General features: G+C 42.2%; 49 protein-coding genes and 1 pseudogene (2 of these 50 running past the window's edge). 35 read left to right on the top strand and 15 right to left on the bottom strand.

Translation table 11 applies throughout. From position 1 onward, the window contains the following. A protein-coding gene (locus tag SJY28_RS11205; protein ID WP_379544506.1) for an aldehyde dehydrogenase family protein crosses the window boundary here: on the top strand, positions 1-723 show its 3' end. It extends 756 nt beyond the left edge of the window; 723 of the gene's 1,479 nt are visible here — the last part of the coding sequence; its start codon lies off the left edge, out of view; the stop codon is at positions 721-723. Between the two features lie 116 nt (positions 724-839). Here the strand turns inward: SJY28_RS11205 and SJY28_RS11200 are convergent, their stop codons facing one another. Then, entirely contained in the window at positions 840-1,088 is a 249-nt protein-coding gene (locus tag SJY28_RS11200; RefSeq protein ID WP_057760515.1) for a hypothetical protein, read from the bottom strand. 212 nt (positions 1,089-1,300) lie between these two features. Between SJY28_RS11200 and SJY28_RS11195 the strand changes: the two genes are divergently transcribed. From SJY28_RS11195 to SJY28_RS11180, 4 genes are all read left to right on the top strand, one after another. Next, complete coding sequence (locus tag SJY28_RS11195) at positions 1,301-2,695, top strand: DASH family cryptochrome (protein ID WP_379544505.1); 1,395 nt, start codon at positions 1,301-1,303, stop codon at positions 2,693-2,695. 69 nt (positions 2,696-2,764) lie between these two features. Next, positions 2,765-3,202 carry a DUF3429 domain-containing protein gene (locus SJY28_RS11190; protein ID WP_379544504.1) on the top strand — a complete coding sequence of 146 codons (438 nt, stop codon included), beginning with the start codon at positions 2,765-2,767 and terminating at the stop codon, positions 3,200-3,202. Between the two features lie 210 nt (positions 3,203-3,412). Next, positions 3,413-4,660 carry an NnrS family protein gene (locus SJY28_RS11185; protein ID WP_379544503.1) on the top strand — a complete coding sequence of 416 codons (1,248 nt, stop codon included), beginning with the start codon at positions 3,413-3,415 and terminating at the stop codon, positions 4,658-4,660. Positions 4,661-4,944: 284 nt separating this feature from the next. Beyond that, positions 4,945-5,460, top strand: coding sequence for an Rrf2 family transcriptional regulator (locus tag SJY28_RS11180; protein WP_379544502.1), 516 nt, complete (start codon positions 4,945-4,947; stop codon positions 5,458-5,460). A 121-nt stretch (positions 5,461-5,581) separates the two neighbouring features. Here SJY28_RS11180 and SJY28_RS11175 read toward each other — a convergent pair whose 3' ends face one another. The 3 genes from SJY28_RS11175 to SJY28_RS11165 all read right to left on the bottom strand — a co-directional run bounded on the left by SJY28_RS11175 (position 5,582) and on the right by SJY28_RS11165 (position 8,454). Then, on the bottom strand, positions 5,582-6,328 hold the full coding sequence (locus tag SJY28_RS11175; RefSeq protein ID WP_379544501.1) for a hypothetical protein: 747 nt from the start codon (positions 6,326-6,328) through the stop codon (positions 5,582-5,584). Positions 6,329-6,460: 132 nt separating this feature from the next. Then, positions 6,461-7,207: a hypothetical protein gene (locus tag SJY28_RS11170; RefSeq protein ID WP_379544500.1), complete on the bottom strand. Its 747-nt coding sequence runs from the start codon at positions 7,205-7,207 to the stop codon at positions 6,461-6,463. A 314-nt stretch (positions 7,208-7,521) separates the two neighbouring features. Continuing rightward, on the bottom strand, positions 7,522-8,454 hold the full coding sequence (locus SJY28_RS11165; RefSeq protein WP_379544499.1) for a dienelactone hydrolase family protein: 933 nt from the start codon (positions 8,452-8,454) through the stop codon (positions 7,522-7,524). A 536-nt stretch (positions 8,455-8,990) separates the two neighbouring features. On the opposite strand from SJY28_RS11165, the gene SJY28_RS11160 reads away from it, so the two are divergent. From SJY28_RS11160 to mmsB, 8 genes are all read left to right on the top strand, one after another. Next, on the top strand, positions 8,991-10,181 hold the full coding sequence (locus SJY28_RS11160; protein WP_379544989.1) for an MFS transporter: 1,191 nt from the start codon (positions 8,991-8,993) through the stop codon (positions 10,179-10,181). A 479-nt stretch (positions 10,182-10,660) separates the two neighbouring features. Further along, on the top strand, positions 10,661-12,331 hold the full coding sequence (locus tag SJY28_RS11155; protein ID WP_379544498.1) for a fatty acid--CoA ligase: 1,671 nt from the start codon (positions 10,661-10,663) through the stop codon (positions 12,329-12,331). A gap of 309 nt (positions 12,332-12,640) precedes the next feature. Then, positions 12,641-14,662, top strand: a complete 2,022-nt coding sequence (locus SJY28_RS11150; RefSeq protein ID WP_379544497.1) for a propionate--CoA ligase — start codon at positions 12,641-12,643, stop codon at positions 14,660-14,662. 343 nt (positions 14,663-15,005) lie between these two features. Then, positions 15,006-16,490, top strand: coding sequence for a CoA-acylating methylmalonate-semialdehyde dehydrogenase (locus SJY28_RS11145; protein WP_379544496.1), 1,485 nt, complete (start codon positions 15,006-15,008; stop codon positions 16,488-16,490). A 219-nt stretch (positions 16,491-16,709) separates the two neighbouring features. Further along, positions 16,710-17,870, top strand: coding sequence for an acyl-CoA dehydrogenase family protein (locus SJY28_RS11140; protein ID WP_379544495.1), 1,161 nt, complete (start codon positions 16,710-16,712; stop codon positions 17,868-17,870). Between the two features lie 32 nt (positions 17,871-17,902). Continuing rightward, a complete protein-coding gene (locus tag SJY28_RS11135; protein WP_379544494.1) occupies positions 17,903-18,685 on the top strand; it encodes an enoyl-CoA hydratase in 783 nt (260 codons plus the stop codon). Positions 18,686-18,740: 55 nt separating this feature from the next. Further along, a complete protein-coding gene (locus SJY28_RS11130; protein WP_379544493.1) occupies positions 18,741-20,006 on the top strand; it encodes an enoyl-CoA hydratase/isomerase family protein in 1,266 nt (421 codons plus the stop codon). A gap of 168 nt (positions 20,007-20,174) precedes the next feature. Then, positions 20,175-21,119 (top strand): 3-hydroxyisobutyrate dehydrogenase, encoded by a 945-nt coding sequence (gene mmsB, locus SJY28_RS11125; protein WP_379544492.1) that lies wholly within the window; start codon positions 20,175-20,177, stop codon positions 21,117-21,119. A gap of 204 nt (positions 21,120-21,323) precedes the next feature. On the opposite strand, the gene SJY28_RS11120 is transcribed toward mmsB, so the two are convergent. Beyond that, the gene (locus tag SJY28_RS11120) at positions 21,324-22,082 is read right to left on the bottom strand and encodes an IclR family transcriptional regulator (protein WP_379544491.1); all 759 of its coding nucleotides are present in this window, start codon (positions 22,080-22,082) and stop codon (positions 21,324-21,326) included. A gap of 593 nt (positions 22,083-22,675) precedes the next feature. Here SJY28_RS11120 and SJY28_RS11115 point away from each other — a divergent pair. Further along, entirely contained in the window at positions 22,676-23,554 is an 879-nt protein-coding gene (locus SJY28_RS11115; RefSeq protein ID WP_379544490.1) for a hypothetical protein, read from the top strand. A 137-nt stretch (positions 23,555-23,691) separates the two neighbouring features. Here the strand turns inward: SJY28_RS11115 and SJY28_RS11110 are convergent, their stop codons facing one another. The 3 genes from SJY28_RS11110 to SJY28_RS11100 all read right to left on the bottom strand — a co-directional run bounded on the left by SJY28_RS11110 (position 23,692) and on the right by SJY28_RS11100 (position 25,993). After that, entirely contained in the window at positions 23,692-24,507 is an 816-nt protein-coding gene (locus tag SJY28_RS11110; protein WP_379544489.1) for a 4'-phosphopantetheinyl transferase family protein, read from the bottom strand. Between the two features lie 218 nt (positions 24,508-24,725). Next, on the bottom strand, positions 24,726-25,244 hold the full coding sequence (gene pal, locus SJY28_RS11105) for a peptidoglycan-associated lipoprotein Pal (protein ID WP_379544488.1): 519 nt from the start codon (positions 25,242-25,244) through the stop codon (positions 24,726-24,728). A gap of 140 nt (positions 25,245-25,384) precedes the next feature. Next, on the bottom strand, positions 25,385-25,993 hold the full coding sequence (locus SJY28_RS11100; RefSeq protein ID WP_379544487.1) for a DUF6231 family protein: 609 nt from the start codon (positions 25,991-25,993) through the stop codon (positions 25,385-25,387). A gap of 434 nt (positions 25,994-26,427) precedes the next feature. On the opposite strand from SJY28_RS11100, the gene pepN reads away from it, so the two are divergent. Then, positions 26,428-29,028 carry an aminopeptidase N gene (pepN, locus tag SJY28_RS11095; protein WP_379544988.1) on the top strand — a complete coding sequence of 867 codons (2,601 nt, stop codon included), beginning with the start codon at positions 26,428-26,430 and terminating at the stop codon, positions 29,026-29,028. 234 nt (positions 29,029-29,262) lie between these two features. Here the strand turns inward: pepN and SJY28_RS11090 are convergent, their stop codons facing one another. After that, on the bottom strand, positions 29,263-30,345 hold the full coding sequence (locus tag SJY28_RS11090) for a 3-deoxy-7-phosphoheptulonate synthase (RefSeq protein ID WP_102078467.1): 1,083 nt from the start codon (positions 30,343-30,345) through the stop codon (positions 29,263-29,265). A 429-nt stretch (positions 30,346-30,774) separates the two neighbouring features. Between SJY28_RS11090 and lpxB the strand changes: the two genes are divergently transcribed. From lpxB to SJY28_RS11075, 3 genes are all read left to right on the top strand, one after another. Beyond that, complete coding sequence (lpxB, locus tag SJY28_RS11085) at positions 30,775-32,091, top strand: lipid-A-disaccharide synthase (RefSeq protein ID WP_379544486.1); 1,317 nt, start codon at positions 30,775-30,777, stop codon at positions 32,089-32,091. Positions 32,092-32,113: 22 nt separating this feature from the next. Continuing rightward, entirely contained in the window at positions 32,114-32,992 is an 879-nt protein-coding gene (locus SJY28_RS11080; RefSeq protein ID WP_379544485.1) for a ribonuclease HII, read from the top strand. Positions 32,993-33,327: 335 nt separating this feature from the next. Next, positions 33,328-34,569 carry a CAP domain-containing protein gene (locus SJY28_RS11075; RefSeq protein ID WP_379544484.1) on the top strand — a complete coding sequence of 414 codons (1,242 nt, stop codon included), beginning with the start codon at positions 33,328-33,330 and terminating at the stop codon, positions 34,567-34,569. Positions 34,570-34,704: 135 nt separating this feature from the next. Here the strand turns inward: SJY28_RS11075 and SJY28_RS11070 are convergent, their stop codons facing one another. Further along, entirely contained in the window at positions 34,705-35,370 is a 666-nt protein-coding gene (locus tag SJY28_RS11070; RefSeq protein ID WP_379544483.1) for a DUF924 family protein, read from the bottom strand. A 99-nt stretch (positions 35,371-35,469) separates the two neighbouring features. Here SJY28_RS11070 and SJY28_RS11065 point away from each other — a divergent pair, with 99 nt between their 5' ends. The 3 genes from SJY28_RS11065 to SJY28_RS11055 all read left to right on the top strand — a co-directional run bounded on the left by SJY28_RS11065 (position 35,470) and on the right by SJY28_RS11055 (position 39,462). Further along, a complete protein-coding gene (locus tag SJY28_RS11065) occupies positions 35,470-36,711 on the top strand; it encodes a carboxynorspermidine decarboxylase (RefSeq protein WP_379544482.1) in 1,242 nt (413 codons plus the stop codon). 275 nt (positions 36,712-36,986) lie between these two features. After that, positions 36,987-38,261 carry a saccharopine dehydrogenase NADP-binding domain-containing protein gene (locus SJY28_RS11060; RefSeq protein WP_379544481.1) on the top strand — a complete coding sequence of 425 codons (1,275 nt, stop codon included), beginning with the start codon at positions 36,987-36,989 and terminating at the stop codon, positions 38,259-38,261. 229 nt (positions 38,262-38,490) lie between these two features. Next, positions 38,491-39,462 (top strand): DUF3644 domain-containing protein, encoded by a 972-nt coding sequence (locus SJY28_RS11055; RefSeq protein ID WP_379544480.1) that lies wholly within the window; start codon positions 38,491-38,493, stop codon positions 39,460-39,462. Positions 39,463-39,508: 46 nt separating this feature from the next. Here SJY28_RS11055 and htpX read toward each other — a convergent pair whose 3' ends face one another. Further along, positions 39,509-40,423 carry a protease HtpX gene (gene htpX / locus SJY28_RS11050; protein WP_379544479.1) on the bottom strand — a complete coding sequence of 305 codons (915 nt, stop codon included), beginning with the start codon at positions 40,421-40,423 and terminating at the stop codon, positions 39,509-39,511. A 221-nt stretch (positions 40,424-40,644) separates the two neighbouring features. Between htpX and SJY28_RS11045 the strand changes: the two genes are divergently transcribed. Further along, the gene (locus SJY28_RS11045; RefSeq protein WP_101205044.1) at positions 40,645-40,977 is read left to right on the top strand and encodes a YnfA family protein; all 333 of its coding nucleotides are present in this window, start codon (positions 40,645-40,647) and stop codon (positions 40,975-40,977) included. Positions 40,978-41,084: 107 nt separating this feature from the next. Here SJY28_RS11045 and SJY28_RS11040 read toward each other — a convergent pair whose 3' ends face one another. Then, positions 41,085-41,207, bottom strand: a complete 123-nt coding sequence (locus SJY28_RS11040; protein WP_021815223.1) for a hypothetical protein — start codon at positions 41,205-41,207, stop codon at positions 41,085-41,087. 351 nt (positions 41,208-41,558) lie between these two features. Here SJY28_RS11040 and SJY28_RS11035 point away from each other — a divergent pair, with 351 nt between their 5' ends. The 11 genes from SJY28_RS11035 to radA all read left to right on the top strand — a co-directional run bounded on the left by SJY28_RS11035 (position 41,559) and on the right by radA (position 52,387). Beyond that, positions 41,559-42,161, top strand: a complete 603-nt coding sequence (locus SJY28_RS11035; protein WP_379544478.1) for a 6-pyruvoyl tetrahydropterin synthase family protein — start codon at positions 41,559-41,561, stop codon at positions 42,159-42,161. Further along, positions 42,154-42,684: a tRNA (adenosine(37)-N6)-threonylcarbamoyltransferase complex ATPase subunit type 1 TsaE gene (gene tsaE / locus SJY28_RS11030; RefSeq protein WP_379544477.1), complete on the top strand. Its 531-nt coding sequence runs from the start codon at positions 42,154-42,156 to the stop codon at positions 42,682-42,684. Before SJY28_RS11035 ends, tsaE begins: the two co-directional genes overlap by 8 nt. 53 nt (positions 42,685-42,737) lie before the next feature. After that, positions 42,738-44,516 (top strand): DNA mismatch repair endonuclease MutL, encoded by a 1,779-nt coding sequence (gene mutL / locus SJY28_RS11025; protein ID WP_379544476.1) that lies wholly within the window; start codon positions 42,738-42,740, stop codon positions 44,514-44,516. Positions 44,517-44,598: 82 nt separating this feature from the next. Then, the gene (miaA, locus tag SJY28_RS11020; protein WP_379544475.1) at positions 44,599-45,765 is read left to right on the top strand and encodes a tRNA (adenosine(37)-N6)-dimethylallyltransferase MiaA; all 1,167 of its coding nucleotides are present in this window, start codon (positions 44,599-44,601) and stop codon (positions 45,763-45,765) included. A gap of 327 nt (positions 45,766-46,092) precedes the next feature. Continuing rightward, on the top strand, positions 46,093-46,620 hold the full coding sequence (hfq, locus tag SJY28_RS11015) for an RNA chaperone Hfq (protein ID WP_379544474.1): 528 nt from the start codon (positions 46,093-46,095) through the stop codon (positions 46,618-46,620). 219 nt (positions 46,621-46,839) lie between these two features. Continuing rightward, positions 46,840-47,832 carry an SIS domain-containing protein gene (locus SJY28_RS11010; protein ID WP_379544473.1) on the top strand — a complete coding sequence of 331 codons (993 nt, stop codon included), beginning with the start codon at positions 46,840-46,842 and terminating at the stop codon, positions 47,830-47,832. Positions 47,833-47,909: 77 nt separating this feature from the next. Further along, positions 47,910-48,476, top strand: coding sequence for a KdsC family phosphatase (locus SJY28_RS11005; protein WP_379544472.1), 567 nt, complete (start codon positions 47,910-47,912; stop codon positions 48,474-48,476). Next, positions 48,473-49,057 carry an LPS export ABC transporter periplasmic protein LptC gene (lptC, locus tag SJY28_RS11000; RefSeq protein ID WP_201607298.1) on the top strand — a complete coding sequence of 195 codons (585 nt, stop codon included), beginning with the start codon at positions 48,473-48,475 and terminating at the stop codon, positions 49,055-49,057. The genes SJY28_RS11005 and lptC overlap by 4 nt, the downstream gene beginning before the upstream one ends. Positions 49,058-49,146: 89 nt before the next feature. Beyond that, the gene (gene lptA, locus SJY28_RS10995) at positions 49,147-49,704 is read left to right on the top strand and encodes a lipopolysaccharide transport periplasmic protein LptA (protein ID WP_057760441.1); all 558 of its coding nucleotides are present in this window, start codon (positions 49,147-49,149) and stop codon (positions 49,702-49,704) included. A gap of 143 nt (positions 49,705-49,847) precedes the next feature. Then, positions 49,848-50,558: an LPS export ABC transporter ATP-binding protein gene (gene lptB / locus SJY28_RS10990; RefSeq protein WP_379544987.1), complete on the top strand. Its 711-nt coding sequence runs from the start codon at positions 49,848-49,850 to the stop codon at positions 50,556-50,558. 392 nt (positions 50,559-50,950) lie between these two features. Then, positions 50,951-52,387, top strand: a complete 1,437-nt coding sequence (gene radA / locus SJY28_RS10985; RefSeq protein WP_379544471.1) for a DNA repair protein RadA — start codon at positions 50,951-50,953, stop codon at positions 52,385-52,387. 164 nt (positions 52,388-52,551) lie between these two features. Here radA and SJY28_RS10980 read toward each other — a convergent pair. Both SJY28_RS10980 and rodA read right to left on the bottom strand, forming a co-directional pair. After that, positions 52,552-52,893, bottom strand: a pseudogene (locus SJY28_RS10980) (septal ring lytic transglycosylase RlpA family protein); the annotation flags it as partial. A 1,106-nt stretch (positions 52,894-53,999) separates the two neighbouring features. Beyond that, on the bottom strand, positions 54,000-55,142 hold the full coding sequence (gene rodA, locus SJY28_RS10975) for a rod shape-determining protein RodA (protein ID WP_057760433.1): 1,143 nt from the start codon (positions 55,140-55,142) through the stop codon (positions 54,000-54,002). Between the two features lie 284 nt (positions 55,143-55,426). Between rodA and SJY28_RS10970 the strand changes: the two genes are divergently transcribed. Together SJY28_RS10970 and SJY28_RS10965 are read left to right on the top strand one after the other, a co-directional pair. Further along, a complete protein-coding gene (locus tag SJY28_RS10970) occupies positions 55,427-56,374 on the top strand; it encodes a D-Ala-D-Ala carboxypeptidase family metallohydrolase (protein ID WP_379544470.1) in 948 nt (315 codons plus the stop codon). A gap of 268 nt (positions 56,375-56,642) precedes the next feature. Beyond that, a complete protein-coding gene (locus SJY28_RS10965) occupies positions 56,643-57,218 on the top strand; it encodes a hypothetical protein (RefSeq protein ID WP_379544469.1) in 576 nt (191 codons plus the stop codon). A gap of 132 nt (positions 57,219-57,350) precedes the next feature. Here the strand turns inward: SJY28_RS10965 and SJY28_RS10960 are convergent, their stop codons facing one another. After that, positions 57,351-57,671, bottom strand: partial view of a M16 family metallopeptidase gene (locus SJY28_RS10960; protein WP_379544468.1) — the 3' portion only. Its footprint extends 1,257 nt past the window's final position; only the last 321 of its 1,578 coding nucleotides appear in the window; its start codon lies off the right edge, out of view; it ends in the stop codon at positions 57,351-57,353.

Below are 57,671 nucleotides of genomic sequence, written 5' to 3'. Positions count from 1 at the left end.
TACATCAAACAAGTGGCGCTTGAGCTAGGTGGTAACAGTCCATTTGTGGTACTAAAAGATGCTGATATCGAACAAGCGGTAAAAGCGGCCGCTTTTGGTAAATTCTTACATCAAGGTCAAATCTGTATCGCGATTAACAGAGTCATCGTAGAAGACGAGATATATGATGACTTTGTAGAGCGTTTCTTAGCACACGTCAAAACATTAAATGTCGGTGATCCTAATAAGCAAGATACTGCTGTTGGCCCAATCATCAACGAAAAACAAGTTAAATCGCTCAAAGAAAAAATCGCTAAAGCGCAGGAAGAAGGCGCAAAAATGATACTCAGTGGCGAGATTCAAGGCCAAGTCGTACCGCCACACATCTTTACCGAAGTCACTCGCGAAATGGATCTATCACGAAATGAAGTGTTTGGACCATTGGTTGGTATCATTCGTGCTAAAGACGAAGACGACGCGCTATCGATTGCCAATGACTCTATGTATGGTCTGTCTAGCGCGGTGTTCACTGCTGATATGCAAAAAGGTCTGCGCTTCGCTCGCGGTATCAGAGCTGGCATGACCCATATCAATGACATCTCAGTCAATGATGAAAGCAATACGCCATTCGGTGGTGAGAAAAATTCAGGCATCGGTCGTTTTAACGGTGAGTGGGTACTAGAAGAGTTCACTAGAACACATTGGATCTCAATGCAAAATGAACCACGTGAATATCCATTCTAAATGTCTTAAAATAGAATGCTAATAGCTAATAAAAAAGACCGCTTCGATAGCGGTCTTTTTTGTGTGTGTTATTTGACAACTTACTGATAATGACGTATTTGAAATTGGTCAATTTCTTATCTGGCATGAAAGCCAAGTAACCCTTCAATCTCTTCCATAGTCATTCGTCTTACCAGTGCTTGTTCTTCTACCGACAGGCGATTGGTGTGTTCTTTTATCATCGTATGAATACTCCGCGATATCTCAGAGGTGGTCGCGTAATACATTTGAGGCTGCTCTTTTGTCAGTCTCATCAAAAATCGATTGATAAGTTTACGCTTTTCATCTGATTTATTTTCTTCAGTCGTAGTATTATTTTGAGTCATGGTGTTCTCCTAGAGGTAAGCCATTTAAGCAGTCAGACACATGAGAGTCAGTGCTTATAAGTGGTTTCTGGGGCTGAGCGCAGTGCCTTACAAGTGTTAGACTCGCATCATAGTTGAATGCTAAGTATGTTTTACACTGTATATGATATTTCAAGATCAAAGACTAAATATTAAAATAATAGATAAGCGTTAAACAGTCAGAAGGATAAGGTATGTCAAATCAGGCAGCGAACAACTCAGAGAATAACTCAGCGAACAGAAATGTCACATTGGTGCTATTCCATAATGACTTGCGGGTAGCCGACAATGCCACTCTATTAAAAGCATCTAAAATCTCCACTGATGGAAAGCTGCTATTGGTTTATGCCTCATCATTGGCAGACATATTAGATGATAAAGACCATTACGACGCCTATCGTTATGAGGCTATGGGGCAAGCTCGTCAGCAGTTTTTGCATGAGAGCCTAGCTGATTTAAATGCGTCACTGATACAGCGTGGTAATAGATTGCTGTATTTACAGAAAGGCGATAAAGCATTGGATGTCTTTACTCAGTTGAGTAATCTAATAGCGCAGCAACGAGTGACAGATATCTGCATCAGTCAAACGGCAGATTATAATCAAAACAAAGTATATGACCTTCTACAGGCGAAATATCCAGAGATACAGTGGCATATACATACAACAGCAACTTTGTTTGATGGGTTACCATTAGAGCAGTTGCCCAAAAGCTTTACGCAGTTTCGTAAAAAAATCGAAAGTGACTATAACTTGCTGCATGCAGAAAAAGATATAGCCATTTATCCAACGCCAGAAATACTTGCTCCATTGCCTGAAAATATGCAGAGTAGGAACGAATACTTTTTTGAATTGCAGTTGTCTAATCAGGCAGAGCTTGATAAGCCATCGCAGCCGCCATCCAGTTTTATAGGTGGAGAGTCAAATGGCCTCAAGCACTTAGATGCTTATTTCTATTCCGATGCGCCGAGCACTTATAAAACAACCCGAAACGCGCTTGATGACTGGACACATTCTACAAAGTTTTCCGCTTGGCTGGCAAACGGCTCACTGTCTGTAAACACAGTATTAGATCGTCTGCGTCGCTATGAGCGCGACGTCGTCGCAAATGATTCTACCTATTGGATATGGTTCGAGCTGCTGTGGCGTGAGTATTTCTATTGGTATGCTGTCACCCACCAGAAAAAGTTATTTTGGTTCAAAGGCATCGCTCAGCACGCGCCTTCAACTCAATTGGACGAAAATCTGTTAGCACAATGGAAAAATGGTACAACACAATATCCTATCATCAACGCATGCATGAACCAATTGCGTACGACAGGTTATATGTCGAATCGCGGACGACAACTGGTTGCTAGCTGCTTTATCCATGAGCTAGGGCTTGATTGGCGTTACGGGGCAGCTTACTTTGAGCAACAACTTATCGACTACGATGTCGGCAGTAATTGGGGCAATTGGCAATATCTGGCAGGCGTGGGTGCTGACCCAAGAGAGTGCAGGCAGTTCAATATCGATAAGCAAACCCAGCAATACGATCCAAACGGTGAGTTTATCCGTCAGTGGCAAGGCAACACTCAAAAGAGCGATTAATGTATGTTGAAAGCTCCCACTCAACAGGTGATAGCTATTATTAGACTAATTATAAGATAGGTTTAAACAATGAAAAAGCCCAGTCCTTATCTCACTTTTGTAGGTGCTATTCCGTTTGTCGCCTGTGCGTTTTTATTGATGATAGACGTTGTTACCGTGCCTATGCTTGGTTCAGTAGTCGATATATTAAGTGCTTATGGGCTAGTGATTGCATCATTTATGGCAGGCGCGCATTGGGGTAATCATTTAGATTTAGCTGACAACAATAAGTGGGCTATTAGACTTCCACTGTATAGCAATGTCATTGCGCTTGGCCTTTGGCTTGGGTTTTTAATCTTATCAGCCAGTAGTTTTATTTGGCTATTAGTGATTGGTTTTATAAGTCTGTTGGTTATTGATTATAATCTGCATCGAGCGCAGATTATCAATCACACATATTTTAAAGTTAGGCAGCATGTCACGGAGATAGTGGTCATATCGTTAGTCATTGCGGCACTACAGTTGTAAGGGGTATTAACTAAGTCATAGCCAAATAACAGCTAAAGAACAGCCAGCCTGATTTCTCTACTTTTATACTTGGAACGTTGATTTGAGAGATTTCCGTAGGCGCCGCACTTCAGTGAGTAAAGTGTTTGATAGTTAGACTAAAAACTTATAAAGTTCATTTAAAATGAATGTTATAATCAAAACCATCTATATTCCTCTAAGAAGATAGCTATGCAATCCATCAAGTTACCTAGCAAACCACCAAGCTCTCCACACTCTATCCTTAATTTGAGCTTTCGCATATTTTTTAGTACTGCTGCACTATTTGCCGTAGTAACGATGCTGCTATGGGCGTTTGTTTTTACTGGTCACACCGATATCGATGCACAGGTTTTGAACCCGTTATACTGGCACGGCCATGAAATGGTGTATGGTTATGCCCTGGCAGTGGTAGCCGGGTTCTTGCTAACCGCGGTCAAAACATGGACAGGGGTTATGATGCCGCATGGTTATAAATTGCTAGGTATCTTTGTCTGTTGGTTGCTAGCACGTCTGAGCTGGTTGGGTTTTGGGTTTGGCATAACGCTTACAGGTGATAGTATCTCGTGGCTATATATAGCAGCCATTTTTGATGTGTTATTTGTCGCTTCGATGGCATATGTGATAGGTCGAGCGGTATGGCAAGTTAAGCAATACAAGCAAATGGGTATATTAGCAAAACTGGCACTGCTGACCTTTGGCAACGGACTCTGCTATTGGGGCATTATCAATGCTGATATGAACACAACCAAGATAGGCATTTATTTTGGGTTCTATTTGATCATCGGGTTAGTGCTAACGATTGGTCGACGCGTAGTGCCATTTTTTATCGAACGTGGTCTTAGTATGGGTATAGAAAATTCAAAACCTATTAAACTACGTAATAGTAAGACACAAGATATCGCAAGCTTAGTATTTTTCTTCGCCTTTTTTATTAGTGATGTGTTTTATCCAAATAAATATCTGCTGACGGTTACTGCACTTGGTGTGGCAGTGATCAATATCGTTCGTCTGATAGGGTGGTATCATCACGGTATTTGGCAAAAACCATTACTTTGGTCGTTGTATATTGCGTTTCTAGGCATGTGTTTGAGTTTTTTACTATACGCATTACAGCCTTGGCTCGGTTATCCGCACAGCATCGCTATGCATGGACTAGCGATTTCTGGTGTTGGTATGATGACGTTAGCCATGATGACTAGAGTATCTCTGGGACATACGGGTCGCAGCATTCATCAACCGCCAAAAATGGTAAAGGTTATGTATGGCTTGATGGTATTGGTATTTATCAGTCGCGTACTACTACCGCTAATAGATATAAGTCATTACCTAATGTGGATTATGATGGCACAAAGTGCTTGGATTGCGTGTTTTGTGCTATTTTGCATCAGTTATCTGCCAATGCTAGCACGTCCTCGGCCTGATGGTTTGTTTGGTTAAAGTCGGCTAACGACACTGTCCACAAATGCTATGTCCAAATGTTATTACCAAAAACGTGACTTACTTTGTCTAGGGCGTGTACTCAATTCAAACGAGTGTCCTTTAAATGGGCTAAAAACAGCTAAATTTTGCCAAACATCGTCAAATAGTTGGTTAATATCTCAATATTATCTGCACTATTTTCCTCGTTTGACGGCAATTTATCTCATTTTTATCACCATTTTTAAAATGAGGACACACCCTAGCTTAATATATAAAATTTATAAAAATAGGAGCGCAAGTACATGCGACTGACCAATTATAGTGACTACGCGCTACGCTCATTGATTTATTTAGCCGTGAGACCAGATCCATCATTATTGGCTAATATTAGCGATATCGCTGACAGCTATGGTATTTCTAAAAGTCATTTGACAAAGATTATTCATCAGTTGGGCCAACTGGGGTATATAGAAAGTGTGCGCGGCAAAAACGGTGGTATACGATTGGCACGTGCACCTAAAGATATAAATTTGGGCATATTGATCAAACAGATAGAGCCTGATTTTAATCTGGTAGAGTGCTTTGCCGTACCAGCGTCTCATAATGATAGTGAGCAGGGCGCTCATCAGGCGGATTTGCCAGTGACTTTTATTGAAGAAAAACACAATAAATCACTAGGCTGTGTAATTAGTCCAGCCTGTCAGCTAAAAAGCGTGTTTTTTGAAGCGCTTACCGCATTTATCAATGTGCTTGAGCGTTATACATTAGCAGATATTCTTAATAATGAGGATGAGCTGGCTACTTTGCTATTTCGGTAACAGCTTTGATAATAGTGGCGATATGATTATAACCGGCTCACAAAAATGGGTCGCTACATAAATACAGTAATAGCGACCCGTTTTTATATTTATTAAAAATATATGTTTAAGGTGTGAGAAGTTAGGCGTTTTCTAGTTTTGGACGAGCTTTCTTGATGGCTTTCACCAGTGCTTTCTCAAACCCACCTTCTTTAAACTGAACAAGATAAGAGTGTGCTGCACAGAAGTTACGAACATCACGCCACTCATGAGCTAAATTGGTCGCCCAGTCGCAATATTGCGCGCCAGCGTTTGGCTCGTTTTTCAGTGCTTTTTTGGTCGTAGGATGCAGTATTAGCTCAGGCAATACAGCTTCTAATAGCTTCGTTGGTGGACTCATAAAAGTATCATCTACGTGCAAGCTTTGGCTGGCAGGATGATAAGCCAATAAAGAACCTGCATGAATCATCTCATTGGGCGATATATAGTAAATGCCCTCTGACATTGAAAACTTAAGTTCAGGATAGCGTGCAGCGACTGCGTCACTTTCAACTAAATCATCTGCCCAATTGATTTCTGGTACTTTTTTATGATGACGGCTACTGCCATAAAACGTCGCTTGCGGAAAGTCTTTGGCCATTTGAGCACAGCTGACTGTATGAAACGGATGTACGTTCAGCACCGCTTCGACATCTTGACCATTATTGGTAAGTGCCATGACCTCATCTCGAATATCACCCGTTAGGGCGTAACTGTCCAGAAAGATAAATTTTCCTGATGGTAGCTTGACCAGCGAGCATTGTGTGCCGATGTTTAACACGCCACCAATACGGAATGTTCCGCGTATGTTCCAAAATCCTGCGCCTAAATCATGAATGCGATCAGTCATTTATAGTTTTCCTCGTCTAGTAAATTGAATAGAATATGTAAATAAAATAAAGTTACTTTTAAACTGTAAGCTTCATCTTTCAAGTTGTTTTAATGGTATGTGTTCTAACTCTTTACGCCTTTATGTTTGTTTTTATGCCTTCTCAAGCTCAGGGCGAGCCAGATCAATCGCTGATATAAGTGCTGACTCAAATTGACCTTCATCAAATATAACCAATCCTGAGTGCGCACCGCAAAAATGACGGCCATCACGCCATTTGTGTGCCAGCTCTACTGCCCAATCACAATAGTGCTTAGCTGCGTTTGGCTCATCTTTGAGCGCTTTTTTGGTAGTAGGGTGTAAGCCTAGGTTAGGCTGCACGGCATTTATTAACTTGGAAGGGGGTATCTCAAAGGTATCATCGACATAAATGCTCTGGCTAGCAGGATGATAGACCAGTAATGAGCTGGCATGAACTGTTTCGTCAAGTGAGATGTAATGAATGCCTTGAGGCAAGGAGAATTTAAGTTCAGGGTAGCGCGCAGCAACGGCATCGCTTTCGACTAAGTCATCTGCCCAATTGACTTCAGGTAATTGCTCTGGATGTCGGCTACTGCCATAAAAGGTGGCTCGCGGAAAGTCTTTGGCCATTTGAGCACAGTGTACTGTATGAAACGGATGAACATTGAGGACAGCTTCGACATTTTGACCATCATTGGTCAATGCCATAACTTGCTGACGCACATCGCCAGTCAGTGTATAGCTATCCAAAAAGATAAACCGTCCTGATGATAGTCTTATGAGTGCACATTGAACCCCAATATCAAGTATGCCATTTTTAATAAATGAGCCTCGAATACTCCAAAACCCTGCACCCAAATCATACATCTCATCAGTCATCAACATGGCTCCTTAATCGTTCATTTATTCAATCGCTTTACTTGTTTGTAGCACCCTATAGTCGGTTCAATATAATTTGGATAAAAGGAAGGCGAGTGAAAGTATTACAAGTTGTAGACTAAGCGAGCCTGACACCGTATCCAATTTATAGAGGATTGACTATATGATTATTAATTTTTATGGCAGTAATGTCTGTAAGAAAAAAGATAGAAGCAATGTAAATGTGTAAAAATAAAAAAGAGTTGTTATTCAAATGTCATTATTAACAGTGAAAGCTGTATGTCCTTCCTTTTATAAGTAGATTAAAAAATAGCTTATAAACAGTCTTCGTAATCATAGGCTGAGATACGAGGATCATCTATGTAGCTTTCATTGCCGCATAAGAATTTATCGAAACGGGTATCACCATTAATATAACGTTGCATCCATGCGATAGCAGGCTTACTTAATAGTTTCTCGTTAAAACGATGACTGGCACAGAAATGACTGCCGTTGTTAATCTCGACCTTCATTTTTGGACCGTTAGCTTTTTGATAGAAAGTATTGGTATATTTTTTATTCGGAGCGATACGGTCATTTTCACAAGCGATGAATAGAGCAGGCGTATCCATCGCGCCATAGCTCGTATCGTGATAGGGTGTTTGTGCAATGATGGCTTGCACCGTACTGCGTTCAGTTGCCAATCGTAGCGTACCGCCGCCGCCCATTGACCAGCCAATCGCACCCAAACGATTTGGATCTATCATATGCCCCACTGTTTCATCAGCGATGAGATGATCGAGAGCCGCGCTCAATTGTTCAGCACGGCTATCTGGGTTATCGTAAATGGAGCTAGTATTAATAGTAATAACGACAAATCCCCAAGAGGCCAAACGCGGTCCCCACCATTTGATAGAAGACTCATACGACACGTAACCTGGCACCACCGCGATGCCACCTAGCAGACCACAGCTAGCAGCATCCGTTGGATAATGTATGGTACCGCCACCAAAACCATTGGCAGATTGGCGATTCACGTGCTTGGACTTTACAGAAAACGGACCGTTATCACGTGTTTTTGTGAGCTCAGTAGCAGTGATAGTATCATCCTTTATACAGTCTAATGCTGCTAGTGAGTTTGTAGCGTTAAGTGTTGATCCAACTGGGTTGAGGCTTTTAACGCTAGTTTCGGTCACAGTTATTTCTGCTACAGCCATCGTAGAGAAAACCAATGTACTCATCGCAATAATCAGTTTTGAAAGCATCATATTTTTTGTCATAGTAAATTGTATTTTAAAAGGTTGTGTGGTCGTGCACGTCTCCAGGTTAGAAAAGATAGACGTAGGTAGTGATTGTTAACTGTCATTGTTATCAATCGTTAAAGCAGTTAAATGCGTAGCAAATGTGTCAATAGCATCTAACCATACTATCCTGTATATGCGATAAACGTAACGTTGATCTTGACCTTGCGAGTCGAAAACTGTCTTCACCGTCTCAAGTCGAAATATAATTCCTAGTCAAGTTTTTCTACGATAATCTCGTACCCGAATAAAGAATCTATCAAGTGGCAATAACACTTTTAAACCTGAGTATATTGATGAATGTGCTACCATAATTTGCTTGTCATTATGATGAGCATTTATCGTTTAATAACGGTGCTTTTGCTTATACATTTAGCATAAATCACCGTTATTTCTCTCTATCATCCACGCCAGTGACGGTTATTATTTGCAGTCATGGTATAATCAATATAGTCAGATCCCCTGTGAATAATTCTAAAGATCAGATTCAAGATATAACAGCTGTGCCACCCGTCACCTCCAATCATTCAACGTCGTGGATATTGAAGCTCACAATTGGCCTGATAGGTATGTTTGCTTTTTTGCAAGTGTATTCTATTCAGGCAGTACTACCGGTCATGATGGTGGACTTTGCTGCGACCGAAGTACAGGCTGGCATGATCGTTGGTGCCACTGTGTTAGCCATTGCGATTATGTCACCATTTCTAGGCATGCTCTCAGATGCAGTTGGGCGCAAGTCGTTTATCGTTGGCGCTTTATTATTTTTAGCGATACCAACAGCGCTTATTGCCCAAAGCTCGAGCATTGAATGGGTCGGCATTTGGCGCTTCATGCAAGGATTGTCTGTACCGGGTATTACGGTGGTGACAATTGCCTATATCGGTGAGGAGTTCGAGGGCCGGGCGATGACTGAGCTGATGTCCTTTTATGTGTCAGGATGCGTGCTTGGCGGCTTTATGGGTCGGTTCTTGTTAGGGCATTTACATGAGTTGATTGGCTGGCGTCATGGCTACTATGTGATGACGGCGATGACGCTATTGGGGGCAATATGGGTTGGCAAGATGCTACCATCTTCTAGTCACTTTGTGGCTAACCCTAATTTTCGCTCAGCGATCCAGACGCTGGGTGAGCATGTCACCAATCGCTATGTGGTAACAGCATGTCTGCTTGGCGCTTGCGTATTGTTCTCTCTGGTAGGCTGCTTCACTTTTATCAATTTACATTTGGCAGATAAGCCTTATGAGCTTGGTACTGGTGCGCTCGCCAATATTTTTGCGGTATATTTGCTTGGTGTTATTATCACGCCATTATCTACGACATTGCTACGCCGATTTGGATCGGCGCGTACAGTACGGGTGGCTATCGTCGTATCTATGGTTGGGGTGTTATTGACTCTGGTCACGCCATTATGGGGGGTGATTATAGGACTGGCTATTATGTCATCTGGTGTGTTTATTACGCAGTCAGCGACTATTAGTTATATAGCGGTCAATGTGAAAAAGGGTCGTTCATTAGCTTCGGGTCTATATTATATGGGCTATTACACAGGCGGTACGCTAGGGGCATGGCTGGGTGGCATAGCTTATGCGCGAGGGCAGTGGTCTCTTACCGTATGGTTGTTATTGTTTGTACAGGTATTGGCGTTATTGATAGCCAGCTTTGGAATGATTAAAACCACAGTACGGGCAAAGTGATTGGCTGTCTGATTTAATGTATGTTTGGTCTGCCATCTTATGATACTTAATGTAAGACCGCTTTACACAGCGCCGCTTTTTTCTTACTATCAATAACGATGTTAGGGTCTGTTAAATATTCAAATATTAGGGCTGCTGATTGCTAAAGGTGCACCAAACGAGGCGCAAGCCGACGATAATGTCGAGACCTTAGCTAGGCTTGTAACAACGTTTGGGGTGATTTTAGCATCAGCCTTTCAGGGCAGTACTATTTTTTGCCAATATATGGCGAAATTGTCTAACCTAGAATGACTAGGCGTCAAAAATCGCACTGCATATTGTCTAAAAAATAGTGACTGCCAGCACCACATTTGAATGTTTAACAGACCCTATTATTATAAAAATAAAAATGGTTAGCGCAGTAGATTTTATGCTGCTATTAACTTGATTATTGTTATTATTTATCCCTTATAAGTACGACAAACAAGGAAGTCAGATCTATGTCAAACATTTACCACAGTGCACCATCTGCCTACGATTATCCATTACTGGTCAAGCAATTATTAAGCCGTGCAAAAACGGTATCGCAAGATCAAGAGATTGTGTATGCAGACAAAAAGCGCCTGACGTATAAAGAATTGTTTGAGCGTATCAATCGCTTGGCCAATGTATTAGCAGACCTAAAGCTCTATGCAGGTGATGTGGTTGCCGTGATGGATTGGGACAGTCATCGCTATCTTGAGTCTTATTTTGCCGTGCCAATGTCAGAGTATGTTTTACAGACAGTCAATATCCGTTTATCACCTGAAAAAATCCTCTACACCATCAACCATGCCAAGCCCAAAGTGCTCATGCTCAACTCTGAGTTTGCGCCATTGGTGAAAGACTATCAGTTCGAGAACTCAAGTATTGAGCATATTATCTGGCTTGATGACAACGGTGTCACTGCTGAAGGTATCTTTGGTAGCAACCAAAGCCGTGTCACAGGCGAATATGAAGCGCTATTAGAAGCTGCCAATAGCGAATTTGATTTCCCGGATTTTGATGAAAATACCATCGCGACGACTTTTTATACGTCAGGCACGACAGGTGATCCAAAAGGGGTTTTCTTTAGCCATCGTCAGCTAGTCCTACATACACTAGCAGAAGCGGCAACCTTGGGTATGCTGCCTGATAAGCAAGGCGTAAGCTATGGTGATGTTTATATGCCGATGACGCCAATGTTCCATGTGCATGCATGGGGTTTTCCGTTTACAGCAACGATGGTTGGTCTAAAGCAAGTCTATCCAGGTCGTTATGCGCCTGATACGTTGATGGATTTAATTGTCAATGAAAAGGTCAGTATCACCCATTGTGTACCAACAATTTTGCAAATGGTACTCAAAGAAGCACAGGATCGCGATGCCAGCTTTAATGGTTTAAAAATGATTATTGGTGGTTCAAGATTGACCGAAGGTCTAGCAAAAACGGCCATGGCCCAAGGCATTGAGGTTTACACAGGCTATGGGATGTCGGAGACAGCGCCGCTTATTAGTTTAACGGGCTTTAGTCTCAATGAGCCTGAAATGACTGAAGAAGAGGATATTGAACGTCGTTGTATGACAGGTAAGCCTGTACTCATGGTCGATGCTCAGGTATGGGGTGAAGGCAACAAATCAGTGGGAACTGGACCAGACAATACAGGCGAGCTGGTACTACGCGCGCCTTGGTTGACCCAAAGCTATCTTAAAAATGACGACGCTGGCAAAGAGCTGTGGGAAAATGGCTATATGCATACCCAAGATATCGCCTACATACGTCCTGATGGCTATATCAAAATCACCGATCGCTTAAAAGACGTAATCAAATCAGGTGGTGAGTGGATTTCATCACTAGAGATTGAGACTATTTTATCACTACATCCTTCAGTGGCTGATGTGTCAGTGATTGGGGTGCGTGATAAGCAATGGGGTGAGCGTCCATTGGCTTTAGTGGTATTAAAGCCTGATGCTAAGGAGACCAGTGCTGATGATATCAAAGCGATTGCAGAAAAAGCGGTAGAGCGCGGTATTATTCCTAAGTATGGCGTACCAAGCCAGTTTAAATTCGTTGATGAGCTACCAAAAACTTCCGTTGGCAAACATGACAAAAAAGTCATGCGCGAGATGTATGCCAATCAGACTGAGATTTAGTATTAGTTAAAAATTTAGATATTTGTATTCGTCAAAATGTAGCGCGTATTACACGCTTAATAGTTGACCTTTCCGATAGGCTCTGCTACATTTTAAACCGATACGATATGTATCGGTTTTTTAATTCTGGCAAGGATGACCAGTATTTATTAAGACATGGTTTTTTATAGTTGAAGCATTTTAGAGTTGGTATCAGCCAGTTGCACGCAGACAGAGCGTCGCGCGAGGTGAATACCTTTACAACTTATTGAGTGCCTTAACTATAAAATACTATTGCCTCATTTCTCGTTTATGCTAAGGACAGCTACTATGAGCGACCATTCCCAATCCCCAGTTTCCACCCAAGCGACAGACACGCCAAACTTCGCTGATATTTATCATGAGTCTATTACAGATCGAGAGCAGTTTTGGGCTGAGCAGGCGAAGCGTATCTATTGGCATAAAGAGCCTGAGCAAATTCTAGATGACAGTAATCTGCCTTTTGCCAAATGGTTTGTCGGCGGTGAGACCAATCTTTGTTATAACTGTGTCGATCGTCATCTGGCAGACCGTGCAGAGCAAGATGCCTTTGTGTGGGTGTCATCAGAGATTAATCAAGAATTGATAGAAACCTTTCCAGCGGTCGTTGATTCGTTTAAAGATTTGGGCAATAACGTCGAGTTTTATACAGACTATACCAAGCGCCGCCTGACTTATAATGACTTGCATAAAGAAGTTAATTATTTCGCTGATGTGCTACAGCGTCACGGTATTGGCAAGGGTGACCGTGTCATTATCTATATGCCAATGATATTAGAAGCCGCTTATGCCATGCTGGCGTGTGCGCGTATTGGTGCCGTCCATTCAGTCGTGTTTGGTGGGTTTGCCGCCCATAACTTGGCTATCCGTATGGACGATGCCGAGGCCAAAATGGTCATTACAGTAGATGCAGGGCTACGCGGCGGTAAGGTCGTCAATTATAAAAATCTGGTCAATCAAGGCGTCGAGCAAGCGACTGTCAAGCCAGAGCATGTACTGGTGGTCAATCGCGGTATATTGCCATTTGCAACCAAAGCGATCGATGTCGATTATGCAACCGAGCGTCGTCATAGCTGTGAGGCCAATGCAGTCGTAGAGCCAGTTTGGCTCGAGTCAAATACCCCGTCCTATTTGCTTTATACTTCTGGTACGACCGGGACACCAAAAGGGGTGCAGCGCGATACAGGTGGTCATGCCGTCGCGCTGACGACGTCGATAGACTATGTCTATGATGGCAAGGCAGGCGAGACGTTCTGGGCGATATCTGATATTGGCTGGGCTGTAGGGCACTCTTATACGATCTATGCGCCGTTACTGGCGGGTATGACCAGTATTATGTATGAGGGCTTGCCGCATATGCCAAACCCTGGTATCTGGTGGCGTATCGTTGAAGCCAATAAAGTCAATATTTTATTCACCGCTCCCACAGGCGTACGCATGCTCAAAAAACAAGACGAAAGCTGGATGACGCGTTACGATGTCTCCAGTGTGAAGTCGTTCTTTTTGGCAGGTGAACCGCTTGATGAATCAACGGCTAGTTGGTTGACTCAGCATCTAGGCGTACCAATTTTAGATCACTATTGGCAAACAGAGTCTGGTTGGCCAATCTTGAGCCATACGCCAAAGTTCAATCATAAGCCGCACAAGCAAGGGTCACCTGGTTACCCAATGTATGGCTATGAAGCGCATGTCATCAACGAGGAAACAGGCGATCCTTGTCAGGCTGGCGAAAAAGGATTACTTGCAATTAAAGCACCACTACCGCCTGGTTGTCTCACCACGGTATGGCGTAACGACGAGCGTTTTATTAGCAGCTACTTTGGTCTGTTTGATGGTCAGCAGTACTCAACCTCGGACTATGCAGTGACAGATGAAGAGGGTTATTTCTACATCTTAGGGCGTACCGATGATGTGATTAACGTCGCAGGACATCGCATAGGCACGCAAGAGATTGAGGAGGCTATCAGTACACATCCAGAGATGGCAGAGTGCGCTGTGGTGGGTATTCAAGACGAGCTAAAAGGCGAGCTACCTATTGCCTTCTGCGTCCTAAAAGATCAGACGCAAATTGAAACCACTGAAAACCGTTTCCGCATCGAGCAGCAAGTGATAGGTGCTGTCGTCAAATCTTTGGGCGGTATTGCGCGACCAGCCGCTATCTATTTCCCGCAGGCACTGCCAAAAACCCGCTCTGGTAAAATCTTACGTCGCTCAATTCGTGCTCTGGCAGAAAACCAACCGACAGGAGATATGTCAACGCTTGATAACCCAACCGCTATCGATGCTATCAAGCAAGCGATGAAGGATTACTGATTGGTATAAATTAGCCTCATACAAAAATAGTGATGTTGTTCATCGCGTATCAAAGTCAGGTTAACTTTAAAAAGCCCATGAGTCATCATGGGCTTTTTTATTTTTGTTATTTAAACAATTTTTATAGGAACACGTGCTATCTAAATAAACTTAGATAAAATTTCGATAAAGCGCTTGACCGTAAAAATGGTTTATTGTTATAGTCAATAACGATACAAAATAAATCATTTTAAAATTTAGTTTTTAATAATGTTTTATAGTCAAATACTCATCGCTTTTATTTTTCTAATAAATATATAGGTGCCGTCACACGGTAGTCTCGCAAAAAAGATAAGGATATCTTATGCACCACGTTCAACAGCTCATCAATGGTCAGTTCGTACAATCAAACACCGACGAATGGATTGATATCACTGATCCAGCGACGCAAGAAGTCATCGCCAAAGTGCCACAAACTACTAATGATGAGATTAACCAAGCTGTCGCAGCCGCACAGACTGCGTTTGAGACATGGCGCAAAACGCCAATCACCACGCGTGCTCGTATTTTCCTAAAGTATCAATCTCTTATTCGCGATCATATGGATGAGTTGGCAGAAATCTTAACCGCAGAGCAAGGCAAAACGATTGCTGATGCACGCGGTGATGTGTTCCGCGGTCTAGAAGTGGTCGAACATGCCGCTGGTATTGCTAACCTGCAAATCGGTGACTTTGTAGAAAACGTTGCGTCAGGTGTCGATACTTATAGTATTTGGCAGCCACTCGGCGTTTGCGCTGGTATCACACCATTTAACTTCCCAGCGATGATTCCGCTATGGATGTTCCCAATGGCAATTGCCACGGGCAACACATTCATCCTAAAACCGTCTGAACAAGATCCAATGGTGACTATGCGTTTGGTAGAGCTAGCGATTGAAGCGGGCGTACCAGAAGGCGTGCTGAACGTGGTGCATGGTGGTAAAGCAACCGTCGATGCTATCTGTGACCATCCAGATATCAAAGCGGTTTCTTTCGTCGGTTCTACTCATGTAGGCAAACACGTCTATGAGCGTGCAAGTCAATCAGGTAAGCGTGCCCAGTGTATGATGGGCGCGAAAAACCATGGCGTTATCCTGCCTGATGCCAATAAAGAGCAAACGCTCAATCAGCTAGCAGGGGCGGCATTTGGCGCAGCTGGTCAGCGCTGTATGGCACTGTCGGTCGTCGTACTAGTAGGCGCAGCTGGCGAATGGATTGATGAGATTAAAGCCAAAGCAGAAAGCTTGGTCGTCTCAGCTGGCAAAAATGACAAGGATTTGGGGCCACTGATTTCTCCTGCTGCAAAGGCTCGTGTCGAGCACTTGATTGGAACTGGGGTAGAAGAGGGCGCAAGCTTGATACTTGACGGTCGCGGAATTACCGTTGAAGGGTTCGAAAAGGGTAACTTTGTTGGCCCGACTATCTTTGATAATGTCACAAGTGATATGCAAATTTATAAAGAAGAAATCTTTGGCCCAGTACTGTGTATTATGCGTGCTAACAGTTTAGATGAAGCGATTGCCCTACTGAACGCCAATCCACATGGCAATGGTACGGCGATATTTACTCAGTCAGGGGCAGCTGCACATAAATTCCAGCAAGACATTCAAGTCGGTCAAATTGGTATTAACTTGCCGATTCCAGTGCCACTACCTATGTTCTCATTCTCAGGGTCACGTGGTAGTAAGCTTGGCGACCTAGGTCCTTATGGCAAGCAAGCGGTGCAGTTCTATACTCAGACGAAGACTGTGACAGCACGTTGGTTTGATGATGAAGCGAGCCGCGGTGTCAATACAACGATTTCAATTTAGTCGTCAGCTCATTGTTGTTTCATTATGACATTTTATGTTTTAGGTATGACGATAATGCGACTTGCGGTAATATTGAACGCAATTTTATTATCGTTATACCGCTATCATGTCGCGCTAATGTCTTATAAAATCTCTGACCAACCTTTTTATTAGAGCGTTTATCAACGTTTATCCGAGATTTAAGCCCTCTATTTGATCTATAAGAACAAGGATGACCCTATGGATTTTTCATTGACCGATGACCAAGTCGCCTTTCGCCAAACGGCCCGTCAGTTTGCGCAAAAAGAGCTAAAGCCAAATGCTGCTGAATGGGATCGTAACTCGCATTTCCCAATAGATATAATCAAAAAATCTGGTGAGCTTGGCTTTTTGGGACTGTACACCAATCCAGAATATGATGGCTTGGGCCTCCCAAGACTGGACTCAGCGATGGTATTCGAAGAGCTTGCATGGGGCGACACGGCTGTAGCAGCGTATATGAGTATTCATAACATGGCCGCATGGATGATTGGTGAATATGGCAGCGATACGCTATGCAAAAAATATCTACCCAATATGGTCAGTGGTGAATGGCTTGGTAGCTATTGCTTAACAGAACCAAATGCAGGCTCTGATGCAGCCTCCTTACGTACCAAAGCGGAGAAGCAAGGCGAGCATTACGTACTGAACGGTGAAAAAACCTTCATTTCTGGCGCAGGCTCAACCGATGTATTGGTAGTAATGGCACGTACGGGCGCGGCAGGGCCAAAAGGCGTGTCAGCGTTCGTCGTAGACGCCAACAGTGCTGGTATCGAATATGGCAAAAACGAGCATAAGATGGGCTGGAAAGCACAGCCAACACGAACCATTAGTTTTAAAGATGTAAAAGTCCCAGTAGAGAACTTGATAGGTGAGGAAGGCCAAGGTTTTCGTATTGCTATGAAAGGACTAGATGGTGGTCGTATTAATATCGGTATTTGTGCGGTAGGTACGGCACAAGCGGCGTTAGAGACGGCAACCAGTTACGTACAAGAGCGTAGCCAGTTTGGTAGCCCAATTGCTAGCTTACAGTCAGTACAGTTTAAGCTTGCTGATATGTTGACTCAGACCATTGCCGCGCGCCAAATGCTGTATCTAGCAGCTGATAAAGTCGACAATAATGATGGGCAAGCGTCTACCTACTGCGCAATGGCAAAACGTCTATCTACGGATCTTTGTTTCGATGTTGCCAATGAAGCCCTGCAATTGCACGGCGGCTATGGTTATCTAAATGAGTATCCGCTTGAGCGCCATGTACGAGATCTGCGTGTGCATCAGATATTGGAAGGCACCAATGAAATCATGCGAGTGATTATTTCACGTCAAGTTCTACAGGATGAAGGGTTAAACCAGCTACGCTAATTTATCTCGTTTTACTGAAACAAGGATGTTTTATGACAGATTATACAAATCTACAGCTATCAATTGATGGCCATACCGCGACATTGACGTTGAATAACCCACCGGCACATACGTGGACGATGGACAGTCTACATGCACTTAAGCAGCTCATTACCGACCTCAATGCCAACGATGATGTTTACGCATTAATCGTGCATGGCGATGGTGAAAAGTTCTTCTCAGCAGGTGCGGATTTAAACAACTTCTCAGACGGCGATAAAGGCCGTGCCATCAGCATGGCAATTGCATTTGGTGAGGCGTTCGAAGCATTGTCTGCCTATCGCGGTGTCAGCATCGCTGTTATCAATGGCTATGCGATGGGTGGCGGCCTTGAGTGTGCGCTCGCATGTGATATTCGTATCGCAGAAGCGCATGCCCAGATGGCACTGCCAGAGACAGGCGTAGGATTATTGCCATGTGCTGGCGGCACGCAAAATCTACCTATGTTAGTAGGGGAAGGTTGGGCAAAACGCATGATACTGTGCGGTGAGCGGGTTGATGCAGATACGGCATTGCGTATTGGTTTGGTTGAAGAGGTCGCGGCCAAAGGGGAGGGTTTGCAAATCGCTCAAGACTTAGCAAAAAAAGTCGCAAAGCAATCACCCGTTGCTGTCAGTTATTCCAAGCAACTTATTCAAGCGGCTAGAGACACCCCGACTGCGCAAAACCTCATCTATGAGCGTGAAGCTTTTGTGAAATTGTTTGACACGATGGATCAGCGCGAAGGGGTACAAGCCTTTTTAGGTAAGCGTAAACCCAATTGGCAAAACAAATAAACAGCAGTCAAAACGCTTGAGCCATTTTTATTTTTTAATTTTGTAGGTCACTTTTATGACAGCAGCGACGAATGAGACTAATGCCCAAACAGCAGTCAATAATGCAGCACAAGAAGCGTCTGTATTGTTCCATACTGAACCAACAGATTGCGGGAACTTGATTGGGATCATGACACTTAATACACCCAAATCGCTTAATGCACTTAGCGTTGATATGTGTCAATTATTGTCAGCACAGCTAGAGCAGTGGCAAGCGGACGAGCAAGTGGTAGCGCTTGTGTTAAAAGGTGCGGGCGACAAAGCGTTCTGTGCGGGCGGCGATATTCGTAAGCTCTATGACAGCATGTCTACCAGTGCACCAATGCCAAATCCTTATGCTACTGAGTTTTTCAGTCACGAATATCGTCTCTATCGTCAAATGCACTTTTATCCGAAACCACTGATACTTTGGGGTGACGGTATTATCATGGGCGGCGGAATGGGGCTGATGGCAGGATGCAGTCATCGTCTAGTCACTGAGCGCACACGTTTTGCCATGCCTGAGGTCACCATTGGACTGTTCCCTGATGCTTCTGGCAGTTGGTTTTTGCAGCGTATGCCTGCTAAGACGGGTTTGTTTTTAGGTCTAACTGGCGCGATGTGCAATGGCAACGATGCGCTATTGGCCAATCTAGCAGAGTATGCTGTTGCCAGCCATGACTATGATACTGTCATACAGCGTCTCAAACAGAGCGACTGGCAGGCAGTCGATAACACGAGCGGTGCAGATAAGTGCCATAGCAATAGCGCACATAGTATTGTCAGCGGGGCACTTGCTGAACTACCTATTGCCGAACTACCTGATAGTAAGCTTGCAACATACTGGCAGCCTATTCAGCAACTGATGAATAGTGGCGGTCTGGCTGATATCGATGCGTTGCTACAAAGCGATACTGCGCTCGCACAGCTAAACCAAGACTTTGCAGAAGACAGCTGGACGCAGCGCGCAATCGCCACTTATCGCCATGGCTGCCCGGTAACGGCAGCATTAACCTATGCGCTGTATCACAAAGTCGCTGACCTATCGATCGAACAAGTCCTGTATTTAGAAACCAATGTAGCAGTACATTGTGCGGCCAACCCTGATTTCAAAGAAGGTGTGCGGGCGCTATTGATTGATAAAGATAGAAATCCCAAATGGTCGCGTTCATTAGCAGACTGTCTGAGTGTAGAAGGGCAGGCGTATATCGATCAGCACTTTGTCAATCCTTATGCGACAGGTGAGCACCCTTTGGGCGATTGGCTGGGTGATAATGCACTAGGCAGTCACAGTGTCCGCTAACTGCCTAAAAGCACTCTATTAAGTAGGACGGTTAGCCGTTTTATAAAATTTTAAAGAAGTATACTAGGGCGTGAAAGAACGACATTTATAATAAGTAATATTCACTAATAAACAATGTAAGACAGAATGTAGTCATGGCTACATCATAAATCATCAAGGAGTGATGAGATGGATACAAAGAATATAAGTACGATGGATAATAATAACTCTAAACCAAATATTGCCTTTATTGGGCTTGGTAATATGGGTGCGCCAATGGCAGAGAACTTATTAAAGGCAGGTTACGCGTTATCTGTCTTTGATTTGTCTGAGACAGCTACTAAGCGCTTGAAGCAAGCAGGGGCTAGTGTCGCAAAAAGTCCTAAAGACGCTGCAAGTAATGCTCAAGTCGTGATTAGTATGTTACCTGCAGGTCAGCATGTACATTCTGTATATTTAGGTGATAGTGGCTCTGATGGATTGCTCGCAGAGTTACCAAAAGGCACGCTTGTTATTGACAGTAGTACGATTGCGGCAGCTGATGCAAGGAAAGTAGCAGAGGCGGCAAGTAAGCTTGGTATAGAATTTTTAGATGCGCCAGTCTCTGGTGGCACAGGCGGGGCAGTTGCTGGTAGTTTGACCTTTATCGTCGGCGGCGACGATGCCGCTTTTGCTAAGGCTGAGCCAATACTTGCCGTGATGGGGAAAAATATCTTTCATGCTGGCGAGCACGGCGCAGGACAAGTCGCAAAAATCTGTAATAATATGCTGTTAGGTATCTTAATGGCAGGCACGGCAGAAGCGATTAATCTAGGCGTCAAGAACGGCTTAGACCCCAAAGTGCTATCAGACATCATGCTACAGAGCTCAGGGCGTAACTGGACGCTAGAAGTTTATAATCCTTATCCGAAAGTTATGGAAAACGTACCCTCTAGCAATGGCTATCAAGGCGGCTTTATGAGCAAATTGATGCGAAAAGATTTGAACCTTGCGATGCAGACTGCTCAAGACACTGAAGTAGAAACACCGATGGGTGCCAAAGCGACAGAGTTATACGCCTCACATACTGTAGAGAATGGTGATAAAGACTTTTCTAGTATTATTGGACGTCATGATGTCTCATTATTGTCTTAAACATGACTCTCTTAAATGTGTCTCTCTTGACTGCTTCTCTTTTGATTGTAACCTTCTTAGACATACCGATTATTAAACATACCAGTATTACGAATTTTTCGTATCACTAGTAGGTGGCATTAATTAAGAGAATGCATTTGCTAAAAAGAAAAGGTCTACGCTAAAATCATAGCGTAGACCTTTTTTGATGGCTAATAGATAGTATTAGCTTTGCAGATCATATACGAGACTCTGAACGTCTTGTGCTGCTTCTTGCAGTCTTGGTACGTGCGTCAGCAAATCATCTAATGAGACGCGTATGGTGGGCGCATGTAAGTAGAGTGAGGCCAGATAGCGTTGCTTTTTATCCAAGATAGGTACAGCCACTGCAACCATCTCGGAGATAAACTCCTCATTATCGATACCGATACCAGTATCAGCAATGTGATCAAGCTCGGCATTTAATGCATCGATATCAGTAATCGTATTCTTAGTGAACTTATCTAATGGCAACCCTTGTAGGATTTTCATACGGCTAGTCGTAGATAATTGGCTTAAATAGAGCTTGCCAGTCGCGGTACACCACATAGGTGACTTTGCTCCGACAGGAAGATAAATCTGTAGTGGCAAGGTTGTCTGAGCTCGGTTGGTATAGATCATATCCATATGATAGGGAATGCCAATACCGCAAGTTTCTTTAAGCTCATCAACCAGTTTTTGCAAAATCATCTGTCGTTCGTTAAAGAACAGTCGTTGCTGCCATAACTCAACGCTCAAATTGCGCACGCGCTTACCAGGAATAATACCGCCACCAATATCAACAGTCAAAAAACCATCATCAACCAAGTTTTGAATCAATCTATGAATGGTCGGTTTAGGGATATCTAGCTCCTGTGAGAGCTCAAGTGGAGAAAGCGGTTTTGAAGCATAGGACACTGCTTCGATGATTTCTAGTACACGGGTAATCGACGATACTTTAGGCATATATATGGCTCGTTAGGAGTAAAGAAATAGAGCAGGCAGCATCACAAGGTTTTCATAAATAAGACAAATAGTGACAATACTAACGTTCTATAACAAATCTATTATAACAACTAATTTAGCATAATATTCGCTTGAGGCAAGCGTTAGTCACGTTATGTGAGATCATTTATATCGTTTTATTTGTTAGCGTAGATTTTCTCGTGTAAGTAACAATAGATACGTCAACTAACAAGGAACACTATTCGGTAAGGTTAAGCCATATAACTGTCATTGATTCAAAGTGCGTTCTAGATAATTATGTGGACATGTTTTGCAATACCCTTACATAAACATTAAGCAAGCGAAGTCTCATGTTTACGCTGTTTGGTTACTTTAAGGACGTTATGTAACATAAAGGCGAATTTTTGCAGATTGGTGTAGCAATTATTACAGTACCTATGCAATCTTTACATAATGGCAAATAAAAACAGCATCAGTAGGGGTGACTTTTTAATTCAGAATTGTTTTAATCACCTCAACAAAATGATGGTTTAACAAAAGCACAATCATCGTTTTTTATGGGCGGGTTTATTTCACACTTTAGGAGAATAATTATGAAATTGATTAAATTGACGGCAATCTCTGCTGCTGTTCTAGCATCAACTGCTGCATTAGCTGCTGATCCAGTTATCGTTGTTGATGACAATGCTGCAGTTGCATATGAAGCTGAGCCAGTTGCAGTTGCTTATCAAGCAGAACCTGCTTCTTATGCATACGATGCTGACGCTGGTGTAGTAAGCAACACTACTGGCGCTGTTGTTGGTGGCACTAAAGGCTTTTTCAATAAAGTAGTGAACCCAGCATCAGTTAGCGCTGAAGTTGGTACTTTAGGTTATGGTGCTAACATCGGTTGGTCACTTAACGAAAAAACTGAATTGCAAGCTGGTTGGGCAGGTGGCGATGTAGCTGACCTTTTCGGCGGTGATTTTGACGCAGACGACGTAAACTACGATGTAGACTCTGATTTTAGCAACCCGTACCTAGGCGTACAACTACGTCCTACTGGTAACTGGTTTACAGTTGGCGCCGGTATCATCGTTCCTGACAACGATTTTGATGTAACTGCTAACTCTGAAGGCGGTACTTACAAAATCAATGATGTGTCATACAACGCAGATGAAGTAGGTACTCTACAAGGTACTATGGAGCATCGTAACAAGCTAGCTCCTTATGCTACTATCGGCTTCCGTCCAAACATCACAAACAACTTTGGTCTATTTGGTGAAATCGGCGCAGCTTACATGGGCAAAACAGATGCTACAGTAAATGCAACTGACCCAGATAGCCTTGTAAGTATTTCTAATGGTGTTTCTGATGTACCTTCTGGTTTGACTGCTGGTGATGTTGCTAAACTTGCTGAGCAAGAGTTAGAAGATAAAGACTGGTTAGAGTGGTTGCCAATCGTTAAAGTTGGTGCAACTTACCGTTTCTAATCTAATCACAGTTTAAATACTGTCATTAGTAGAAAGTAAAAAAAACGACCCTTTTTAGGGTCGTTTTTTTATGCTTAAAATAAAATACTGAAAGATGTGCTAAAAATCAGGTTTGAACTTTACTTAGAAAACCTTGCTCAAAAAACGATGACAGTCTGCTGCGATTGTAACGTGGCAATGCGATAAACAGATTGGTAATCCGTATCCTCACTATCATTGGGTACAAAGGCAGAGTTAATCTCTTTACCATTCTCAATTAACCTAGGAATAAGGTAGGAGTAATCCATACCCAAGCCTTGAGCTAATGTATATTGGCTGACTTTGATAAAGCTTTCTTTTATTTGCCATAACAGTTTGGCAGTGCGTTCACGCTGATCTGTAGATAGCTCCTGTAAAATAGCCAACTCGCTCTTTGAATAGAAACGCTTGACTACATGCCATGCAATGTTATTGGTCTCTATATCGATACCAGCAGGGCGCTGATGACTGATAACGACCGCTATTTTACTGTGTAAACGCGTAAAATTTGTCTGATTCGATTCTGTAGTTTGCTTTGAGCTACCAGATCCTGTATGACTAAAGCATACGTAATGCTGACTATTAACGAGCCGATAGGGAAAGCTTGACTCATCCAAGGTGTCATCTATTTCTAATTTTTTAAGCAGCTCTTGCAATAGTTGCCTGACGCCTTGCCTCTGCTGCTGACGCTGTTTACGTGCTAGAGCAGGTACTAAGTGTCTAGGCACTGCTGTCGCCACCTGATAGTACCAATTTAGGCTATTAAACTTGATGATGTTTTCATACGACGTATTACATGATGAAAACCATAATGACTTGTTCCATAAGCTTCCAGTGACTAAATGACTGATTGACTCACTCACTTGAGCAGTCACACACCATGTCGTGGTGTTGAGTTGAGTGTACTGTATCTGGGTAAGGTTAGAAGTCGGCATATATCACTAGTCGTCAAAAACGATTATTATAGAATCGAGTATATAAAATTACGTAAGTCTGAACGCTATGTATTTGATACATAGATAGTTATATCTCAATAGCTATATCTAAATAATCTATATTTAATTATCGGGTCAAAAATATCAAAAGCCCAGCAATATATTATTACTGGGCTTTATTTAATCGTCGAACGTTATAAATAACGCTAAATCACAATTTAGTAAGACAGCTCAGCACGACGGTTTTGTGCATACGCGTCTTCTGTGTTACCAGCTGCTGCAGGGCGTTCTTCACCATAGCTAATAACTCGGATGTTGTTTGCAGTGACACCTTGAGCAGCGAGGTAGTTACGTGCAGCTTGTGCACGTCGCTCACCTAGTGCCATATTATATTCACGGCTACCGCGCTCATCAGTGTGACCTGCGATAACGACAGTCGCTGCTGGGTTTGAATTTAGCAGGCTTACGTGTTGGTTAAGGACGCTCGCTGATTGAGCAGTAATTTCGCTGCTATCAAAGGCAAAGTAGACCACTGCTTGAATATTCTCAGCGCCAGTAATGACAGAGTTTGAGTTATCAACGATAACCGCACCATTGTAGCCAACTTGTCCACCTGGAATACCTAGCGGGGCAACGACAACTTCTGAGGTAGAACGCTTGGTAGCACAACCAGTGGTTAGTGCAACGGCGCTTGATAGCACAGCAAGAACAGCGATCTTAGAAAAACTGATTGACATGACGAGCTCCTAAAATTTTAATTAAATTTGTTTTTTAAACTGCTTCCGATAAAACTTAGGCAATCTCTATCTATAATATACTAAATGTTAATTTATGTAAGTATTTTTACTGTAAATTACGATAGATAAAATTAAGTGTATTACCAGCGGTGCTTGCCCCAGTTTTCAGGGTTAGCCCAGTAATCAGCATTGAGCCAATTTGGTAGTTGTTTGTAGTCATATAGATTAAATTGCCAAAGCGTCGCAGTAACGGCTGATGAGGTAATAGATTGAATATCATCAATATTTAGAGATGGCTCATTCAATATATCAAATGGTGTAAAGCCATAAGGTTTTAAGTCTACAGAGCTGTCCAATGCAATAAGCAAGTGCGCGGCATACAGGTCACGGTAGCGCATCAGTAGCGGCACATAGTGTTGAGTCAGCTCTTCTGGCAAGGTAGGCAGCCAAAAGCAAGCAAGCTCATAACGATCGGGTACGTGTTGTTTAGCAAGATCTGATAACGTTGATAAGTGTCGTGCGTTCAGCCTCGCTTCAGTGTTCTCATTAGTAGATGTAGTATCGTCAAGTTGGGCTTGTAGTGCTAATAAGTCCGCATGGTTATGTGTTACCCATAATGCTTCACTATTATCTTTGCTATGTTCAGGTGATAGTTCTGTCTGAGTCGTCAGTGAGGGTAGTAGCGCGTCAACATACTCTATAAGCAAAGGTAGGGTAATGTCTGCGCGTTTCACCGTATTTTTTGTCATATAATAAGCCGTTAGTTAAATGATTGGTCATCAGTATGACTATTAAATCATTTTCAACGACATTATCCAATTGATAACGTATGTTTCATATTTAAATCATCTTGAACCGACGATATCTTACTTTGCATACTTGAAATTTGGCGATTTAGGTCAATCTAGCTATAAGCTTGATGAGAAAACCAAATTAGTAATAAAAATTAGCTTAATCATTGCAAAGCTTTGTCTATGTGCTTAGTTTACTAAGTGCTTAGCTGATTAGTTAGCCTAAAGACTAAGTCTTTATTTGCACTAGAGCCTTCTGCAAATAGCGAAATGATATTACTCATTATTATATTGCTCATCCCTAGTAAAACTACCTTATAACCAAATCACCGATAATAATAGGACACCATATGTCTACTGCTGAAACTGATGCACAAATCATCAATCCTGAAATGCCAGATGTGCCGCCTCATGCGCCAAGCAAGATTAATCTAAAAGACTATACCAAACCAAGTTTTGATGTCGAGACAGTACATTTAGATATTAAGCTGTTCGAAGACTACGCGCAGGTAGACAGTACGCTTGAGATGGTACGTCAAACGGCAGGGGATATTGTCTTATTTGGTGAGGCATTAGAGCTGCTAACGATTACGATGAACAGTAAGGCGTTGACTACTGAGGATTATCAGCAGGAAGCGGGTAAGCTGACGATTTATAATGCCCCTGAGCGAGCTACTTTAGATATTCAAGTGCGTATCTGCCCGCAGACCAATACGGCGCTTGAAGGCCTATATATGGCCGGTAGTGGTGACGATACGATGTTTGTGACTCAGTGCGAGCCAGAAGGTTTCCGTAAGATTACTTTTTATCCGGATCGCCCTGATGTGCTAGCGATATTTACTACGCGACTTGAAGCAGATAAGCGTTATCCGACGTTATTGGCCAATGGTAACTTAGTCGAAGCAGGCGAAGTGGCCGATGCGCCCGACCGTCATTATGCGATCTGGCACGATCCAACCAATAAGCCAAGCTATCTATTTGCCTGTGTGGTAGCTGATTTAGATGTATTGACAGATTCTTATACGACCAGCGAAGGTCGAGAAGTGTTGCTTGAGTTGTATGCCAAGTCTGCTGATATCGATAAATGCGATGTCGGTATGCAAGCTTTGAAAGATGCGATGAAGTGGGATGAGGTCAATTATGGACGAGCCTACGATCTAGATCGTTACATGATTGTGGCGGTCAGCCAATTCAATATGGGTGCAATGGAAAATAAAGGTTTGAATATTTTTAACACCGCTTGTGTGTTATCTAGCCCTGAAACAACCACCGATGCACGCAGTTTTAGCGTAAAAGCTATTATTGCTCATGAGTATTTTCATAACTGGACTGGTAACCGTATTACCTGCCGCGATTGGTTTCAGCTGTGCTTGAAAGAAGGCTTTACCGTTTACCGTGATCAGTCATTCTCAGCAGATCAACAGTCAAGTGCAGTGCAGCGTATTGATGACGTAGCGACACTGCGAGCCCATCAATTTAGCGAAGATGCAGGCCCATTAGCACATCCAGTACGTCCAGAGAGTTTTGTTGAGATTAATAATTTTTATACGACGACTGTCTATGAGAAAGGCGCTGAAATTGTACGCATGATTGCCAATACGTTAGGGCCAGATGATTTCCGAAAAGGAACAGATGAGTACTTCCGTCGCTATGATGGACAAGCGGTAACGGTTGAGGACTTTTTATCAGCGCTGAGTATCACTGATGACAAAATCGAGAATTTTATTGATTGGTATCGTCAGCCTGGTACGCCAGTGGTATCAGGCTCTCAAACTTACGATAGCACCGCACAGACACTGACTATTACTTTGAATCAGCAGACACGCCATGTCAAAGGCTTTGATGCACCAAAACCATTGCCGATACCTGTAGCAACGGCATTGTTTGATAAAGACTCAGGCGCTATCGTTGCTGAGCGTATGTTGTTGCTTGACGAGGCGACGCAAACCTTTGTCTTTGAAAATGTCGCAAGCGAGCCTGTCGTTTCATTACTACGTGACTTTAGCGCGCCAGTACAGCTTAATTATGACTATCAAGATGCAGACTTAGCGTTTTTGCTTAAGCATGAAACCAATGGGTTTAACCGCTGGCAAGTTACTCAAATGCTGGTAAATCGTATTTTACTGCAAGGCCAAGGTACGAAGAGCAGCCCTGATGTATACCTAGAAGCATTGGCGCAGACACTGCCTGTCTTAGCGGCTGACGATGCGATGCTAGCGGCACGATTGCTTGATATTCCATCAGCGCAAGAGTTGGCTTCTGCTATTTCTAAAGACTACGATCCAGTGTTGGTTAAAGAGCAGCGCGATGGGCTATATAAGCAAGTGGCTGATAAGTTAAAAGACCAATGGGCTGAGCTGTACAACAATCTGCCAATGCAGTCTTATGAAGACAGCGCTGAAGCACGAGGCATTCGTGCGTTGCGTAATGTCGTGCTCGATATGGCGTTGACTGCCAATGTAGATGATGCGGCCGACTGGGCACAGCAGCAGTATGATAATGCGAGCTGTATGACTGAGCGCTTTGGTGCATTGAAGGCAATGGTCAATCATCAATTGGTAGGTGCAGATAAGTATTTAGCGGACTTCTATGAGCGTTTCCAAGCAAATGATCTGGTTATCGATTTGTGGTTCAGTGTACAAGCTGCCGCTGACGATGTAACGCCTGATATGGTCAAGTCGCTACTGACACACGCAGACTTTGATTGGAATACGCCTAACCGTGTCCGCTCGGTTATCAGTGCTTTTAGCTCGCAACCGACGGTACTTTGGACGGCGGAAGGTCTAGAGATGTATACAGGCGTGATTCAAAAATTAGATGATGCCAATCCTGTGTTAGCGTCACGCTTACTGCAAGTACTAGCCCGCTGGAACACATTGGCTGAGCCGCGCCGTCAAATGGCGCACGAGCAGCTGGTAGATTTACAGAATAATGTCTCATCTAAGCATGTGCTCGAAAGCTTAGAGAGCGTGTTAGGTGCTGCAAATAGTTAATTGAGAGCAGTGCAATATGCATCGAAATGTAGTATCAATGTTATGAAAATACCATTTCCAGAATAAGGTTAGCTCTGACCAATTAATGAAACATGTATCATTGATGATCATTGCTAACCAAGTTTTAGAATACAGTATTTCTTATAAAACGTTCATAAATAAAAAGCCCCTTTCGCATTGATGCGAAAGGGGCTTTTTATGGTTTGCTCGACGATAATTTATCGCGGATAGCTATTAGCGATTTGGTAGTACATCTTTTACCATATCACGTAAGTCACGTAATGCTGTGACGGTGCTATCCCAATCTAGGCAGCCATCGGTGATTGATTTGCCGTACTCAAGCTGGCTCAAATCAGCAGTCAGTTTTTGATTGCCGCCTTTTAAGTGACTCTCAATCATCATACCGATAATTGATTTATTGCCATTTTGAATTTGTTCGGCGACGTTTTTGATAACCATCGGTTGTAGGTAAGGGTCTTTACCTGAGTTGGCATGACTTGAGTCAATCATAATCTTGCTATTGGTTTTGCCTTTTGCCAGCTCGTTTTCAACTTGAGCTACCGCAGTTTCATCATAGTTAGGTTTACCGTTACCACCGCGAAGTACCACGTGCGCGTAAGGATTACCTTTAGATTTGATGATAGAGACTTTACCATCTGACGATAGACCTAAGAAACTATGACCTTCTTTAACCGCTTGCATGGCATTTACAGCAACTGTCATACCACCATCAGTACCGTTCTTAAAGCCAACTGGGCATGATAAACCAGAGCTCATTTCGCGATGCGTTTGGCTCTCAGTGGTACGTGCACCAATGGCTGACCAGCTGATTAGATCTTGTATGTACTGCGGCGTATTTGGATCAAGTGCTTCGGTCGCGCAAGGTAGACCTTTTTCATTCAAATCAAGTAGCAATTTACGAGCCGTGCGCAAGCCTTTTTCTATATCAAAGCTGTCATTCATGTCAGGGTCGTTGATCATGCCTTTCCAGCCAACCGTTGTACGAGGTTTTTCGAAATAAACACGCATGACCACAAATACACTGTCTTCGATTTCTTTTGCCAATACGGCTAAACGATCGGCATATTCGTGAGCGGCTTTGATATCGTGAATAGAGCAAGGGCCAATGACCACAAACAAACGCTTGTCTTTACCGTCCAAGATATCTTGGATAGTGTTACGACCTTTTAGTACGGTGTTATACGCGTCGTCTGACAGAGGCAGCTCGGCTTTTAGCTCGGCGGGGGTAATCAAAGGAATAAATTTTTCAATATTCACGTCGTCAATATCTGCATTATGGGTAACTGATGTTGTCATGGTTATATATCGTCTAGCTGATTTATAGGAACATTCATTATGCGGACAAAAGTGTTGGTTGACAAGGGTAGTCGAGCAGTTAATTGACTGATAACTGGAATGAGAAAACTAAAACTTAGTTATACTTATAGAGACTTAGCATGATATTTGACGTTCTAAATGCACGTTTAGCATTTGGTTTTTCTATCTATTAATAAGAGTTGATTGAGTTTTTGGTGCATAACGCTCAGATTTTATGCGTGAATTTCGCTATTTGTATCATCGTCAAGTATGATAGCAACATCAGCGATGGGTGGCCCAAACTGTGGCATTAAAACAGTACGGATGAGTGCGCACATTATCCGTGAGGTCGTATCGCTGATTTATTACGTTATATTTTATAATAACGGTTTATTTTATTTTGTGTATTTCTAATATCGAGAGCTTGTCATGACAGATTCTGCTACGTCTCATCACCATACTGACCTCATTCATCAAGCCGAGACGAATTCTCAAGTAGCAAAGATAAATGCTACGCCGCTAGTGATAGGCATCGTCGCAGGTGAGGTATCTGGCGACAGCTTAGGCGCGGATTTTATGCGGCAAATGAATAATCTACGTGATGATATTGTCTGGGTAGGCGTAGGCGGTACGAAAATGCAAGCGCAAGGGCTACAGAGTATTTTCCCATTAGAGCGTTTGGCAGTGATGGGTCTGGTTGAAGTCATGTCGCAGCTACCCGATTTGCTTAAAGCGCGTCGCGAGCTACTGAGCGCATTTAAGGCTGCCAATATTGATTGGTTCGTCGGTATTGATGCGCCTGACTTTAATTTGCGAGTATCCAAAAAGCTAAAGCCCCAAGGCGTGTTCTGTGTGCAGTACGTCAGTCCTTCTATTTGGGCGTGGCGCGAGTCGCGTATCCATAATATTAAAGCGGCGACCAATTTGGTGCTATGCTTATTCCCGTTTGAGTTGCCAGTTTATGAGCGACATAACCATCCGGCGATTTGTGTGGGCCATCCATTGCTGCGAACCATTGATCAGAACCTGATCAATACACCAATCAATCAACGTCGCAGTGAGCTCGTTTGGGACAATGATGGGTTGCAGCAGTTTTTTATTGAACGCTTTGATGATGTGAGTCAGCTTATTTGTGTGATGCCAGGCTCTAGGCGCGGTGAAATTACGGCTATTCTGCCATTGATGCTTGATGGTATCCAAAAGTTAATCCTGTTAGATCCTAAGCTGTGCTTCATCATTCCAACGGTTGATCAGAACCATCAATATATCGTGCAAGAAGTGATCGACCAACGCTCAGAACAGCTACGTGAAGCAATTGTGGTGGTCTATGATGATACCCAGCCAGAATTTAGCCAACATGCCATGGCGGCATCAGATATCGTGATGCTGGCATCTGGGACAGCAACGCTGGAGGCAATGCTGCTTGAACGGCCGATGGTAGTGGTCTATCAATTAAATCAGTTGACTTACCAAATAGCCAAGCGTCTGGTAAAAGTGCCATATGTGGCATTGCCTAATATATTGGCTAATGCACCGATTGTGCCTGAGCTGATTCAAGAGCAGGCGAGCGGTGACAATATCTGCCGTACCGTAATGCGATTGCTGCAACCACGCGCTTATGCCGAGCAATTACATGACTTACTAGTGACAAAGCAGTCGCTACAACAGCAAAGTAACCATGAGCCTGCAAACAGCGTGATTGAACAGTGGTTTATCCAAAATACCGATACCGTCAATCCTAATTAAACAAGAAAGACCTTCTAATATTATGCATATTCAACACAGTACAGAAAGCTCAGCTCAAGTAATTGACATCAATATTGAGCACATCGATGTCAAAGGACAATATATTCAGTTAGCAGCGCCCATACGTCTATATGGGCAAATGAATGCCGCTGAGTTGCTTACTCAATATCTGTCTAATGATAACCAAGAGACGGAGCAGTCAATACTACAAATCGGCGTTGATGAAGCAGGGCGCGGGCCGTTACTAGGTAGCGTCAATGTGGCGGCGGCAATATTACCTGCGACCTGGTCAGGATTGATTGAGGAACAACCGCTTAAAGACACGCCGTTGTCGATACTGACAGACTCCAAACAACTGAGTGAAAAAAAGCGCGATATCCTTTATCCATTGGTTCAGCAGCATGCTATCGGTTATATCATCGCTGATATACCAGCAGCAGTGATCGATCAGGTGAATATCTTGCAGGCAACGATGCTTGGCATGCGCTTATGTACTGAATCGTTGCTAGAAGTGATTTTTAAAAGCTTTTCGACCGCGGAAAATGCTAAAAGTACGTCGCTCAATCAATTAAAGATCGAAGCGCTATTTGATGGAAATCGTTGTCCTGACTTGAACTATGATAGCTTTAAAAATTTAGAGGTAGCGCCATTTGCAATTGATTCTCAAGCATGGGTAAAAGGCGATGCGCGTCATACTAGTATTGCGGCGGCCAGTATATTAGCAAAAGTAAGTCGTGATGAATCGATGTATACACTGGATGCTCAATATCCGGAATATGGTATTGCCAAACACAAAGGCTATCCGACGCGCGCGCACATGGTAGCAATCGAAAAATATGGTGTCTTGCCAACGCATAGACGTAGTTTTGCACCAGTAAGAAAAGCGCTAGAAATACAGTAGCTATAAACAAGTGACTATAGAAAAGTGACTATAGAAACGTGTTCATGAAAAAGTGACTGTATAGCGGAGACAAAGGAATCGTACTTTATAGATGATATCTTTGCCTCGAAAATAGCTTAAGCATAGTGTTGATTTATAGACCTAAAAAGAAACCTGTTACTTGCAATCAGCGAGTAGCAGGTTTTTTACAAAATAATGAGCAAAAGTTCATAACTTGTAATACAATAGACATTATATTGAAATAAAACACTGTTAAATCAATCACTAACTACCCTGTAACTGATTTTGATTCTCATTGCTTTTAACAAACAGGTTATTATTTTATAGGATGAGCGATGACTTCTTATACTTCTCAGAAAAATCTTGCTGCAGTGCTATTTTTAACTATATTTCTCAGCGCTTGCGGCGGAGGCGGAGATTCTGATAGTAGTTCTACATCTGCTAATACACCAGACAGTTCACAAAATGATGAAACAGCCCAGCCAACCACGTCGGAACCAATTATTTCTGCTCCGATTATAGCGACACCAACTGAACAAAGTGGTGGTATTCCTAACGCTGGTGGTAATGGATCAGCTGACAATAATGTACAAGCAGCACTAAGTGCAAATAATCAGTTCAGTCTAGCAAGAACCAGCTGTGGTCTAAATGGTCTATCTGTTGTTACAGAATTAGACGATATTGCTATTCAACATGCAAATTATATTAAATATGTGTTTGCTAATAGCTCACCAACCAGCTTTAACGCGCATTTTGAAAATGAAATCAGCGATATTGCTAGTGTGACAGGTTCTAACAATCCTTTTTTCAGTGGATTAGATCTGGCAGATCGATTGATCAATGCAGACTATGGCAACTCGCAATATGGTGTCACTGAAAACATTGCCCAGTCTGTCTATTACAGTTCGGCAGGCAATTTTTTGAGTACAGAAGCCGTGGCAAGCTCTATGGCAAAGTCGTTGTTGTCAGCGCCTTATCATCTACGCTCTTTAATGTTGCCAACCTCAGGCGTAGTAGGCACAGGAGTGGTTACCTATACGCCTAGTGGTAAAAATGCTGCTAACAACAAAGGCTATGTTTTGGTAAGCAATGCTGCAGGAACAAAAACCACGACAAATAAAACGCTTGAAGGTGTTTTTACGTACCCATGTCAAGATGTGACGGGGACAGTCACTGCACTTTATAACGAAACCCCAAATCCAGTCAGAGGCTCTGGGCGCAATTTGCGTACTGATCCTATCGGACAGCCGGTTTATATCAACATGCCATCCGCTGATAAAGTTAAAGTGAGTAACGTTAAATTCAGAGATGTGCAGCGCAATATAGATGTACCGATTCAATTGCTTGATTCTGACAATGATCCGTACAAAGGTACGAATTATGCGCTACCAACGAATGAAGCATTTATTTTGCCATTAACTGATGCGCTCAAAAGCTGTGAATCAGGTAGTAATAAAGGTGGTAATTGTGGACTTTATGGTAATAGCGAATATAAGGTCAGCTTTGATATTTTGGTTGACGATAAAACATTAGAGCAGCAGTCATTTACGTTTACTACTGGTAAGGTAAATTACTAATAAGTATTTAATACTCTCTAAATATTTATTGTAAAAAAGAAGGTCTGAACCAGTGATATGATTCAGACCTTCTTTTTATACGATAAGTTTTGTGTAATAACTTTGAGTATCTTTAAACAGTACTAGGAATCTTGCCTAAAACGATGAATTAGGCTGTTTTAAAAAGTTCTTTTCATCTTCGGTAGAGTCGCGATTTAGTACCTCGTTGCGATGTGGATATCGCCCGAATTGATCGATAATTTGTTTGTGACGATGTTCAAAGTCTAATGTGTTTGCATCATCTAATTGTTCAAATAGCGGTAGATAACGCTTATGAATCATGGCCGACTCAGAGTGCATAAATGGTATGATAATAAATCTACGCCATTGCATCGGTAGAGTATCAAAATAAGGTTGTTGAATGGCTTCTTGAGCGAGTGCTAATGCCATACCGTCTTGCGCAAATGCACTTGCTTGTCTGCGACATAAATTGCGTGAAAACTGATCTAGCACAATAATTTCTGCCAAGCGTCCTGCCAATGCCGTTATTGAACTATTACCATCCAATGAAGACTCTGCGATACGCCAAGTGACACATTCGCCTTGTTTCGCTGCATACCAAATGCCGCCAAACTTATCCTGTATCTGCTTATCAAAACGATCGTTTTGTTCAAACCAGTAAGCTTCATTGTTTTTATCAAACCAAAAATCCAACACGGCACGCGCATCAGGATCTAAATAAGTCAAATCTATGTTTTTCGGATCCAATTGTGATGAATGGGATCGACTGGCTGAGGTGGAATAATCGGTTGAGAGTGCCATAAGATATTCTAATTATGATGAATTTAGTCTACTATAGCGCAAATATTTATATCTGTCTGTCAAGATACCAACAGCAGAGTGTCTATTAGGTAATCTATTATGAATGCAAAAAATCTAGAGAATTCTATCAACGCGACATTGCCACCAACGCCTTACTACGTGCTTGATGAAGCGGCCATCGTTGCCAATATGAAAATCATCGCTAGGCTATGTGAGCTGTCTGGTGCAAAGGCATTATTGGCACTAAAATGTTTTGCCACATGGGGCGTGTTTGATGTGATGCAGCCTTATCTGCATGGCACGACTTCATCTTCGCTTAACGAAGTCAGATTGGGCTATGAGACCTTTGGTAATAACGATGATGCCAGTAGCAGCGACAAAAAAGAAACGCACGCTTATAGCGTCGCCTATAGTGCAGACGAAATCCCTGAAGTATTGAACTATGCGGATAAAATCATTTTTAACTCAATCTCACAGCTTAACGCTTTTAAAGCGCAAGCCGCCGCGCAAAATATACCTGTAGGTCTACGACTCAACCCTAAGACCAGTAACTCATCGTTTTTGATTGCCGATCCTGCGCGTCCATTTAGCCGTCTTGGTGAGCACGATAAAGATAAAATTGCAGCAGTACTTGGCGATATCACTGGCGTCATGATTCACAACAATTGTGAGAATGACAGCTTTGAAGCCTTTAGTGAAAGCTTGGCTGATATCGAAGCTAGATTTGGTGGTATCTTAGCCCAACTTGAGTGGGTGAGCTTGGGCGGTGGTATCCACTTTATCGCGCCTGACTATCCATTAGAAAAATTGGCTGCACGTTTGAAAGCGTTTAGCGAAACCTATGGCGTGCAAGTGTATCTTGAGCCAGGTGAAGCCAGTATTCATGGTGCAGGCACGTTGGTGACCACCGTATTAGATACCATGCATAATGAAAAGAACCTAGCAGTCGTTGATGCTTCTATCGAAGCGCATATGCTTGATTTACTGATTTATCGTGAGTCAGCACCGATTGCTGCGATTAACCATACAGCTGCCGATATTGCACCTATTGGCAATCCTGCAGAAGCTGCACCGTCTGAAGCTGATGCTGAGTCGGCAGACCATACCATTATCTATGGTCGTTCTTGCTTGGCAGGTGATATCTTTGGTGAGTATGCATTACCGAGTAATCTTCAGATAGGCGATAAGATTGCCTTTGGTAATGCTGCTGGTTATACAATGGTTAAGAAAAACTGGTTCAACGGTGTCAACATGCCAGCGATAGTTATCCGCCGATTGGATGGCAGTATCGATATCCAGCGTGAGTTTGATTATCAAGATTATAAAGCCAGCTTGTCTTAACGGGATACTTTCAAGACTTTTCTACATTAGAAAACAAAGGCTTAGTCTTAATAATGGGTGATTTTAAGGTATCTGCTATTGATACATTATTTTTTACCGATAAGGGAATAAAAATTGTTATAATCGCGTCGGGCAAATAATGGAGTATTATTTGCCCGACGGGTGCGTGGGTTTTCCTCGGTCTTCCTTTTTAATTCACGCATATCATTCACTCGTTTCTGTTTTGCATAGCCGCTATCAATGGTATCGACAGGGACACAAAGGAGGATTGTTCATTGAACACAAACCAACAAGCTAAGCCCAACAAAAAAGACGTACTGATCATCGGAGCAGGCGGTGTCGCTCAAGTGGTCGCGCATAAATGTGCGATGCACAATGATGTACTTGGTGAGATTCATATCGCCTCACGTACAAAAGACAAATGCGATGCCATCGCCCAAAGTGTAAAAGAAAAAGACAGCTTTAAGCAGGCTGCGGTCTTGCATACGCATCAAGTCGATGCGATGGACAGCCAAGCACTTGTGCAGCTGATACAAGACACTGGAATACAAATAGTCATCAATGTTGGTTCGGCATTTATCAATATGACCGTATTAGAAGCCTGCATTGAGACAGGTACTGCCTACATAGATACGGCTATTCATGAAGACCCACGTAAAATTTGTGAGACCCCGCCGTGGTACAACAACTATGAGTGGCAACGTAAAGAGCGCTGTGCAGACAACAATGTCACTGCCATTTTAGGTGCAGGGTTCGATCCTGGTATGGTCAACGCTTATGCGCGTCTTGGCTATGACATGATGGATGCAGGATCTGTGACGGATATCGATATTATTGATATCAATGCGGGCAGCCATGGCAAATACTTTGCGACCAACTTTGATCCAGAGATTAACTTCCGTGAGTTCACCGGTACGGTTTACTCTTGGCAAGACAGCAAGTGGCAGTCTAACAAAATGTTTGAAGTCAAACGTACGGACCATTTGCCAGTTGTGGGTGTGCAAAACAGCTATCTAAGCGGTCATGATGAAGTGCATTCATTGTCAGCCAATCTAGATGTACCAAACATTCGCTTTTGGATGGGCTTTGGTGAGCATTATATCAATGTCTTCACTGTCCTACAGAGCTTAGGATTATTGTCTGAGCAGCCAGTGATGACTGCTGAAGGTCAAGAAGTTGTACCACTAAAAGTCGTTAAAGCGGTACTACCAGATCCAAGCTCCCTTGCACCGAACTATACAGGCAAGACCTGTATCGGTGATAAAGTCAAAGGCAAGATCAATGGTGTTGAGACTGAAGTGTTTATCTATAACGTCTCAGATCATAAAGATGCTTACAATGAAGTTGGTAGCCAAGGTATCTCTTATACCGCAGGCGTGCCACCTGTTGCTGCTGCGATACTGGTCGCTACTGGCGAATGGGATGCAGGCAAAATGGTCAACGTCGAAGAGCTAGATGCTAAGCCATTTATCAATCTACTAAATAAGATTGGTCTGCCAACGCGTATCAAAGATAGCGAAGGTGATAGAGCGCTTGAGTTTGATATTTAATTAGCAAATTGTATTTAGAAAAGCCTATCTATAAAAGATAGGCTTTTTTTATGTCTGATCATATGAAAAATAGAGGCTAGTGGTGTTATTACGTTCTTGCTACTATCGTAGCTATGTTTTTATATCGATATATGTTCTGTCTTTTTCTATACATGCTAAGCTTGCGATGTGTTTTTTAACTATTAATACTCTAAGAATAGATTAACGTATGAAATCTAGGTCTAGATTAATGCTAGAGAAGTCTGTTGCGGCTATGCTTTCAGCCATAGAAATATACAATAAACCTGATTTTAAATATCGTGAGGAGACATTTTCTGTTTTATGTATTAATTCATGGGAGCTTCTACTAAAAGCTAAAGTACTTAATCTAGCTAGTAACAAAATGACCTCACTTTATATGATGGAGTTTAGAACACTAACTAATGGAAAAAAATCTAAAGTACTTCGACCCAAGCGGAATAGGTCAGGTAATGAAATGTCTATTAATCTATTTGAAGCATATAGGGTTATCACTGAAGATTACGGTGTAAAGATTGATAGGGCAGTAAGTGACAATCTTATAGCACTCACTGAAATTAGAGATAATTCAATTCATTTTGTTAACAATGACCTTCTTTTATCGATGAAGGTTCAGGAGTTAGGAAGTGCCTCACTTCAAAACTATCTTCATTTAGTATCTACATGGTTCGGTGATATTTTAGCGCAATATAATTTTTACTTAATGCCTTTATCCTTTTTTAGAAATTTTGATGACGCTCCTGGAGTGGCATTGAATTCAAGTGAAAAGAAAGTATTAGATTACATAAAGAACTCGGAAGCTCAGTATGATGATAGCGATATAAGTGACTACAACCTTACGCTGAGAATTGAAGTGAAATTTCAAAAAGTCAAAAGCACTTCTGGATTACCTGTTCAGCTTACTAATGACCCAACTGCTACGACAATCATGTTATCTGAAGAAGATATAGCAGATAAATATCCTTGGGATTATGATATTTTAAGTACACGATTAACAAAAAGATATTCTGATTTCAAAATGAATGCTAAGTACCATAGAATTCGTAAAGAATTAGAAGAGGACAAACGGTATGCGTATTTAAGGGTTTTAAATCCTTTAAATCCAGCAGGTGGAATAAAGAAGCTTTTCAACCCCAATATTCAGAAAGAATTTGATAAGCATTATACTAAGATTAAGGCATGATCTAAAACTATACCTTTAGCCGTTCCCAGAAAAAGAAATATAATTATCATCCCTCATTAGGACTATATTCTCTCAACGCCGCAATACGGTCATCAAGCGTGGGGTGTGAGCGGAATAGATTGGCAATACTAAAGCCTTGCGTTTGTCCAGACGAAATCGCAAATGCTTTCATACTCTCAGGCATTTGATCCGGTCGCTGTGCAGAGGGACGCAACGCATCAAGCGCACTGATCATTTTTTCGCGGCTGGCAAGCTTTGCGCCCATTTGATCCGCACGGAATTCACGTAAGCGTGAAAACCACATCACGATAGCAGACGCCAAGAAACCAAGTAGAATATCCATCACAATACTAGTGATGAAGTACCCAATACCTGGGCGATCACTAGTGTTTTTAAACACAGTACGGTCAACGAAACTACCGACAATACGTGCAAAGAACATTACAAACGCATTTACCACGCCTTGGATAAGGGCAAGGGTTACCATATCACCGTTAGCCACATGACCAATCTCATGCGCCAATACCGCTTCGACTTCATCTTGATTCATATTCTGTAGTAGACCAGACGAAACCGCCACTAGCGCTTTATTCTTATTCCAACCAGTCGCAAAGGCATTTGGCTGCGAGTTATTAAAAATACCAACCTCAGGCATACCGATATTTACGGCTCGTGCTTGTTTGGCTACGGTATCGACTAGCCATTGCTCAGTAGCGGTGCGTGGAGATTCTATAACTACCGTACCAGTAGATCTTTTAGCCATCCATTTTGATATAAATAGCGACACCATCGAGCCGACCATACCGTAGATACCACACATAACGGCAAGGCTAATGTAGTTAAGACCACCTGCGCTGTGCACGCCGCCAATCCCAAAAAACCTCGATAAAATACCAAACACAATGCTAAATACCACAATCACTGCTAAGTTAGTTAATAAAAATAATCCAATACGCATCATGATGCTAACTTCCTATTTACAATGTCGGTATGGCCTCGATAGACGGTTATCTAAGAGGTTTGTTTGTTATGATAGATTTTACTGTGATTTTGACTGTAATGTTAGAAAAAATAGCTTTTTATAAATGGTGACAGAGATGGGATGATTATTTTGGGGAATGCCGTACAATACCTGGCTGGTTTTAGCAGATTAGAAAAGTAGTAGATGAGGAGTGGTAAGTTTTGACAGAATTAAAGACGGTTGGGTTATTTGCGCTTACTGCATTGGCTGAGATTGCAGGATGTTATCTGCCTTATCTTTGGCTGCGAGAAGGCAAATCAATCTGGCTGCTGATACCTGGTACGCTGAGCTTGGTTGCGTTTGTTTGGCTGCTGTCATTACATCCGACTGCTGCGGGCAGGGTCTATGCTGCATATGGTGGTGTTTATATATGTATGGCGATTTTATGGTTGTGGACGGTCAATGGTATACGACCAACTATGTGGGACATAGTGGGTTCGGTAGTTGCGCTATTAGGAATGGCGATTATTATGTTTGCACCGCGCGGAGCTTAATAAAAACCTAAGCTTAATTAAAGACAGTGCTTAGCTAAAAGCCAATGACGAATCAAAAAATACCAATCGAACGGTTAGGTCAGATTGGCATATTGATCTATTTATTATTAATGTTTGCCTAAAATACTACCATTGTCGTCTTTCTTGGCTTGTTTGGCAGCTTTCTTCTCTTTAGCAGTCAAAAGGGGCTTTTTCTTAACGTTCTTCTTGCTATCTTGACCTTTGCTCATAATCGTTTCCTTTTTTACAGCACACTACTCATTACGCAAAGTTAAGCGAATTCAAGACAGTGTGAATACAGCTAACATAGCTGTTTACTTAATAGAGTATAGGCTTAAGCTTTAGTAATAGATAGCGCTCGCACAATTCCTCTACGATTCAATTATCGTTCAAATTCTTTATGTTTACGGTTAGTCCTAGTTTATCAATTGATTCGTTCAATCAATCATTATATTAATAAGTGCTTACTTACGGATACATGGCGATTTGCTATAATGAACCATAAACCGATTCATAAACGCGGCAAACTCTTATTTATTAACATTTAGCACCATAGTGCTTACTGTTTTGGTCAAATTATTATGCGTATTCGTAAACTGTTCAAATTTGAAAATGCTCACATCGTTCGTAATTGTAGTTCTGAGCGTTGTAAGCATTCGATTCATGGCCACAGCTATCAGATTGAGCTAATCCTTGAGGCCACTCGTTTAGACCATGGGCAAATGGTTTATGACTTTGGTCTACTAAAGTCTTCGATCAAAGATATTATTGATAGCTTTGATCATGCTATTTGTTTTTGGAACAAAGATGATCCTGAGTATGTCGCAGCGTGTAAGAAATTTAGCGCACGTTGGATAAGCTTGCCAGTTTCACCATCGGCAGAGCAGTTTTCAAGAGTAATATTCTTTTGGGCACAAGAAATACTGCGTCAGACACAAATGCAAAATGGTGAAGCGGATGTCAGCGTATACTCAGTGATTGCCCACGAGACGGCGACAGGGTATGCGCAGTGCTTTGCTGATGATGTTGCAAACGATCAAATGGGTAAACTGGTCTTAGAAGATTTTGAATTCAGTGAGCAGGTTCGTGCTGAGTGGACTGACTCTGAGCTGTATACCAAGCTGATTCGCGGTGAAAGCTTTACCAATCCAACTGTGACCATGCAGGTTCAGTCTGATGTGTGATGGTCAATCTATAGAAAATAGCAAATACTTAAAGACTCTGATACTAAACTCTGAGCAAGATACTCAATCATTGGCTGAGCAATTAGCGACGTTGCCGCTGACAGGTAGCGTGTGGCTGGCAGGGGACTTGGGCGCTGGTAAAACGACATTGACGCGTTATTGGTTACAAGCGCTTGGTCATACAGGTGCGGTGAAAAGCCCAACCTATACCTTGGTTGAGCCTTATAGTATTCAGCGAAAAGATGGTTCGATCAAGCCAGTTTATCATGCAGATTTATATCGTCTCCAAGATCCAGAAGAACTGTCTTTTATTGGATTTGATGAGTATCTCGATGAGCCTGAAGCATTAGTCATCATCGAATGGGCTAGCCGTGCTGATAGCTATCTTCCGCCGCCCACGTTATTCATCGATATGACTCAAAGTGTAAGCGATGATAACGGCACTGAAGCTCGCCAAGTGCAGTTGAGGTTGTCAAAGGCAGGCCAAGCGCAGGGCTTGGATCTATCACAACTTATCATCTAAACGAATATCTAAATTACACCAATCGCTACTTTCCAAAAATATGACATCTATCTATGCCAGATAATCATCCTAATACCCGTATCAAAAAACTATCGCCGTTGCTGATCAATCAATTAGCAGCAGGTGAGGTGGTGACGCGTCCAGCAGCAGTGGTCAAAGAACTGCTTGAAAATGCCATCGATGCTGGTGCGACCAATATTGAGGTGCGCATCACTCAAGGCGGTATGGGCTTGATTGAGGTAGTAGATAATGGGGTCGGTATTCATCCTGATGACATGGTCATGGCTATTACTCGTCATGCGACCAGTAAGGTTGCTGACGTTGCTAATTTGCATGGTATTACGACGTTGGGTTTTCGCGGTGAAGCATTAGCGGCGATGGCTGCTGTTTCTCGTTTGACCTTAATCAGTAGTCATGATGAGAGCGGTATCGGTCGTCAATTACAGGTCGCTGGTGTATTAGATGACACACCGAAACTGTTGCCAGTTGTTCATAACCGCGGTACTACGATTGTCGTAAAAGATTTGTATTTCAATGTGCCTGCCCGCCGTGGCAATTTAAAATCTATTGCTACTGAGTTCGGGCATATTGAAACCATCGTCCGAGAGGTTGCACTGGCGCGTGCCGATGTTGCTTTGACACTTTTTCATGACAATAAACAGCGGCTATCATTATCTGCAAGTGCTATGAGTATTAGTGGTAACAATGACAGCAATGACAGCCGCTTGCCACTGCCGCGTCTAGAACAAGCGACTGGTATGGCATTGACAGATAATGCATTAGCAATATCGATAGATTTGTCGAGTCTGGTACAGTCGTCTGTAGCGTACGATGATAGCAATGTTAATCAGGCAGCGATTAGTGGTTGGTTATGGCCATTGCATCATGAAAAATCTGACTTACCAAAGCTGATTTATGTAAATGGCAGACTGGTAAAAGAAGCGTTGATTAGCAATCAAATACGTCAACTGGCACAAGGTGCGCAGCTAGCAGGTATGGGGTATGCATTGTATTTTGACTTACCAACTCAATGGTTAAATATCAATGTGCATCCATCTAAACAACGTATCAAAATCAGTCCATTGAATAATATTATGGCGCACTTAGGCCATACAGTTCGTGCGCAGTTGAAAACGAACGATGTAGCTAAGTTTAGGTCTGAGACTGCATCTAAATCTGTACCGAAGCTAGAAACTGATAGACAAAACAAATCTGCGGAACGGGCAAGTAATGATGCTGCTTTAAGTCGTTCTTCTGAAATGCCCATCTCGAGTAGTCAGCCTACTAATAACCTAAGGCAGAATAATCAAGTAGAGTCTACTAGACAGTCTTATCAGTCTACTGCAAACCAATCACTTTCAAATAATCCTTCATTGCAAGAGTCAGTGCAATCTCATATCAATGAACGATCAGACCAAAGTAACAACAGCACGTCACATTATTCCGCTGTAGGAGCTACCTCTGCATCTTTACCAATTTGCTTAGATATTATTGAAAACGTAGAGACTATTGGTATTGACTCAAGCACAGAGGATAGAAGTCTACCTTGGCTGTTGTTTTATCACCAAGGGCAGTGTGTACTGATAAGTGCTAAAGATTGGCAGTCTAAAATAAACCAGTTGTTTGAATTACTTACATCTAGTCATAAAGTATTTAAAAAGGATACATTACCAAACAGTGCTACTGAGATTAATCAGCAACTTATTAGTGTCAATACGAAAATGTCTGTACAGGATTCAATGGTTTTCGTGAATGATCTTACTGGAATAATCATGAACAATGCTATTAAAGCGATAGATAGTCATCGCTTAGTAAAGCTAATGCTATCCTGAATATCTGAAAATAATTACAACATCTTAAAGTAATTAAACCAATTGATATCTGAGTTATCCATATATTATGAAAGGCCACTTTATGCAACATTCGTCTGATAGCCTACCTCACAAACTGACGGATAATAGCGTGGTTTGTCTTATGGCACCAACCGCTAGCGGCAAGACGTCACTAGCGTATGAGCTATACGATACTGGCCGTTTTGAATTAATTTCTGTGGACTCAGCGCTGATATATCGTGACATGAATATTGGCACAGCCAAGCCAACAGCGGCTGAGCTGGCGCGTTATCCACATCATTTGGTCGATATCATTGATCCTATGCAAAGCTATAGTGTGGCTGAGTTTGTCAGTGATGTTGCCCGTCTTATTGACGAATGTCATAGAAATGGCAAGATACCATTATTAGTAGGCGGCACCATGATGTATTACATGGCGCTACTCGATGGGTTGTCTCCTGTGCCCGATAGCGATGACAGCGTACGGGCGCGCGTAGAGCAGTGGCGTCAAGAGGAAGGTATTAGTGCTCTATATGATTATTTAGGGAGTATAGATCCTATAAGCCATGAGCGTTTGAATGCTACTGATACTCAGCGTATCACGCGAGCAGTGGAAGTCTATCTACAAACACATATTCCAATAAGTGACTGGCAGCGCAAGCCAAAGCAAGCATTGGCACATAATCCAAAGCAGCAATGGCATGCGCTATCGGTAATGCCAGATCGCCCATGGCTACATGATCGTATCGAACAACGTCTAGATATCATGTGGAATGAAGGGCTAGTGACTGAAGTCATAGAATTACTAAAAAAGTATCCGCTCACGCCTAATATGCCTTCGATGCGCTGTGTGGGTTACAGGCAAGTACTAGAATACTTGGTACATATTGAGCATCCGATATTTGATGAGACTCATCTGGATAAAGCTCAATTCTATGAAGCTTTTGGAAAGCATGCAGCTGCCAACGAAAGAAAAGAAATCTCAGATAATGTTGCTCAGTCAGCTGCTCAACCAAACATGGCTAACCAAGAGACCGAGGCGCTTGCTTGTCAGGAAATGCAAAATAAGGCATTATATGCTACAAGGCAGCTAGCAAAACGTCAGTACACATGGCTGAGAAAGGTAATGCAATTACCTAGCGCATCATCAAGTGGGATAGCAGAATCTGAGAGCAAGGCTGATGCTAGCAGTCGTATGATATTACAAACGTTTGAAACCATGGCCGAAGCACGAGAGTACTTATCTTAAGGTGCAATGATAGCTAACACAATTAGTTTCAAAAATTGGCATAAATAGCTGTTATAATTTGGCTCAGTGCATTGAACATTGTTATGATGTCTGGTTTATGAACTTTTGTAGGCAGAAATCATTAACGAAACAACTAGTTACTTAATTATTTACAATAATAACGTATTCGCGATAAAGTGGAATCACTTAAGAGCAACGAATATTTATTTAGATACGTTTTATAAAGAAAACACCTTATTGTATCTACCTTTTAGCCATTATAATTAAATTAACACTTAAAATAATTGGCACTCAAAACATAACTATATAATATTTAGGAGAGATTTCATGTCAAAAGGACAAACTTTACAAGATCCGTTCTTGAACTCGCTGCGCAAAGATCGCATTCCTGTATCTATTTTTTTGGTAAATGGTATTAAATTACAAGGCCAAATTGAATCATTTGATCAATATGTCGTTCTCCTGAAAAATACAGTGAGTCAAATGGTATATAAGCATGCTATTTCAACAGTCGTGCCAGCGCGTAACCCGCGTAGTAGTACGACGACAGGTACAAGTGCTCAGCCTCAGAGCGCAGCACCGACTGGATATCAAGGCGGTGGTTTTGAACGTGGTAGCAACCCTGCTGCTGGCGGCTTTGAAGAACGTGGTTTTGCATCGAGTCGTAGTGGATTCAATCGTGGTGGTTTTAGCCAAGGTCAGGATCGTGGCTTTGAACGAGGTAGCTTTGGACAAGGTCAAGAGCGCGGGTTTGAGCGTGGTGGCTTCGGTCAAGATCGTGGGTTTGATGCCACGGCAGATAATTCAGGTTTCGAAGATAAGCCAAACGATGGTTCTAATGATAGCAACAGCTAACGTATTGCATTAACCAAGCATGTTGTCTAAAAAAATATTAAGACATGATTTATTCGTTTAAAACCTGCTGATAATAGTGGGTTTTTTTTGTATAGATAGCAGCATGCTCTTTGCTCAGTAAGAAGCACTATATTAGTGTAGATTTTGTAGACCATTACTAATATGAAACATAGTGTAGTAAAATAGCGTATTGATTCATTATAAAAATAGAGCGGATTCATGAGTGATACCAAAAACAACTTAACCCATGAGCAATTTATTACCACTGCTATCGAGGCCATTAACACAGAGATATCTGCGTTAGCACTACTAACAGAGCAGATTGACGACAGATTTGCACAAGCATGTGACATCATTCTGACTTGTAAGGGTCGAGTAGTGGTTACGGGCATGGGTAAGTCAGGGCTAATTGGACGCAAAATTGCAGCGACCTTTGCCTCAACTGGTACGCCTGCTTTTTTTATGCATCCTGGTGAAGCAGGGCATGGTGATTTGGGGATGCTTGTAAAAGGTGATGTGCTGCTTGCTATTTCAAACTCAGGTGAGTCAGATGAAATCAAGATGCTACTGCCAGTTGTTAAGCATCTAAATATCCCTCTCATCAGTATCAGTCGTGATAAGCGCGGTATGCTACCGCGAGCAGCTGATATTGTATTGACACTCGGTCAATCGCAAGAGGCTTGTCCACTTAATCTAGCGCCAACCTCTAGTACGACGGCTACTTTAGCGCTCGGAGATGCGTTAGCGGTGGCTTTAGTACATGCCCGTAATTTTACTTCTGAAGATTTTGCATTATCCCATCCTGCTGGTGCCTTGGGTCGTCAGCTATTGACGCGTGTTGAAGATTTGATGCATACCAACTCAGAAGACTTACCATTGATTCATCAGCAGGCCCCATTGCAACAAGCTTTATTTACCATGTCTGCTGGTCGCTTGGGTATGACAGTGGTGACTGATAATGACAGTAAGGTCGTCGGTGTGTTCACAGATGGTGACTTGCGCCGAGGGTTAGAAAAAGGCATCGACCTACAAACGCCAATGAATGAAGTGATGGTTAGCAATCCACGCCATATCAGTAAAACGATGCGTGCGTCAGATGCGCTAAGTGTCATGAATGAGAGTGGTATTAGCCAATTATTGATTATTGATGATGAAGATCGTTTAGAAGCTATTATTACCGTGCATGATTTGCTGCAAGCTGGTGTCAAATAAGGTTTGTGAGTTGCCGTTGAAATAGTTAAGCTATACAGAATAACGCTTCGAAAATAAATATTAAAAAGAGACAAATAATGCAGGACTTGATACAGAAAGCCGGACAAGTAAAACTATTGGTCATGGATGTTGATGGTATTTTATCCAATGGTCAAATTATATATGATGCCAATGGTGTTGAGACCAAAGCGTTCTCCGTACAGGATGGTGTGGGTGTTAAGTCTCTAGCGCGCTACGGTATTTTGACAGCCATCATTACGGGCCGTAGTAGTGCGATGGTAAACAAGCGCGCAGCAGAAATGGGCGTCAACCATGTGGTGCAAGGCCGTGATGATAAGCTCATTGCACTAAACGAGCTACTATCGTCTCTAGATCCTACCCTGAATATCACTGCTGCCGACTGTGCCTATATGGGCGATGATTTACCAGACATTAATGCGATGCAAACAGTAGGATTTGCAGCAACCGTACCTAATGCGCATGCTGAAGTTATCAAGCGCAGTGACATGGTAACGACTCGTGCTGGCGGTACTGGTGCAGTGCGCGAGATATGTGATCTTATCTTAAAAGGTCATGGACATTATCAAGACTTTATCGCGCATTACACGCTTGATGAGGCGCAAACTCAGGATAAACAGTCGTGAATACACGTGTCTTAATTGTATTAGCCTTAATTATTGCTGGTATCGCGGGTTGGTTTTTTCAGCAGCAAGGCGACGTAACGCCGCCAGTCAACATTGAAACGACAGATGTCGATTATGAAGCCACTGATATCAAAGCCGTACAGACTAATGATCAGGGTGAAACCGAATACGAGCTTACCGCTGAGTCTTTGACGCACAATCCTGAGACCAATCAGGATGAAATGTCAGGCATTACCATGAATTGGGAGCCATCTGCAGAGCAGCGCTATCGTATTCAGGCGGGCAGTGCAGCTATTAGTCAACAGACAGGGGAGCTTAGTTTATCAGGTGGATTTACACTGGTGAGCGAAGGCAATAAGAGTACCCCTGATATCGAACCAATAAAAGTAACTGGTAGTACGCTAAAGGGCAATACGAAATCAGGCAAAGTATACAGTGACGCGCCTGTGAAAATCGAACAAGGCATGAATCGATTTGAAGCCTCTAGTATGACTGCCAATCTTGAGACAGGTGAGTATGAATTTGGCCAAGTTGCTGTTGCCTTTTCTCCATCTGAACGCCAAGACAAAGCATTATTTTAATCAAAGTCTTTCTTATTTACTGTGTCAAAAAATAGCAGCTAGCATAAAGTTTGCAAATCCTACCACCTATTATGAAATGAGTTATTTATATGAAACTTAAATTTTTGCCTACTTTACGCGCATCGTCACTCTGCTTGCACAAATTGCGCGCACTACCAATGGTAATGTTATTGGCGCTACCGCTATATAGTCACGCGTTGCCATCAGATTCTAATCAGCAGATTAAATTGCTAGCGGACAAAGCTACTTATAGTGAGCGTACCGGCGTGACCAGTTATGCAGGTAATGTCATTATTACTCAAGGTACGTTTAAGATGACGGCCGACAACATCACGGTCAATCTATCTCAGCAGCGTAGCATTAATTCAGCGGTAGCAACTGGCCGTCCAGCGACTATGCAGCAAGTAGTCACGCAAGAAAAGGGCTTGGCAAAAGGGCAGGCTAATAAGATTGACTACAACGCAGTGTCTGGGATTATTACGCTAACTGGCAATGCGAAACTGGTTCAGAATGGTGCAAGCTTCGCTGGTAACGTCATTCGTTATAGCCTAAAAGCAGGTGATGTTGAAGCGACTGCTGGCGGCAATCAGCGCGTTGAACTGGTATTCCCGCCTAACAATGGTACAAACCAAAGTGGCGTACGTTAATCTAAATAAACAGGCTATGAGTAAATAAGTCTGCCTTTAGTAATGCTTAAATTTTGTGAAAGTAAGAGTAAGTTATGAGCGATGATAAAAATTTAGACCTATCGGCATCAAACACCAATACGGCGCCTGTCGCTCGATTGACTATGCAAAATTTAGGCAAGCGCTATGGAAAGCGTTGGGTAGTCAAAGACGTTTCATTTTCTGTCGAACAGGGTCAAGTTGTAGGATTGTTGGGGCCTAATGGTGCTGGTAAAACAACTAGCTTCTATATGGTGGTGGGACTGGTCAATATGGATAAGGGCCGTGTTACGCTAGGTAAAATGGATTTATCTAAATATGCAATGCACGAGCGAGCGCGTGCGGGTATCGGCTATCTACCACAAGAAGCATCAATCTTTCGTAAACTGTCTATCGAAGATAATATCTTAGCTATCCTGCAGACTCGCACAGAATTAAGTAAAGCTGAACAGCAGCAAGAACTTGAAAAGTTGATTGGCGAGTTCCATTTAGAACATGTGCGCAAGTCTCAGGGTATGAGCGTGTCAGGCGGTGAGCGTCGTCGCTGTGAGATTGCGCGAGCATTGGCTGCTGATCCTAAGTTTATCTTATTGGATGAACCTTTTGCAGGGGTAGATCCTATCTCTGTTGGTGATATCAAAGACGTTATTTTGACGCTTAAAAATCGCGGCATTGGCGTTTTAATCACTGATCATAATGTTCGAGATACATTAGCTATTTGCGAAAAGGCTTATATCGTATCAGAAGGCGCTATCATTGCAGAAGGCACTTCGGCTGAAGTGTTAGAAAATGATTTAGTAAAATCTGTTTATCTAGGTAAAGACTTCCAAGTATAAGTGAGAGCGTTAAATTCCTTATCTCATACTCTATTTTATAAAATCGGTTCAGAGTAAAACAGAGCTACTAAAGTAGAGTTATGCTGGTATGGATTTTCCTTACTTCCTATGCATTTTGCTTTCCAAACGCTGCGTAAAATTATACCAACAATTCTGTGTTTTCTAATTAACTAATAGAACTGGTTAACACTATTCTATATAGAGCCTGTAAGCCAGTTACTACTTATATCTACAATTAATATCTCTACAATTAACACCATCCTCTTTCAAGTACAGCTTCCAAAACCAATGGCTGACTTATCATAATAAATATTTTTGAATCAGCGCTTATAAAGCGTGATAATACTTTCTTCATTATTCTCGATTGATCCTCTGAATAAGGCTTATAAGCTATGGCAAAAAATAAAAGCAGCTATGTCTGTCAGCATTGCGGTGCACATTTTGGTAAGTGGGCCGGGCAGTGTACGGATTGCGGGGAATGGAACAGTTTAGTCGAAGCCCCAAATGTCAGCATGCCACATCATAACAAGAGCACCGCGAAGCCTAATAACGCACGAGCTGCTACTCGTGGTACCAGTGCGCCAGCTGGTAACTACTCTGGTACTCACAGTGCTGTCATGCCGCTTAACGCAGTAAGTGTGACGCTCGACACACGCCTACCAACCGGTATCAGTGAGTTCGATCGCGTACTGGGTGGTGGGTTAGTGGCGGGTTCCGTAGTGTTAATCGGCGGTGATCCGGGTATTGGCAAATCAACGTTATTGCTGCAAACTGCGACCAATATGGCACGGGCGGATTCATTGGCAGGTAGTGCACTATATGTGACGGGTGAAGAGTCACTTGCACAGGTGGCCATGCGAGCCAAACGTTTAGACTTGCCTGCTGATAGACTACGTGTATTGGCCGAAACTAACGTAGAAACTATCTGTGCTGCATTAACGCAAGAGCAGCCAGCCATCGCTATTATTGATTCTATTCAAACTATCTATACGGACGCTATCAATTCTGCACCAGGTGGTGTCAGTCAGATTAGAGAGTCTGCTGCAATTTTGACTCGCTATGCTAAGCAAACAGGGACAGCGCTATTTTTAGTAGGACATGTAACCAAAGAAGGTACGTTAGCGGGTCCGCGAGTATTGGAGCATATGGTTGATACCGTACTTTATTTTGAAGGCCAGTCTGACTCGCGTTTTCGTATGATTCGTGCGGTCAAGAATCGTTTTGGTGCGGTTAATGAACTGGGCATCTTTGGTATGACTGATATGGGGCTCAAAGAAGTCGCCAATCCATCAGCGATATTTTTAAGTCGTTATGACAAACCTGTTGCGGGTTCTGTGGTGATGGTCAGTCGTGAAGGAACAAGGCCGCTACTAGTAGAAGTGCAAGCTTTGGTCGATGATTCACAAGGCTCGCCTAGAAGAATGGCGCTAGGTTTAGACTTCCAACGCTTATCCATGCTACTAGCAGTGATGCATCGTCACGGCGGGATACATACCAGTGGACAAGATGTCTATGTCAACGTCGTTGGTGGCGTTAAAGTCATAGAAACAGGGTCTGATTTGGCCGTACTGTTGGCTTGTGCTTCAAGCATCAAAGAGAAGGCGTTACCATCTTCATTAGCAGTATTCGGCGAAGTTGGTCTATCGGGAGAGATACGCCCAGTACCCAATGGACAAGAGCGCCTGAAGGAAGCGATGAAGCATGGGTTTAAGCATGCCATCATTCCAAAGGCCAATGCGCCTGCTAAAGATGCGCCTCAGTTTAAGGGTATCAATGTGATTGCTGTTGAACGACTTGATGATGCTATCGAAAGCGCATTTGAGTTATAAGGTATATAGGACTAATAGTACTTCGTTTTGAGTCGCTTAGTCGCTACTATTAGCCTAGAGCGATAAATATAAACCACAAAGAAAGCCTAACTAATCATTAGTTAGGCTTTTTTTATGGTTTATAGGCTAGCAATATTATAGGTCTTTAAAACCGATATCTAAAATTAAGGTCCTGCAACACGCTCAATAGCAACGTTACCTACGCCTTTGCTCGTAATACCGAGTTTTTTGGCAGCACCATAAGACAAATCTAACACACGGTTACCATGGAATGGGCCGCGATCGTTCACTTTTACCACGACACTTTTACCATTGGTCTTGTTAGTGACTTTGACATAGCAGTTCAATGGCAATGAGCGATGCGCTGCAGTTAAACCGTTCATGTCAAAAGTTTCGCCACTGGCAGTCTTGCGACCATGAAACTTACGACCATACCAAGACGCGAGGCCAGTTTGCTTAAATTTGCTGACAGAATTAGAGGCAACAGCTGTTAGGCGCTCTAATACATCTTCATCATTGGTAACTTGTGTCGTATCATTGGCTAACAATGAGCTGCTAAGTGCGAATGAAGTCGGCTGACGGGCTGACTTTACCAAACTTGATGCACCATCATGTTGACGGCTTAATTCACCAAGTACACGGTCAATGTGGGAGGCGTTATCTTGCGAAATCATAGCAAGTGTGGTCTTTGCTTCTACAGCATTTGCATTGGTAGCGACTGCAGAGCCAGCAAATAACATTGCTGACATTGTAAGTAAACCAGATAAACGCTTGTTCATAAATACCTCTATAACTTATACATCAAAATCTAACTCTAAATATTTTAGATTGAGCATGGCATTAATCTATTGTTTTCATATTGATTAATGAATGGCTCTTATAGATATTAATATATGGTAATTTTTCATTTCATTATCATCAGTATTCAGCAGAAATAAAACTAAAGTGACTGACGATACGCTCAAATGATAGTTAGCGATAAGCATTGAATACAAAGTCCAAAATCAGGACTGAGTGATAATGTCACTATATGTCGTATTTACATGATGTGCGATATACAAACTTCTTTAGAATGCTACATTAATAAAAGGTTCAGAGGACATCGCGTATCGCTATGTTATCAAACCGTTAATTAAGTAGTGTATTTGAAAGTCTGGAATCTACAAGATGCTAACTATACGGCTACGCTACAACCTAAATATATTTAAATGCAAAGTTTATTAGCATCTATGTACGGGTTATGTATCAGAATACAGTAAAACGAGGTTAACGCAATTTTTTGTAAAAAACAAGGAATAAAATCTTTCTAGACTTATGGGTGGTTAACTCATATTGCAAATTATGCCTATTTACTATTAAAAATAAGAGGCATTAAAACGAACAATTATTTCGGATTTGTAACTATTATTGTTATCTATACGAACATACATTATATGAAAACCATTAAAATAAAAAAGCCACAGCGCTAAGAATGAAACTCTTCTTCGCGCTATGGCTCATTGTCTTTTATCAAATCTTTAGTAGTACAAAATAATTTATTTTAATGTTATTACCATAATTATTACAAAGACTTACTCGAAAGACAATTTATATAGAAAGTACCTTATCCCATTTAGCCGGATTTATGTGTATGGATAGACATGAGTAGGCCAAATCCTGCCATCAAAGTCACGATAGCCGTACCACCATAACTAATGAATGGTAGTGGAACACCTACGACAGGCAAAATGCCGCCAACCATACCGACATTGACGAATATATAAACAAAGAAAGACATGGCGATAGCACCAGCCAACAATCTGCTATAAACATCAGGATGGGTGAAAGCGATATATAAGGCGCGTGATAAAAGGCAAAAGTAAATGAACATCAGTAGCATCACGCCGAGTAAACCAAACTCTTCAGAGAAGGCGGCAATAATAAAGTCAGTATGGCCTTCTGGTAGGAAATGTAGGTGTGATTGTGTGCCTTCTAGATAGCCTTTTCCAGTGAGGCCACCAGAACCAATGGCTGTCTTCGATTGAATGATGTTCCACCCAGCACCTTGTACATCTGCTTCAGGATTAAGGAGTGTCAATACTCGCGTACGCTGATAGTCGTGGAGTAAAAAGTTCCAAGCAAAAGCAATAAACGGCACAGCCAAAATTACAGCAGCAGAAATCAATCGCCATGAAAGGCCTGCTAAGAAAAGCACAAATATACCACTAGCAGCGACCAGTAGTGATGTACCAAGATCGGGCTCTTTAGCAATTAATAGCACCGGTACAATGATCAATGCCAAGGTAATAGCAATGCTAGACGCTGATGGCGGCAAATCACGCTTAGACAAAAACCAAGCACACATCATTGGCATGCCGAGCTTCATAAACTCTGAAGGCTGCACACTACCGAACCCAGGCAAATTGATCCAGCGCTGAGCACCCATACGTACTTCACCGATGATATCTACCAGCACCAATAATATAAGCCCTAAGACATAAAATATAGGCGTAAAAGTACGATAGAGACTAGGCGGTATCTGCGCCATAGTAAACATCACAGCGAATGCCACCCCATAACTGACCATTTGGCGAATAACCATACCAATATCTTGGCTGGCGGCGCTGTATAGAATCGTCAGACCAATACAACAAACCGTCAATAACAGTAAAGTTAACCATGGGTCGATATGAATGCGTTGCCATAGTGTCGGTGCATGACCTTGACCCAAATGATGGCTCTGACGTGAAAAACGATATTGCGGGTTAGAAGACATAGGCAGAATTTGGCTAACAATTGGTGTAGGAGGGAAGTACTAACTAAATTATCTCATTATAAATAATGATGAGAAGCGTACTTAAAAGTACCGACTTTAATAAAAGTATGCGAGCACGCAATGGCTATATAATTCACAAATAATAATAAAGTCACTCAATTATAAAAGTTGTAAGGATAAGTGTTAATTATCAATATTGGACTTCAAATTAGAAGCGATAGTTTAGCCTGCTTGTTGAAAATTTGATAGTATCGATAAAACGTTTTTAGCGGTAGTTTCTTGCAATGATAAAATCAAAAACCCATGCGTATAGGCAAATTTGCCAACCTATCATCACCCTTATCCTATGTGCTGGCAGTGTCAGTGCTCATGCCGTTATCATCAGTGATGATAGTGAACGCCGTATACAAATACGTCAAAGTAGCAGTACAAGCAATAACAGTAATGCTTATATAACGCCATCTACTAACAGCTCAAATCAGCGTCCTGGTGTCACCATGTTGAGTGGTGCGAATGCATCAAATAGCGACAGTATGCAAAACTTGATTGTACAAAAACAGCGTGATTTTGAGATTGATGCTAGGTTGTCCATTGAAGAAAATAAACGTGTGAATGTAGTGAGACGTGGTACTACTTATAGTACAGCAAACAACACCTATAATGGTGCTTATAACGATTCTATGAGTATGGACTTTAACGCGTGGTTAAATAGCAATAGCTATCGTGCTAGACAAGTAGCAGAGTACGAACGCTATCTCAGCGCAAGAGTCGGGTCGCAGAATGTACCGCCATTGTCTCAACTGCTGACGACTGCCCGTAGTTGGAGTAAATGCGGGTATGAGCCGTATCAATTGCCGCCTCAGGAGTTATGGTCTAACATTGTACCAACATTGCGACTTTATAGTGAGTTGAAAAACCAAGGTATTTTACCACTCAGCAGTGAGATACGTTCGGTATATCGTAACCCAGGTTTGAATGACTGTGCAGGCGGGGCAGACGGTAGTAAGCATATGAATGCAAGTGCTATGGATATCTGGGTGCCTGAGTACGAAGACAATTTATGGCGCTTGAGTACCATGCATGATGGCTTATGCCAGTTTTGGCAGTATCAAGGACAGCCTTATAACTTTGGCTTAGGATTATATGCGACAGGGGCTATTCATTTAGATACTGATGGTTATCGCAAATGGGGTTTTAATCACGCTAGTAGTTCTTCTTCTTGCCGCTATTAACTGACTTGTCAAGAATCGAGAATTCAAATGAATATAAAGTTAGCCGAGATAACGCTAGATATATATTCATTTTTATATATACTATTCCGGTGTTTACTAAAAATAATAATTTTGTAATTATTTGGTAGGATTGATAGGCTAGACGCATGAGTTCATTAAAAATTTGTTTGGTCTTTAAAAACTATGCTTTAATAATATGTGTTATCAATCGCCTTTATATTTTCATGGCTTATAAAGAAAACCACCAAATTTACTTTAAGCGAAAACTATGAAAAATCAGCGCTCGACAATGAAAAACTATCATAAATCAAATAACGAAAAGCAAAGTTTTTTGCACTCGAACTATAAGTATGGCGCTTTGTTTACTGCTGCACTTATGTCGGCATTACTGATTAGTGCGTGTAGTACAGAGATGTCCTCTGAAAACAATATGATAATGACGGATAAGGCTGATAGACATATACAAAGCTCTAAAGAGATAGAAGATAGTATCAAGAACTCTTATGCTCGTTTGGCCTCTAAGCGCTCTGATGTCTGTCCAAAATTAATTCAAGAAGAAACAGGTAATCAGGTTATTGAACGTATATCAGAGGTCATGGTAAATGACTACTGTGATTATTTTTTATATCCGCGAGAGGGTCAGCGCCTCAATGTTAAAGTAGATAATCGTCAAATAGAAGCACTATTAATTGTGCCGACGCTACATAACTTTGCCAATGGGAATTATAAAGTGACGTCTTATGATAAGCATGTTATCCGTTTAAGCTATAACGGGGCTACCCATAAGCCTGAGCATTTTGTCTATGATGTTGCGCTAAAAATTTCTGATGCCAAGCACTCCTAATATTTTACTTCTTATTTAAAGATTATAGCCGTTCAAATATTAATGGACATACTATAAGCAGTATTCTTTACCACTTATAATACGTCCACAAAATTAATAAGCCTTATCTTTTCTAAACTACTTCCTAGCGATTTATTTCTTACTGGTTTTTTTTGCCGCTTTCGTTTCTTTCCACGGATCTTCCTGCCCAACTGTAACTATCAAAAAGTTATCAGGCTTTAGCGTATCTCGCATGGTCTGATTGACCTCTGAAAGAGTGACTTGATCAATGCGATTGGTATAGTCAGCTAAGTAATTATTCGGTAATTGGTAAAAATTCATCATTCCAAGTAAGCCATTAATACCTGCATTGCTTGCAAATCCCATCGGAAAGCTATTTTTCAGATTATCTGTAGTTAAGCGCATCTCCTCATTACTGATACCTTTGTCAAGCGTTTCGTTGATAACCGCTAA

This window comes from Psychrobacter sp. R86515 (assembly GCF_042466315.1).
GTDB lineage: Bacteria > Pseudomonadota > Gammaproteobacteria > Pseudomonadales > Moraxellaceae > Psychrobacter.
The sequence above is the reverse complement of the archived record's forward strand: the minus strand, read 5'-3'. Positions and strand labels throughout refer to the sequence as shown.

Excerpts from the sequence above, each read along its gene's own strand:
- SJY28_RS11200 (WP_057760515.1), bottom strand. The coding sequence starts at position 1,088 with ATGACTCAAAATAATACTACGACTGAAGAAAATAAATCAGATGAAAAG.
- SJY28_RS11195 (WP_379544505.1), top strand. The coding sequence starts at position 1,301 with ATGTCAAATCAGGCAGCGAACAACTCAGAGAATAACTCAGCGAACAGA.
- SJY28_RS11190 (WP_379544504.1), top strand. The coding sequence starts at position 2,765 with ATGAAAAAGCCCAGTCCTTATCTCACTTTTGTAGGTGCTATTCCGTTT.
- SJY28_RS11185 (WP_379544503.1), top strand. The coding sequence starts at position 3,413 with ATGCAATCCATCAAGTTACCTAGCAAACCACCAAGCTCTCCACACTCT.
- SJY28_RS11180 (WP_379544502.1), top strand. The coding sequence starts at position 4,945 with ATGCGACTGACCAATTATAGTGACTACGCGCTACGCTCATTGATTTAT.
- SJY28_RS11175 (WP_379544501.1), bottom strand. The coding sequence starts at position 6,328 with ATGACTGATCGCATTCATGATTTAGGCGCAGGATTTTGGAACATACGC.
- SJY28_RS11170 (WP_379544500.1), bottom strand. The coding sequence starts at position 7,207 with ATGACTGATGAGATGTATGATTTGGGTGCAGGGTTTTGGAGTATTCGA.
- SJY28_RS11165 (WP_379544499.1), bottom strand. The coding sequence starts at position 8,454 with ATGATGCTTTCAAAACTGATTATTGCGATGAGTACATTGGTTTTCTCT.
- SJY28_RS11155 (WP_379544498.1), top strand. The coding sequence starts at position 10,661 with ATGTCAAACATTTACCACAGTGCACCATCTGCCTACGATTATCCATTA.
- SJY28_RS11150 (WP_379544497.1), top strand. The coding sequence starts at position 12,641 with ATGAGCGACCATTCCCAATCCCCAGTTTCCACCCAAGCGACAGACACG.
- SJY28_RS11145 (WP_379544496.1), top strand. The coding sequence starts at position 15,006 with ATGCACCACGTTCAACAGCTCATCAATGGTCAGTTCGTACAATCAAAC.
- SJY28_RS11140 (WP_379544495.1), top strand. The coding sequence starts at position 16,710 with ATGGATTTTTCATTGACCGATGACCAAGTCGCCTTTCGCCAAACGGCC.
- SJY28_RS11135 (WP_379544494.1), top strand. The coding sequence starts at position 17,903 with ATGACAGATTATACAAATCTACAGCTATCAATTGATGGCCATACCGCG.
- SJY28_RS11130 (WP_379544493.1), top strand. The coding sequence starts at position 18,741 with ATGACAGCAGCGACGAATGAGACTAATGCCCAAACAGCAGTCAATAAT.
- mmsB (WP_379544492.1), top strand. The coding sequence starts at position 20,175 with ATGGATACAAAGAATATAAGTACGATGGATAATAATAACTCTAAACCA.
- SJY28_RS11120 (WP_379544491.1), bottom strand. The coding sequence starts at position 22,082 with ATGCCTAAAGTATCGTCGATTACCCGTGTACTAGAAATCATCGAAGCA.
- SJY28_RS11115 (WP_379544490.1), top strand. The coding sequence starts at position 22,676 with ATGAAATTGATTAAATTGACGGCAATCTCTGCTGCTGTTCTAGCATCA.
- SJY28_RS11110 (WP_379544489.1), bottom strand. The coding sequence starts at position 24,507 with ATGCCGACTTCTAACCTTACCCAGATACAGTACACTCAACTCAACACC.
- pal (WP_379544488.1), bottom strand. The coding sequence starts at position 25,244 with ATGTCAATCAGTTTTTCTAAGATCGCTGTTCTTGCTGTGCTATCAAGC.
- SJY28_RS11100 (WP_379544487.1), bottom strand. The coding sequence starts at position 25,993 with ATGACAAAAAATACGGTGAAACGCGCAGACATTACCCTACCTTTGCTT.
- pepN (WP_379544988.1), top strand. The coding sequence starts at position 26,428 with ATGCCAGATGTGCCGCCTCATGCGCCAAGCAAGATTAATCTAAAAGAC.
- SJY28_RS11090 (WP_102078467.1), bottom strand. The coding sequence starts at position 30,345 with ATGACAACATCAGTTACCCATAATGCAGATATTGACGACGTGAATATT.
- lpxB (WP_379544486.1), top strand. The coding sequence starts at position 30,775 with ATGACAGATTCTGCTACGTCTCATCACCATACTGACCTCATTCATCAA.
- SJY28_RS11080 (WP_379544485.1), top strand. The coding sequence starts at position 32,114 with ATGCATATTCAACACAGTACAGAAAGCTCAGCTCAAGTAATTGACATC.
- SJY28_RS11075 (WP_379544484.1), top strand. The coding sequence starts at position 33,328 with ATGACTTCTTATACTTCTCAGAAAAATCTTGCTGCAGTGCTATTTTTA.
- SJY28_RS11070 (WP_379544483.1), bottom strand. The coding sequence starts at position 35,370 with ATGGCACTCTCAACCGATTATTCCACCTCAGCCAGTCGATCCCATTCA.
- SJY28_RS11065 (WP_379544482.1), top strand. The coding sequence starts at position 35,470 with ATGAATGCAAAAAATCTAGAGAATTCTATCAACGCGACATTGCCACCA.
- SJY28_RS11055 (WP_379544480.1), top strand. The coding sequence starts at position 38,491 with ATGCTAGAGAAGTCTGTTGCGGCTATGCTTTCAGCCATAGAAATATAC.
- htpX (WP_379544479.1), bottom strand. The coding sequence starts at position 40,423 with ATGATGCGTATTGGATTATTTTTATTAACTAACTTAGCAGTGATTGTG.
- SJY28_RS11040 (WP_021815223.1), bottom strand. The coding sequence starts at position 41,207 with ATGAGCAAAGGTCAAGATAGCAAGAAGAACGTTAAGAAAAAGCCCCTT.
- SJY28_RS11035 (WP_379544478.1), top strand. The coding sequence starts at position 41,559 with ATGCGTATTCGTAAACTGTTCAAATTTGAAAATGCTCACATCGTTCGT.
- tsaE (WP_379544477.1), top strand. The coding sequence starts at position 42,154 with ATGTGTGATGGTCAATCTATAGAAAATAGCAAATACTTAAAGACTCTG.
- mutL (WP_379544476.1), top strand. The coding sequence starts at position 42,738 with ATGCCAGATAATCATCCTAATACCCGTATCAAAAAACTATCGCCGTTG.
- miaA (WP_379544475.1), top strand. The coding sequence starts at position 44,599 with ATGCAACATTCGTCTGATAGCCTACCTCACAAACTGACGGATAATAGC.
- hfq (WP_379544474.1), top strand. The coding sequence starts at position 46,093 with ATGTCAAAAGGACAAACTTTACAAGATCCGTTCTTGAACTCGCTGCGC.
- SJY28_RS11010 (WP_379544473.1), top strand. The coding sequence starts at position 46,840 with ATGAGTGATACCAAAAACAACTTAACCCATGAGCAATTTATTACCACT.
- SJY28_RS11005 (WP_379544472.1), top strand. The coding sequence starts at position 47,910 with ATGCAGGACTTGATACAGAAAGCCGGACAAGTAAAACTATTGGTCATG.
- lptA (WP_057760441.1), top strand. The coding sequence starts at position 49,147 with ATGAAACTTAAATTTTTGCCTACTTTACGCGCATCGTCACTCTGCTTG.
- lptB (WP_379544987.1), top strand. The coding sequence starts at position 49,848 with ATGCAAAATTTAGGCAAGCGCTATGGAAAGCGTTGGGTAGTCAAAGAC.
- radA (WP_379544471.1), top strand. The coding sequence starts at position 50,951 with ATGGCAAAAAATAAAAGCAGCTATGTCTGTCAGCATTGCGGTGCACAT.
- rodA (WP_057760433.1), bottom strand. The coding sequence starts at position 55,142 with ATGTCTTCTAACCCGCAATATCGTTTTTCACGTCAGAGCCATCATTTG.
- SJY28_RS10970 (WP_379544470.1), top strand. The coding sequence starts at position 55,427 with ATGATAAAATCAAAAACCCATGCGTATAGGCAAATTTGCCAACCTATC.
- SJY28_RS10965 (WP_379544469.1), top strand. The coding sequence starts at position 56,643 with ATGAAAAATCAGCGCTCGACAATGAAAAACTATCATAAATCAAATAAC.